General features: G+C 63.1%; 55 protein-coding genes and 1 tRNA gene (1 of these 56 only partly in view). 32 read left to right on the top strand and 24 right to left on the bottom strand.

What is annotated here, in order from left to right; translation table 11 throughout:
* The 17 genes from FHS02_RS29340 to FHS02_RS29260 form a co-directional block, all read left to right on the top strand.
* Positions 1–680, top strand: partial view of a SpoVR family protein gene (locus FHS02_RS29340; RefSeq protein ID WP_371861472.1) — the 3' portion only. Its footprint begins 862 nt before the window's first position; the window shows 680 of its 1,542 coding nt (coding positions 863–1,542); its start codon lies off the left edge, out of view; the stop codon is at positions 678–680.
* Positions 681–1,730: 1,050 nt separating this feature from the next.
* On the top strand, positions 1,731–2,390 hold the full coding sequence (locus FHS02_RS29335) for an energy transducer TonB (protein WP_137314331.1): 660 nt from the start codon (positions 1,731–1,733) through the stop codon (positions 2,388–2,390).
* A gap of 78 nt (positions 2,391–2,468) precedes the next feature.
* On the top strand, positions 2,469–3,413 hold the full coding sequence (locus FHS02_RS29330) for a MotA/TolQ/ExbB proton channel family protein (protein WP_175424818.1): 945 nt from the start codon (positions 2,469–2,471) through the stop codon (positions 3,411–3,413).
* A gap of 4 nt (positions 3,414–3,417) precedes the next feature.
* On the top strand, positions 3,418–3,846 hold the full coding sequence (locus FHS02_RS29325) for an ExbD/TolR family protein (protein ID WP_130187905.1): 429 nt from the start codon (positions 3,418–3,420) through the stop codon (positions 3,844–3,846).
* 66 nt (positions 3,847–3,912) lie between these two features.
* Positions 3,913–4,347: an ExbD/TolR family protein gene (locus FHS02_RS29320; RefSeq protein WP_183444272.1), complete on the top strand. Its 435-nt coding sequence runs from the start codon at positions 3,913–3,915 to the stop codon at positions 4,345–4,347.
* 170 nt (positions 4,348–4,517) lie between these two features.
* Positions 4,518–5,747 (top strand): tetratricopeptide repeat protein, encoded by a 1,230-nt coding sequence (locus FHS02_RS29315; RefSeq protein WP_229422699.1) that lies wholly within the window; start codon positions 4,518–4,520, stop codon positions 5,745–5,747.
* A 158-nt stretch (positions 5,748–5,905) separates the two neighbouring features.
* Positions 5,906–6,877 carry a bifunctional riboflavin kinase/FAD synthetase gene (locus FHS02_RS29310; RefSeq protein ID WP_137314332.1) on the top strand — a complete coding sequence of 324 codons (972 nt, stop codon included), beginning with the start codon at positions 5,906–5,908 and terminating at the stop codon, positions 6,875–6,877.
* 89 nt (positions 6,878–6,966) lie between these two features.
* The gene (ileS, locus tag FHS02_RS29305) at positions 6,967–9,852 is read left to right on the top strand and encodes an isoleucine--tRNA ligase (protein ID WP_137314333.1); all 2,886 of its coding nucleotides are present in this window, start codon (positions 6,967–6,969) and stop codon (positions 9,850–9,852) included.
* Positions 9,853–10,074: 222 nt separating this feature from the next.
* Entirely contained in the window at positions 10,075–10,584 is a 510-nt protein-coding gene (lspA, locus tag FHS02_RS29300; protein WP_137314334.1) for a signal peptidase II, read from the top strand.
* Positions 10,585–10,615: 31 nt separating this feature from the next.
* On the top strand, positions 10,616–11,845 hold the full coding sequence (gene coaBC, locus FHS02_RS29295) for a bifunctional phosphopantothenoylcysteine decarboxylase/phosphopantothenate--cysteine ligase CoaBC (RefSeq protein WP_137314335.1): 1,230 nt from the start codon (positions 10,616–10,618) through the stop codon (positions 11,843–11,845).
* Between the two features lies 1 nt (position 11,846).
* Positions 11,847–12,296, top strand: a complete 450-nt coding sequence (dut, locus tag FHS02_RS29290) for a dUTP diphosphatase (RefSeq protein WP_137314336.1) — start codon at positions 11,847–11,849, stop codon at positions 12,294–12,296.
* A gap of 20 nt (positions 12,297–12,316) precedes the next feature.
* A complete protein-coding gene (locus FHS02_RS29285) occupies positions 12,317–13,447 on the top strand; it encodes a M48 family metallopeptidase (protein ID WP_137314337.1) in 1,131 nt (376 codons plus the stop codon).
* A complete protein-coding gene (locus tag FHS02_RS29280) occupies positions 13,447–13,911 on the top strand; it encodes a surface-adhesin E family protein (protein ID WP_137314338.1) in 465 nt (154 codons plus the stop codon). The genes FHS02_RS29285 and FHS02_RS29280 overlap by 1 nt, the downstream gene beginning before the upstream one ends.
* Positions 13,912–13,923: 12 nt before the next feature.
* Positions 13,924–14,958, top strand: a complete 1,035-nt coding sequence (locus tag FHS02_RS29275; RefSeq protein WP_137314339.1) for an XdhC family protein — start codon at positions 13,924–13,926, stop codon at positions 14,956–14,958.
* Between the two features lie 217 nt (positions 14,959–15,175).
* A complete protein-coding gene (locus FHS02_RS29270; RefSeq protein ID WP_137314340.1) occupies positions 15,176–16,060 on the top strand; it encodes a DMT family transporter in 885 nt (294 codons plus the stop codon).
* 2 nt (positions 16,061–16,062) lie between these two features.
* Complete coding sequence (locus FHS02_RS29265; RefSeq protein WP_137317468.1) at positions 16,063–16,956, top strand: DNA-3-methyladenine glycosylase 2; 894 nt, start codon at positions 16,063–16,065, stop codon at positions 16,954–16,956.
* A 77-nt stretch (positions 16,957–17,033) separates the two neighbouring features.
* Positions 17,034–18,053: a MerR family transcriptional regulator gene (locus FHS02_RS29260; RefSeq protein ID WP_137314341.1), complete on the top strand. Its 1,020-nt coding sequence runs from the start codon at positions 17,034–17,036 to the stop codon at positions 18,051–18,053.
* A gap of 86 nt (positions 18,054–18,139) precedes the next feature.
* Here the strand turns inward: FHS02_RS29260 and FHS02_RS29255 are convergent, their stop codons facing one another.
* Both FHS02_RS29255 and FHS02_RS29250 read right to left on the bottom strand, forming a co-directional pair.
* Complete coding sequence (locus tag FHS02_RS29255) at positions 18,140–18,727, bottom strand: hypothetical protein (RefSeq protein ID WP_137314342.1); 588 nt, start codon at positions 18,725–18,727, stop codon at positions 18,140–18,142.
* Between the two features lie 231 nt (positions 18,728–18,958).
* A tRNA-Met gene (locus FHS02_RS29250) sits at positions 18,959–19,035 on the bottom strand.
* A gap of 195 nt (positions 19,036–19,230) precedes the next feature.
* Here FHS02_RS29250 and FHS02_RS29245 point away from each other — a divergent pair.
* The 6 genes from FHS02_RS29245 to FHS02_RS29220 all read left to right on the top strand — a co-directional run bounded on the left by FHS02_RS29245 (position 19,231) and on the right by FHS02_RS29220 (position 26,236).
* Entirely contained in the window at positions 19,231–19,803 is a 573-nt protein-coding gene (locus FHS02_RS29245) for an NUDIX hydrolase (protein ID WP_137314343.1), read from the top strand.
* Complete coding sequence (gene aat / locus FHS02_RS29240; protein WP_137314344.1) at positions 19,800–20,540, top strand: leucyl/phenylalanyl-tRNA--protein transferase; 741 nt, start codon at positions 19,800–19,802, stop codon at positions 20,538–20,540. Before FHS02_RS29245 ends, aat begins: the two co-directional genes overlap by 4 nt.
* Positions 20,541–20,644: 104 nt before the next feature.
* On the top strand, positions 20,645–21,382 hold the full coding sequence (locus tag FHS02_RS29235) for an arginyltransferase (RefSeq protein WP_137314345.1): 738 nt from the start codon (positions 20,645–20,647) through the stop codon (positions 21,380–21,382).
* 119 nt (positions 21,383–21,501) lie between these two features.
* On the top strand, positions 21,502–22,542 hold the full coding sequence (locus tag FHS02_RS29230; RefSeq protein ID WP_137314346.1) for a quinone-dependent dihydroorotate dehydrogenase: 1,041 nt from the start codon (positions 21,502–21,504) through the stop codon (positions 22,540–22,542).
* A gap of 16 nt (positions 22,543–22,558) precedes the next feature.
* On the top strand, positions 22,559–23,605 hold the full coding sequence (locus tag FHS02_RS29225; RefSeq protein WP_137314347.1) for an aldo/keto reductase: 1,047 nt from the start codon (positions 22,559–22,561) through the stop codon (positions 23,603–23,605).
* 252 nt (positions 23,606–23,857) lie between these two features.
* On the top strand, positions 23,858–26,236 hold the full coding sequence (locus tag FHS02_RS29220; protein ID WP_137314348.1) for a TonB-dependent receptor plug domain-containing protein: 2,379 nt from the start codon (positions 23,858–23,860) through the stop codon (positions 26,234–26,236).
* Between the two features lie 254 nt (positions 26,237–26,490).
* On the opposite strand, the gene FHS02_RS29215 is transcribed toward FHS02_RS29220, so the two are convergent.
* From FHS02_RS29215 to FHS02_RS29180, 8 genes are all read right to left on the bottom strand, one after another.
* Positions 26,491–27,423: a CysB family HTH-type transcriptional regulator gene (locus FHS02_RS29215; protein WP_137314349.1), complete on the bottom strand. Its 933-nt coding sequence runs from the start codon at positions 27,421–27,423 to the stop codon at positions 26,491–26,493.
* On the bottom strand, positions 27,420–28,493 hold the full coding sequence (locus FHS02_RS29210; RefSeq protein WP_137314350.1) for a sulfate/molybdate ABC transporter ATP-binding protein: 1,074 nt from the start codon (positions 28,491–28,493) through the stop codon (positions 27,420–27,422). Before FHS02_RS29210 ends, FHS02_RS29215 begins: the two co-directional genes overlap by 4 nt.
* A 25-nt stretch (positions 28,494–28,518) precedes the next feature.
* Positions 28,519–29,394, bottom strand: a complete 876-nt coding sequence (gene cysW / locus FHS02_RS29205; protein WP_137314351.1) for a sulfate ABC transporter permease subunit CysW — start codon at positions 29,392–29,394, stop codon at positions 28,519–28,521.
* A 1-nt stretch (position 29,395) separates the two neighbouring features.
* Positions 29,396–30,202: a sulfate ABC transporter permease subunit CysT gene (gene cysT, locus FHS02_RS29200; RefSeq protein ID WP_137317469.1), complete on the bottom strand. Its 807-nt coding sequence runs from the start codon at positions 30,200–30,202 to the stop codon at positions 29,396–29,398.
* 290 nt (positions 30,203–30,492) lie between these two features.
* A complete protein-coding gene (locus FHS02_RS29195) occupies positions 30,493–31,131 on the bottom strand; it encodes a peroxiredoxin (protein WP_137314352.1) in 639 nt (212 codons plus the stop codon).
* 25 nt (positions 31,132–31,156) lie between these two features.
* Positions 31,157–31,714 carry an RBBP9/YdeN family alpha/beta hydrolase gene (locus FHS02_RS29190; protein WP_137314353.1) on the bottom strand — a complete coding sequence of 186 codons (558 nt, stop codon included), beginning with the start codon at positions 31,712–31,714 and terminating at the stop codon, positions 31,157–31,159.
* A gap of 12 nt (positions 31,715–31,726) precedes the next feature.
* Complete coding sequence (locus FHS02_RS29185) at positions 31,727–32,734, bottom strand: sulfate ABC transporter substrate-binding protein (protein WP_137314354.1); 1,008 nt, start codon at positions 32,732–32,734, stop codon at positions 31,727–31,729.
* Positions 32,735–32,833: 99 nt separating this feature from the next.
* A complete protein-coding gene (locus tag FHS02_RS29180; RefSeq protein WP_137314355.1) occupies positions 32,834–33,220 on the bottom strand; it encodes a diacylglycerol kinase in 387 nt (128 codons plus the stop codon).
* A gap of 125 nt (positions 33,221–33,345) precedes the next feature.
* Between FHS02_RS29180 and FHS02_RS29175 the strand changes: the two genes are divergently transcribed.
* Complete coding sequence (locus FHS02_RS29175) at positions 33,346–34,128, top strand: IclR family transcriptional regulator (RefSeq protein WP_137314356.1); 783 nt, start codon at positions 33,346–33,348, stop codon at positions 34,126–34,128.
* Here the strand turns inward: FHS02_RS29175 and FHS02_RS29170 are convergent.
* The 3 genes from FHS02_RS29170 to FHS02_RS29160 all read right to left on the bottom strand — a co-directional run bounded on the left by FHS02_RS29170 (position 34,107) and on the right by FHS02_RS29160 (position 37,398).
* Complete coding sequence (locus FHS02_RS29170) at positions 34,107–35,303, bottom strand: serine hydrolase (protein WP_229422703.1); 1,197 nt, start codon at positions 35,301–35,303, stop codon at positions 34,107–34,109. The two genes, FHS02_RS29175 and FHS02_RS29170, sit on opposite strands and share 22 nt — an antisense overlap.
* A gap of 498 nt (positions 35,304–35,801) precedes the next feature.
* Positions 35,802–36,509 (bottom strand): nitroreductase, encoded by a 708-nt coding sequence (locus FHS02_RS29165; protein ID WP_175424819.1) that lies wholly within the window; start codon positions 36,507–36,509, stop codon positions 35,802–35,804.
* Positions 36,510–36,531: 22 nt separating this feature from the next.
* Positions 36,532–37,398, bottom strand: a complete 867-nt coding sequence (locus FHS02_RS29160) for a DMT family transporter (RefSeq protein WP_137314358.1) — start codon at positions 37,396–37,398, stop codon at positions 36,532–36,534.
* A 191-nt stretch (positions 37,399–37,589) separates the two neighbouring features.
* On the opposite strand from FHS02_RS29160, the gene FHS02_RS29155 reads away from it, so the two are divergent.
* A complete protein-coding gene (locus FHS02_RS29155) occupies positions 37,590–38,168 on the top strand; it encodes a phasin family protein (RefSeq protein WP_137314359.1) in 579 nt (192 codons plus the stop codon).
* A 185-nt stretch (positions 38,169–38,353) separates the two neighbouring features.
* Positions 38,354–39,319: a threo-3-hydroxy-L-aspartate ammonia-lyase gene (locus FHS02_RS29150; protein WP_137317471.1), complete on the top strand. Its 966-nt coding sequence runs from the start codon at positions 38,354–38,356 to the stop codon at positions 39,317–39,319.
* Between the two features lie 100 nt (positions 39,320–39,419).
* Here FHS02_RS29150 and FHS02_RS29145 read toward each other — a convergent pair whose 3' ends face one another.
* From FHS02_RS29145 to FHS02_RS29120, 6 genes are all read right to left on the bottom strand, one after another.
* Positions 39,420–40,178 carry an ABC transporter ATP-binding protein gene (locus FHS02_RS29145; RefSeq protein ID WP_137314360.1) on the bottom strand — a complete coding sequence of 253 codons (759 nt, stop codon included), beginning with the start codon at positions 40,176–40,178 and terminating at the stop codon, positions 39,420–39,422.
* Complete coding sequence (locus tag FHS02_RS29140) at positions 40,178–40,948, bottom strand: ABC transporter ATP-binding protein (protein ID WP_137314361.1); 771 nt, start codon at positions 40,946–40,948, stop codon at positions 40,178–40,180. Before FHS02_RS29140 ends, FHS02_RS29145 begins: the two co-directional genes overlap by 1 nt.
* A gap of 9 nt (positions 40,949–40,957) precedes the next feature.
* Positions 40,958–42,175, bottom strand: a complete 1,218-nt coding sequence (locus FHS02_RS29135; RefSeq protein WP_137314362.1) for an ABC transporter permease subunit — start codon at positions 42,173–42,175, stop codon at positions 40,958–40,960.
* A gap of 10 nt (positions 42,176–42,185) precedes the next feature.
* Positions 42,186–43,115: a branched-chain amino acid ABC transporter permease gene (locus tag FHS02_RS29130; protein ID WP_137314363.1), complete on the bottom strand. Its 930-nt coding sequence runs from the start codon at positions 43,113–43,115 to the stop codon at positions 42,186–42,188.
* A 349-nt stretch (positions 43,116–43,464) separates the two neighbouring features.
* Positions 43,465–44,391: a 4-hydroxy-3-methylbut-2-enyl diphosphate reductase gene (gene ispH, locus FHS02_RS29125; protein ID WP_229422822.1), complete on the bottom strand. Its 927-nt coding sequence runs from the start codon at positions 44,389–44,391 to the stop codon at positions 43,465–43,467.
* A 45-nt stretch (positions 44,392–44,436) separates the two neighbouring features.
* Positions 44,437–44,880, bottom strand: a complete 444-nt coding sequence (locus FHS02_RS29120; RefSeq protein ID WP_137314365.1) for an FKBP-type peptidyl-prolyl cis-trans isomerase — start codon at positions 44,878–44,880, stop codon at positions 44,437–44,439.
* Between the two features lie 173 nt (positions 44,881–45,053).
* Between FHS02_RS29120 and radC the strand changes: the two genes are divergently transcribed.
* The 3 genes from radC to rpmG all read left to right on the top strand — a co-directional run bounded on the left by radC (position 45,054) and on the right by rpmG (position 46,353).
* A complete protein-coding gene (radC, locus tag FHS02_RS29115; protein WP_137314366.1) occupies positions 45,054–45,728 on the top strand; it encodes a RadC family protein in 675 nt (224 codons plus the stop codon).
* 208 nt (positions 45,729–45,936) lie between these two features.
* Positions 45,937–46,173, top strand: coding sequence for a 50S ribosomal protein L28 (gene rpmB / locus FHS02_RS29110; protein ID WP_008451488.1), 237 nt, complete (start codon positions 45,937–45,939; stop codon positions 46,171–46,173).
* 12 nt (positions 46,174–46,185) lie between these two features.
* Positions 46,186–46,353, top strand: coding sequence for a 50S ribosomal protein L33 (gene rpmG, locus FHS02_RS29105; RefSeq protein WP_050411857.1), 168 nt, complete (start codon positions 46,186–46,188; stop codon positions 46,351–46,353).
* Positions 46,354–46,658: 305 nt separating this feature from the next.
* On the opposite strand, the gene FHS02_RS29100 is transcribed toward rpmG, so the two are convergent.
* The 5 genes from FHS02_RS29100 to FHS02_RS29080 all read right to left on the bottom strand — a co-directional run bounded on the left by FHS02_RS29100 (position 46,659) and on the right by FHS02_RS29080 (position 51,750).
* Entirely contained in the window at positions 46,659–47,864 is a 1,206-nt protein-coding gene (locus FHS02_RS29100; RefSeq protein WP_137314367.1) for a DesA family fatty acid desaturase, read from the bottom strand.
* A gap of 92 nt (positions 47,865–47,956) precedes the next feature.
* Positions 47,957–49,273: a mechanosensitive ion channel family protein gene (locus FHS02_RS29095; RefSeq protein WP_137314368.1), complete on the bottom strand. Its 1,317-nt coding sequence runs from the start codon at positions 49,271–49,273 to the stop codon at positions 47,957–47,959.
* Positions 49,270–50,577: an RsmB/NOP family class I SAM-dependent RNA methyltransferase gene (locus FHS02_RS29090; protein ID WP_137314369.1), complete on the bottom strand. Its 1,308-nt coding sequence runs from the start codon at positions 50,575–50,577 to the stop codon at positions 49,270–49,272. Before FHS02_RS29090 ends, FHS02_RS29095 begins: the two co-directional genes overlap by 4 nt.
* An 18-nt stretch (positions 50,578–50,595) precedes the next feature.
* Entirely contained in the window at positions 50,596–51,240 is a 645-nt protein-coding gene (purN, locus tag FHS02_RS29085; protein ID WP_137314370.1) for a phosphoribosylglycinamide formyltransferase, read from the bottom strand.
* A gap of 111 nt (positions 51,241–51,351) precedes the next feature.
* Positions 51,352–51,750: a barstar family protein gene (locus FHS02_RS29080; protein ID WP_137314371.1), complete on the bottom strand. Its 399-nt coding sequence runs from the start codon at positions 51,748–51,750 to the stop codon at positions 51,352–51,354.
* 552 nt (positions 51,751–52,302) lie between these two features.
* Here FHS02_RS29080 and FHS02_RS29075 point away from each other — a divergent pair.
* From FHS02_RS29075 to tfpB, 3 genes are all read left to right on the top strand, one after another.
* The gene (locus tag FHS02_RS29075) at positions 52,303–52,821 is read left to right on the top strand and encodes a glycine zipper 2TM domain-containing protein (RefSeq protein WP_137314372.1); all 519 of its coding nucleotides are present in this window, start codon (positions 52,303–52,305) and stop codon (positions 52,819–52,821) included.
* A 176-nt stretch (positions 52,822–52,997) separates the two neighbouring features.
* Positions 52,998–53,819, top strand: a complete 822-nt coding sequence (locus FHS02_RS29070; protein ID WP_137314373.1) for a spermine/spermidine synthase domain-containing protein — start codon at positions 52,998–53,000, stop codon at positions 53,817–53,819.
* Positions 53,820–53,823: 4 nt separating this feature from the next.
* Complete coding sequence (tfpB, locus tag FHS02_RS29065) at positions 53,824–55,593, top strand: type IV pilus assembly ATPase TfpB (protein ID WP_137314374.1); 1,770 nt, start codon at positions 53,824–53,826, stop codon at positions 55,591–55,593.
* The last annotated feature ends 255 nt before the right edge of the window (positions 55,594–55,848 follow it).

Below are 55,848 nucleotides of genomic sequence, written 5' to 3'. Positions count from 1 at the left end.
CGTTCTGGCACTATACGATCCTGAACCAGCTGTATGACGAAGGCGTGATCGGCGACGGCTTCATGATGGAATTCCTGAAGAGCCACACCAACGTGGTGTACCAGCCGCCGGTGCACAGCCCCTATTACAACGGCATCAATCCGTATGCGCTGGGTTTCGCGATGATGACGGACATCCGCCGCATCTGCGAAAACCCGACGGCCGAGGACCGCGAATGGTTCCCGGACATCGCCGGCAGCGACTGGAAGCAAACGCTGCAATTTGCGATGCGCAACTTCAAGGATGAAAGCTTCATTGCCCAATACCTGTCGCCGCGGCTGATCCGGGAGTTCCACTTCTTCGCGGTGCTGGACGACGACCGCAACGAAAAGCTGTCGGTCTCCGCCATCCACGACGAAATGGGTTACCGCTACGTGCGGCAGCAGCTGGCCGACCAGTACAACCTGGGCAATCGCGAACCGAACATCCAGGTCTGGTCCGTCAATACGCGGGACGACCGTGCGCTGACCTTGCGGCATACCCAGTTCAATCGCCGCCCGTTGAACCAGCAGGCGCACGAGGTGCTCAAGCACGTTGCGCGGCTGTGGGGCTTCGACGTTCACCTCGATACCGTTTCCCCCGAAGGGAAATTGATCAGCACGCTGGAATGCAAGCGCGAGAAACGCGGCCGCCTGATCTGACCTTTCTTGCAGGGCCCCGGCGCCGGCCAGTCGAAAGACTGCCCGGCGCCGAATGTTTTGCTACTCTGTCACTGCGATCGGGGCTACACTTGGTAGCTGCGCTGATTGGCTGCGCTTTATGGGCTGTGCATTATCGGCTGCGCTTTATCGGCTGTTGATTAGCCGCACCGATTTGGCCACACTGGTTTGGCTGCTGCACTGATCCGGCTGCACTGGTTTGGCTGCACTGGTTTGGCTGCACTGGTTTGGCCGCACTGGTTTGGCTGCACTGGTTTGGCTGCACTGGTTTGGCTGCTCTGATTCGGATGCACTGGTTTGGTTGCACTGGTTTGGCTGCACTGGTTTGGCTGCACAAGTTTGGCTGCTCTGATTTGGCTGCACTGGTTTGGCTGCCCTGATTCGGCTGGACTGGTTGGCTGCACCGATTCGGCTGCACTTCGTGACTCCCATTGATGGCTGCCGGTGTTCCAGTACGCGCTGCCGCCGTCTCTTTCCTTCCCGCCTGCGTACCGAAAACCGCGTTATTCCGTGCGACGCAGGCACAGCTTCCATTGCTCTACCGAGTGGTCTGACCACCTTGACAAATCGGCTGGACCGAACCTACATTTTTCCACGCTCCAGCTATATTTTCTGTAGTGAACTTTCAAGCTTGTTTTTTTCGCATGCGGATGATCTAACGGCCTATAAATTGCTTATACTGGATAGGCAAAGGTACCGCTCCCATTTTTAACAAATAGCAATTTTCGGTACCAAATTTTTCATTGCTGGAAGGGAGGAAAGCGCGCAGAAAATTCTGTTTTTTTCGCATTTGGAAAACTTCATGGCACTGATTACACGGCTTGCACAGCGTTGGTCAGCGGTGCCCTGGAACGGACGCCAGATTGGTGCGGGGATGCAGCTAAGGGCATGAAATTTAACCAGTTTTTTGAGCCCAAAATTCTATGTACAATGAAGAATTCGTATGTATAATTCGCCGACGTCCCGGATGCGGCTGTAGCTTTGTGTCGCTATTTTGGGGTTCAAGTAGAGTAGGTATTGGAGAAAGCAGGCATGAATTTTAGTGATAACGGGAAGGTCAAAAAGAACTATACCGGCATCGTGGTAGTGGTTGCTTTGCACATCGTTGCTGGTTATGCGTTGGTGTCGGGCATGGGCAAACGGATCGTCACTAAAATGATCGAGCCGGTTGAAACCAAGATCATCGAAGAGGTCGCTCCGCCGCCACCGAAGGAGCTGCCACCACCGCCACCGCCGCCGGAAATGAAGGCACCACCACCGCCGTTCATTCCGCCAGTTGAAGTGAATGTGCAGCAGCCGCCGCCGCAGCAGAACGTGATCGCCAACACGACCCAGCAAAAGCCGGCAACGACCGAGCTGGCGAAAGCGGCACCACCGGCACCTCCTGCACCGCCGGCACCTCCGGCCCAGTCCGTGCGTGTTCCTGCAGTGGCTGACTTCAGCACCTGCGCGAAGCCGGAATGGCCGAAGTCGTCGCTGCGTAACGAAGAAACCGGCACGGTAACCCTGTCGTTCCTGATTGGCGTTGACGGTCGCGTTGCCGATTCCAAGATCGTGAAATCCAGTGGTTTCCGGGATTTGGACAAGGCAGCCGTGAATGGTATCGGCAAGTGCAAGTTCAAGCCGACCATGGTCGATGGCAAGCCGGAGCAGGCGTGGATGCAGATGCAATACGTCTGGACGCTGGAATAACCCGAGACAAAGTCTCATTTAGCAAGATTCGTTGTCGTTACGTTCAGCGAACTGATCTTTTATCAATTTGGAGGAAGCATGTTTAAGAATACCCGTTTGTCCGCTGTACTGGCCGCTGTGCTGTTCTCGGTGACCGCAGCAACCGCCCTGGTAAGCGCGCCGGCCATGGCCGATGCACCTGCCCCGGCCGCCGCGGACGCGCCTGCAGCGCCGGCAGCGGATGCGGCAGCAGCACCAGCAGCTGATGCAGCAGCACCGGCAGCCGACACAGCAGCCCCTGCTGCCGACGCAGCACCGGCAGCAGCTGGCGGCCACGGCGCCACGGAAGAAGTGGAAAACCCATTCGGCTTCAAGGCAGCATGGGAATCCGGCCCTGTTGCCAAAGGCACCATCATCATCATGTCGATCATGTCGATCGGCTCGTGGTACATCATCATCACCAAGCTGCTGGACCAGATGAAGATCATGCGTCAAGCACGTGAAGCTACCTCCAAGTTCTGGAAAGCATCGTCGATCGCTGCCGGCACCACGACCCTGGCTGAAGGCTCGCCATTCCGCTTCATCGCTGAAACCGGCACCAAGGCATCGGCCCACCACGACGGCGCCCTGCTGGAGCAGATCGACCTGTCGACCTGGGTGACGATGTCGATCCAGCGTTCGGTGGACAAAGTGCAATCGCGCCTGCAAGACGGCCTGTCGTTCCTGGCAACCGTTGGTTCGACCGCACCGTTCATCGGCCTGTTCGGTACGGTGTGGGGTATTTACGGTGCACTGACCGCCATCGGCATGACCGGTAACGCGTCGATCGACAAGGTTGCAGGTCCGGTCGGTGAAGCACTGATCATGACGGCATTCGGTCTGGCAGTCGCAGTTCCGGCCGTTCTGGGCTACAACTGGCTGGTGCGTCGTAACAAGACCGCGATGGAAGAAGTGCGTACCTTCGCAGCCGACGTGCACTCCGTGCTGATCTCGGGCGCGATGTCCACCGCTGACTCCGCTGCTCGCGCGAAAAAAGTAGGCTAATACCATGTCGATGTCCGTAGGCTCCGATAGCGGAGGCGAAGACCAGGTAATGTCGGAGATCAACACGACGCCCCTCGTGGACATCATGTTGGTTCTCCTGATCATCTTCCTGATTACTAGCCCGGTCGTTCTCAAACTGCAGAAAATCACGCTGCCGTCGGAGATCAACCAGGCGATCCAAACGAAGCCGGAAAATGTCAATATCGTCGTCAACAAGGACGGTGACATCTACTGGAATCAGAAGAAAATGGCGGACACTAATGAGTTGTTCGATTTTCTGAAGGTCGAGGCTGTCAAGGTCCCGCAACCCGAAGTGCACGTACGTGGCGACAAAGAAGCCAAGTACGAATCGATCGGTCGCGTGATCTTCACGACCCAGCGTGCTGGCATCCAGAAGGTTGGTTTCATCACCGAACCGCCTGACAAGATGTAAGGCCCCTGCCCGGCCGGCCGGTTTATTCACTGCCGGCCGGGCAGTCTTTGAAAAAGGAACACACCCATGAGTATGAATGTCGGTTCGGGCGGCGGTGCAGCAAACGCGGATCCGGAACCAATGATGGAAATGAACATGACACCGCTCATCGACGTGATGCTGGTGCTGATCATTATGCTGATTATTACGATTCCGAAAGCGAATCACTCGGTGAACCTGAACATGCCGGTCGGTACGCCGCCGCCATCGACGGTGGAACCGGTGGTCGTGACGATCGACGTGGACTTCGACGGCACGATCCTGTGGGATGGCCAGACCATTCCGGATCGCGCCACGCTGGAGCAGAAGCTGATGAACGTAGCGGCACAGGCTGACCAGCCGGAAGTGCACCTGCGTCCCAACAAGCTGGTCGAGTACAACGCCGTCGCAGGCGTGATGGCTGCGGCCCAGCGCCTGGGCGTCACGAAGATCGGCCTCGTCGGTAACGAGCAGTTCCAGTAAGAGTATTTACCTGGACAGTTTCGATTCCGGCATACGAAATCGCGGTACTTCGGTACCGCGATTTTTGTAAGTACGGGTAACTTTTGAAACTCAGGAGTACGGCTCTTTATTTTCCACGATAGGCAGGTTATCCTGCCTATTCTTGTTTTTTGATGAAAGATACCTCGCTTATGTCCAAGTTCCGTCTCGCCCATCTCGGCCTGGTAATGGCCGCCATCGGCTTTACCGCTGCAGCTCCCATGGCTGGCCTGGTGTCCGCTGCCCATGCTGCCGATACGGTCCGTGCCGATGTGGGCAAACCATTGCAGGAAGCGCAGCGCCTGCTCAGCAGCGGCAAGGCCCGCGAAGCGGTGGCCAAGCTGAAGGAAGCCGATGCTGTCGGCAACAAGACTGAATTCGAGAAATACCAGATCGAGCGCGTGCGTGCAGCTGCCGCATCCACCGCGGGCGATACGCCGACCGCCATCAAGGCATTCGAGACCCTGATCGCGTCGGGCCGCCTGTCCGCCTCGGAAAAGGGCAAGTTCCAGGAAGGCCTGGCCGGCATGTACTACCGCGCCAAGGACTATCCGAAAACGATCACCGCGATCCAGGGCCTGCTGAAAGACAACCCGAACAATGTGCAGATGCAGCAGCTGCTGACGCAGACCTACTTCATCAGCGGCCGCTACAACGAAGCCGCCGCCGCGCTGAAGTCGGGCAAGCAGTCCGAGGAAAGCCTGCAGATGCTGGCCAACATCCAGCTGAAGCAGAACGACAAGACCGGCTACGTGCAGACCATCGAAAAACTGGCCGGCAGCTACCCGAAAGCCAGCTACTGGGCCGACCTGCTGAACCGCGTGCAGGGCAAGCCGGGCTTCTCGCGCACGCTGGGCCTGGACCTGATGCGCCTGCGCCTGGCGCTGGGCCAGCTGAGCAAGCCTTCCGAGTACATGGAAATGGCCCAGCTGTCGCTGCAAGCCGGCAATGCGCCTGAAGCGATCGCGATCATCGACCAGGGGTACAAGAAAGGCGCGCTGGGCACCGGCACCGACGCCGCCCGCCACCAGCGTCTGAAAGACCTGGCGAGCAAGACGCTGGCCGACAACAACGCTGCCCAGGCCACGCACCAGGCTAACCTGATCAAGGAGAAGGATGCCGACGGCCTGTTCAACATGGGCTATGCGCTGGTTTCCGCTGGCAAGGCAAGCGAAGGTATTGCGTTGATGGACCAGGCAATGACGTTCGGCACGGCACGCCGTCCGGAAGAGATGAAGCTGCACTACGGCATCGCGTTGTTCAACGCCGGCAAGAAGCAGCAGGCGCTGTCGGCACTGAAGAACGTCAAGGGTACCGCCGGCGAATCCGACTTGGCACGCTACTGGACGCTGTACATCAACAATCCGAAAGTTGCCGCGTAAGCCACGCGCACTGCCGGCATTCAAAAGCGCCGCCCTGCTCCGCAGGCGGCGCTTTTTTCATTGGTACGAGCGGGCCGCTCTGGTGCGCTGCGGCATTTCCCCTGTGAATTTGTAAAACCGCCGTATAATCCCTGGTTCAGGCAAAAGATTTCATATCCATGAAGGTATTTCGCGGACTTCCCAACGCAGCGTCCCGTGCGCCTTGCGCCCTCACGATCGGCAATTTCGACGGCGTCCACCGTGGACACCAGGCATTGCTGGCCCACGTCCGTACCGCCGCCGACCGTCTTGGCCTGGAAGCGGCGGTGATGACATTCGAGCCCCATCCGCGCGAATTCTTTGCCCACAAGATGAAAGACCTGGCGAAGGCCCCGCCCCGGATCGCCAACCTGCGCGACAAGCTGGCCTCGCTCGAGACCAACGGCATCGACCGCGTCATCGTCGAACATTTCTCGGACAGCTTCGCCGCCCTTACCCCGCAGGAATTCACCGAGCGCGTGCTGGTCGATGGCCTGCACGTGAAATGGCTGATGGTTGGCGACGACTTCTGCTACGGGGCGCGCCGCGCCGGCAATGTACAGCTGCTGCATGAAGCGGGCGAGCGTTACGGCTTCCATGTCGAGACGCTGCCGACGGTGATGAACGGCACCACGCGCATCTCCAGTTCGGCGGTGCGCTCGGCGCTGGCAGATGGCGATTTTGCCCGGGCAGAGCAGTTGCTCGGTCATCCGTATTCGATTTCCGGCCACGTGATCCACGGGCAGAAACTGGGCCGCACGCTGGGCTATCCCACGCTGAACCTGCGCGTGCCCCACCGCCCGGCGCTGTCCGGCATCTTCATCGTGCAGGTGCATGGCATCGCCGACAAGCCGCTGCCGGCCGTGGCCAGCCTGGGCGTGCGCCCCACGGTGGAAGATGCCGGCCGCGTGCTGCTCGAGGTGCACATCTTCGATTTCGCCGCCAGCCTGTACGGCCAGCGCGTCAAGGTGGAATTCCTCCACAAGATCCGCGACGAAGAAAAATTCATCGATCTGCCGACCCTCACCGAGGCGATCGACCGCGACGCTGCCGAGGCGCGGACATACTTCCGCGAGCGCAGCGGTGCCGTGACGGCCACCGACCGAATTTGAGTGCCGGCGACCTGCCCCGCAGCGCTGGCCTCCCTTGCGCCGTCACTCACCCGACGCTACTGAACCGAATTACTCCATAAAGAATCACCATGTCCGAAAAACCAAAAAAGGCCGACAGCAAGGCCACCAGTAAATACGCGGTCAACATGACCGAAACCCCGTTCCCGATGCGCGGCGACCTGGCCAAGCGCGAGCCGAACTGGGTCCAGCAATGGCAGGACAAGAAGGTCTACCAGCGCATCCGCAAGGCGGCCAAGGGGCGCCCGAAATTCGTGTTGCACGACGGCCCGCCGTATGCGAACGGCGACATCCACCTGGGCCATGCCGTCAACAAGATCCTGAAGGACATCGTGGTGAAGTCGCGCACGATGGCCGGCTTCGACGCGCCCTACGTGCCGGGCTGGGACTGCCACGGCATGCCGATCGAGATCCAGATCGAAAAACTGTACGGCAAGAACCTGCCGACCGCCGAGGTGCTGACCAAGGCGCGCGCCTATGCGCTCGAGCAGATCGACCGCCAGCGCGCCGGCTTCATCCGCCTGGGCGTGCTGGGCGAGTGGGACAACCCCTACCTGACCATGGCCTATGGTAACGAGGCCGACGAGCTGCGCGCGCTGGGCAAGCTGCTGGAAAAGGGCTACGTGTACCGCGGCCTGAAGCCGGTGAACTGGTGCTTCGACTGCGGTTCGGCACTGGCCGAGGCGGAAGTGGAATACCAGGACAAGCGCGACCCGGCGATCGACGTGGGCTTCCCGTTCGCCGAGCACGACAAGATCGCGGCGGCGTTCGGCCTGCCGGCACTGCCGACCCAGACCGGCTTCGTCAACATCTGGACCACCACGCCATGGACGATCCCGTCCAACCAGGCGCTGAACGTGCACCCTGAAGTGACCTACGCGCTGGTGGAAACGTCGCGCGACGTCGATGGATCGCCATCGCCGCTGCTGCTGATCCTGGCGCAGGACCTGGTCGAGGCGGCACTGCAGCGCTACAAGCTGGAAGGCAAGGTCATCGCGACCACGACCGGCGCGAAGCTCGAAAACATCCGCTTCAAGCACCCGCTGCACGCGCGCGACGCGTTCTACGACCGCTACTCGCCGGTCTACCTGGCCGACTACGTGACGACCGATTCTGGCACCGGCATCGTCCACTCGGCGCCGGCCTATGGCCTGGAAGACTTCGTGTCGTGCCGCCAGCACGGCATGAAGGACGACGAGATCCTGACACCGGTGATGGGCGACGGCAAATACGTGTCGACGCTGCCGCTGTTCGGTGGCCTGACGATCTGGGAAGCCTCGAAGCCGATCTGCGAGGCGCTGCGCGAAGCGGGCGCGCTGTTCGAACTGAAGATGTTCGACCACAGCTACATGCACTGCTGGCGCCACAAGACGCCCATCGTCTACCGTGCCACCTCGCAGTGGTTCGCCGGCATGGACGTGCAGCCGATCGACGGCGGCTCGACCTTGCGCGAGACGGCGCTGGAAGGCATCGCCGAAACGCAGTTCTTCCCCGACTGGGGCAAGGCGCGCCTGCACGGCATGATCGCCAACCGCCCGGACTGGACGCTGTCGCGCCAGCGCCAATGGGGGGTGCCGATGGCCTTCTTCGTGCACAAGGAAACGGGCGAGCTGCACCCGCGTACGCCGGAGCTGCTCGAACAGGTGGCGCAACGCATCGAAAAGGGCGGCATCGACGCCTGGCTCGCGCTCGATCCGCAGGAAATCCTGGGCGACGACGCGGCGAACTACGTGAAGAACAAGGACACGCTGGACGTGTGGTTCGATTCGGGCATCACGCACCAGACCGTGCTGCGCGGCTCGCATGCCGAACAGTCGCACTTCCCGGCCGACCTGTACCTGGAAGGCTCGGACCAGCACCGCGGCTGGTTCCACTCGTCGCTGCTGACGTCGTCGATGCTCAATGGCCGCCCGCCGTACAAGGCGCTGCTGACGCACGGCTTCACCGTCGATGGCGAAGGCAAGAAGATGTCGAAGTCGCTGGGTAATACACTGGCGCCGCAAAAGATCTCCGACACGCTGGGCGCCGACATCCTGCGCCTGTGGGTCGCCTCGACCGACTACACCGGCGAGCTGTCGATCTCCGACGAGATCCTCAAGCGCGTGACCGAATCGTACCGCCGCCTGCGCAATACGCTGCGCTTCCTGCTGGCCAATACGTCCGACTTCGATCCGAACGCGAACGCCGTGCCGGTGCAGGACCTGCTGGAAACGGACCGCTACGCGCTGGCCAACCTGGCGGTGCTGCAGGCCTCGGTGGAAAAGCACTACGAGCAGTACGAATTCCATCCGGTCGTGTCGAAGCTGCAGAACTACTGCTCGGAAGACCTGGGCGGCTTCTACCTCGACATCCTGAAGGACCGTCTGTACACGACGGCCGTCGATTCGACGGCACGCCGCTCGGCGCAGACGGCGCTGTGGCACATCACGCAAAGCCTGCTGCGCATGCTGGCGCCGGTGTTGCCGTTCACCGTCGAGGAAGCCTGGGCCGTGTTCGCCGCCGGCGAGCAATTCGCCGCCAGCGACGAAACGATCTACACGCAGACTTTCTGGCAGTTGCCGGCCGTCGCCGATGCCGAAGCGCTGCTGGCAAAGTACGCGACGATCCTTTCCGTGCGCGCCGCGGTCACCAAGCAGCTCGAAGACCTGCGCACCTCCGGCGCGATCGGCTCGTCGCTGCAGGCCGAACTGGACATCAAGGCGGCCGGCGAGAAGTTCGCCGCACTGGCCAGCCTGGGTGACGACCTGAAGTTCGTGTTCATCACGTCGCTGGCGCAGGCCGTGGAAGTGGCGAGCGAAGCCGACGAAGCGGTCACGGTGGCCGCCTCGAAAGCGGAAAAATGCGAGCGCTGCTGGCATTACCGCGCCGACGTGGGCGCGCACGCCGAGCACCCGACGCTGTGCGGCCGCTGCCACAGCAACCTGTTCGGCGCCGGCGAAAACCGCCGCTTCGCCTGACGCAAACAAAACCGGCGGCGAGGCAGCGGTATTACCCCAAAACCGGTGACAGACACCGGTTTTTTTGAAACATTTCTTAACAACCGGTGCCTGTCACCGGTTTTCCTGAAATATTGCTAGTCCCTGCGACAAGCTGCGTTGATGGAAATATTTCCAGAAAACCGGAGCCTGTCACCGGTTTTCCTGCAACATTTCGGCGGTACCACGGACCCGACAAGAACAATGGCAAAATCCAAGAAAACCTTCTCCAGCAAACCTTCCGGCGGCGGCATGGCACCGTGGCTCGGCATCGCCGCCATCATCATCCTGGTCGACCAGCTCACCAAGATCACGATCGAAAAGCTGTTTGCCTATGGCGAGGAGCTGTACGTCACAAGTTTCTTCAACCTGGTGCTGGCATATAACAAGGGCGCGGCCTTCAGCTTCCTGTCCGACCAGGGCGGCTGGCAACGCTATTTCTTCACCGCGATCGGCATCGGCGCAGCGCTGTTCATCGTCTACCTGCTGAAGAAGCACGCGGCCCAGAAGCTGTTCTGCTGGTCGATGGCGCTGATCCTGGGCGGCGCCGTCGGCAACGTGATCGACCGGCTGGTGCATGGCCACGTGATCGACTTCCTCGATTTCCACTGGCGTGGCATCGGCCACTTCCCGGCCTTCAATGTGGCCGACACGGCGATCTGCATCGGTGCCGCGCTGCTCGTCCTCGACGAACTGCGGCGCGTGAACAAGTGACGCACATCCATCCAGGCAAGGGAGCAGCAGCATGGAACTGACCGGCAAGAAGATCGTCCTCGGCCTGTCCGGCGGGGTGGCCTGCTACAAGGCGGCGGAACTGTGCCGCGCACTGACGAAGGAAGGCGCCTCGGTGCAGGTGGTGATGACCGATGCCGCCACCCACTTCATCACGACGGTGACGATGCAGGCGCTGTCCGGCAAGCCGGTCTACACGGACCAGTGGGATGCGCGGGTCGGCAACAACATGGCGCACATCGACGTCACGCGCAATGCCGACGCGATCGTCATCGCGCCCTGCTCCGCCGACTTCATCCGCAAGCTGGCGCATGGCGCCTGCGACGACCTGCTGTCGACGATGTGCGTGGCCCGCCCGCGCCACGTGCCGCTGCTGGTGGCTCCCGCGATGAACGTGGAGATGTGGACCAACCCCGCCACCATGCGCAATGCCGCGCAGTTGCGCGAAGACGGCATCCGCATCCTCGGCCCGGCGGCAGGCGAACAGGCTTGCGGCGAAGTGGGCATGGGCCGCATGCTCGAACCCGAACAGCTGCTCGACGAGATCGTGGCGGCGTTCCAGCCGAAGCTGATGGCCGGCAAGCGCATCCTGATCACGGCCGGCCCCACGTTCGAGGCGATCGACCCGGTGCGTGGCATCACCAACCTGTCCTCCGGGAAGATGGGCTACGCGGTGGCGCGTGCCGCGCGCGAAGCCGGCGCCGAGGTCACGCTGGTCTCCGGGCCGACCGCGCTGCCGACACCCCATGGCGTCACCCGCATCGACGTGCAAAGCGCGCAGCAGATGATGGACGCGGTGAACCGCGCCATCGACGGCCAGCACATCTTCATCGCGGTGGCCGCGGTGGCGGACTGGCGGGTCGCCAATCCGAGCACGCAGAAGGTCAAGAAGACCGACGGCGAGGCAGCCGCAAAAGGCCCCGAACTGCAGTTCGAGCAGAATCCGGACATCCTCGCCACCATCGCCGCACGCACCACGCTGGCCGGCCACCCTTACTGCGTGGGCTTTGCCGCCGAATCGGAAAACCTGCTCGAATACGGCTCGGCCAAGCGCGAGCGCAAGGGCATTCCCCTCCTGGTCGGCAACATCGGCCACCACACGTTCGGCCAGGACGACAACACGATCGTGCTGTTCGACGAGCATGGCCACACGATCCTGCCGCAGGCACCGAAACTGACGCTGGCACGCCAGCTGATCTCCGAAATCTCGAAACGCACCAGCAAGCACTCGCTGTTCCAATAACATGAAAACCATCGACGTAAAAATCCTCGACCCGCGCATGCACGAGCTGATGCCGGCCTACGCCACGCCCGGCAGCGCCGGCCTCGACCTGCGCGCCTGCATCGACGCACCGCTGACGATCGAGCCTGGCCAGACCGTGCTGGTCCCCACTGGCCTGGCAATCCATATCGGCGATCCGGGCTATGCGGCGATGATCCTGCCGCGCAGCGGCATGGGTCACAAGAACGGCATTGTTCTGGGGAATCTGGTAGGCTTGATCGACTCCGATTACCAGGGCCAGCTGATGGTCTCGACGTGGAACCGTGGCCAGAACGCTTTCACGCTGCAAGCGATGGAACGCCTGGCCCAGCTGATCGTCGTGCCCGTACTCCAGGTGGGCTTCAACGTGGTGGAGGAATTCGGTGCCAGCGAGCGGGGCGAAGGAGGCTTCGGCAGCACCGGCAAGCATTAAGAATCAACCAGGAAGGAAATATGGCAGGAACCGTCGCAACCGTCAGCGCAACTTCGCACCCCACTTCATTCTCATCCGCGCGGCCCGGCATATTGCTGGCGTCGATCGCGACGGCCCTGCTGCTGTCGGCCTGCGCGACGCCCCCGGCGCCTTCCTCCCGTTCCACCGTTCCTGTCCAGCCGGCACCCGCCGACGAAGCGCAGCCCGTCACGCCGCGCATGCAGGCCGCACGCGCGGCGCTCGACACGATGACCACCCAGCAGGACCGGCTGTACCGCGTGGCCGCGCCGCTGCTGATCAATAACGTCGACCTGTGCCGCACCGCGGCACGCGGCCTGCTGGGCTTCACGGCAAAGAACAAGTGGTCCTACCCGGGCGAATACGCCGATGCCGCGGCCGCCGTGCTGGGTTACGACGACGTGCTGCGCGTTTCCGGCGTGCTGGCCGGCAGCGGCGCCGCCCGCGCCGGCCTGCGCAAGGGCGACCAGCTGGTCGCCGCCGACGGCAAGGCGCTGCCGACCGGCCCGGGTGCCGAGACGGCAGCCTCCGGCGTGTTCGCCCCGCTGGTCTCCGGCCGCACGCAACTGTCGATGACGATCGGCCGCGATGGCAAGACGCAGGTGCTGAAAGTTCCTGTGACGCGCGCCTGCGCGATGCGCGTGGACCTGGGCAATGCCGACAACGTGAATTCCTATGCCGACGGCGGCCGCATCGCGGTCACGCGCGGCATGATCAATTTCGCCGGCGGCGACGAGGCGATCGCCTACGTGCTGGCCAAGGACATCGCCCACAATGTGCTGGGCCATGCCGCGGTGGCGCGCAATACGGCCGCCGTCGCGGCCATCATCGACAATGTCACGCGCGTGCAGCCCGACCAGGCGCTGCTGGCCGGCACCGCCAACGTGAAGCCGCTGGCGGCCAACCTGGAAGTGGCGGCCGACACGCTGGCGCTGTACATGCTGGCCCGCGCCGGCTATGGCGTCGAACGCTACAAGGCGTTCTGGCAGCGGCTGGCGGCGCAGTATCCGGCGTCGGTCCCGAACGGCTACATGGCGGTGCATCCGAACCTGGCGCCGCGGCTGGCCGCGATCGACAGGGTGGTGGCCGACATCAAGGCCAAGCAGGCCGCCAAGAAACCGCTGGTGCCGTGATGCCGCGTGCCGCCGTGCCTGTCTTGGGAATGCTGTGCACCCTGTGCCTGTTGTGCGCCTTGCCGACGCTGGCGCATGCCGTGACGTGGACAAAGGCCGGCAACACGAAGGACAGCCGGGTGTATATCGACAAGGCGTCGATCAGCAAGAGCAAGACGGGCATTGAGAACGGGCGCCGCGCCTGGACGCTCGAATCGTTCGGCAAGCCGCAGACCGCGCCGGACGGCAAGCAGTACCTGTCCGTGAAGGCACTGCACCTGTACGACTGCACGGAGCGCAGCGTGACGCTGCAATCGCAGACGTTCTATCCCGAGGCGATGGCCAAGGGCGAAGCGGTGGGCACCTACAAGTTCGAAGCCTTCGATGCCGAGCAGGTGACCGAGGGCAGCCGCTATGCCGCCGCAATGAACACCGTGTGCGGCAAAGGCACGGCGAAGGCGCCGGCAGCGAAAACCGCGCCGTAGTATAGTCCGGCCATGGACAGCATCGATCTCGAAGTACTCAAGACCAGCGCCGCGTGGATCGCGGCCGGGCACCGCTGCGAACTCGTCACCGTGATCCGCACATGGGGCTCGAGCCCCCGCCCGGTCGGCGCCACGCTCGCCATCTGCGACGACGGCCGCGTCGTCGGTTCCGTTTCCGGCGGCTGCATCGAGGACGACCTGATCGACCGCGTGCGGCGCGAAGGCATCACGCGCGAACTGCCGGAAATCGTCAGCTACGGCATCACCGCCGACGAAGCGCACCGCTTCGGGCTGCCGTGCGGCGGCACCATCGAACTGGCCCTCGAACCGCTGTCGGCGGCAAGCCGCATCGCCGAACTGCTCGACCGGCTGGAGCAGCACCAGCTGGTGGAGCGCCGGCTCGACCTGCGCACCGGCGCCGTGCGGCTCGACCGCGCCGTCGCCGGCAACGTGCTGACCCGCACGGACGAAGAGCTGGTCACCCAGCACGGCCCGCGCTGGCGGCTGCTGATCATCGGCGCAGGACAACTGTCGCGCTTCGTCGCGCAGATCGCCACCGCGATGGATTACCACGTGACCGTCTGCGATCCGCGCGAGGAGTACCGCTCCGGCTGGACACTGCCCGACGTGCGCCTGGTGCATGCGATGCCGGACGACCTGGTCGTCGACATGCGGCTGGACCGGCGCAGCGCCGTGATCGCGCTGACCCACGATCCGAAGCTGGACGACCTGGCCTTGATGGAAGCGCTGAAATCCGAAGCGTTCTACGTCGGCGCGATCGGCTCGCGCGCCAACAATGCCAAGCGGCGCGAACGGCTGCTGCAGTTCGACCTGACCGAAGCGCAGCTGGCCCGGCTGCATGGGCCGGTCGGCCTGTACATCGGCAGCAAGACACCTTCCGAGATCGCCATTTCGATCCTGGCCGAGATGACGGCGGTGAAGAACGGCGTGCCGTCGTCGCTGCAGGTCAACCACGCCGCCGCACTCGAGGCGCCGGGCGGCAATGTCTGTGCCGCCGAATTCGACAGCAAGATCCGGGCAGCGTAGCTCTCGCCCCGCGGCGACAATCGCCACCACAATCAAGACCACAGTCGCATCTACGGTCCAGCTTGTGTCCACCCCGGTGCCAGGCACGGAAGTGGACACGGGCTCAGCCGTATTATCGGTCTTACTAAAGACGATTCGGTCTTACTAAAGACGAACCCGTATCAACAAACGTGCCTGACCCCGTGGTGACACGGGCTGAACAATAACGACAAGTGCCATGTCCACCGCCAACCTGTTTCGCCTCATCCTGCTCGCGTCCATCTGGGGCGGCTCGTTTCTGTTCATGCGCATCGCCGCGCCCGTGCTGGGGCCTGCGGTACTGATCGAATACCGCGTGGTATTCGCCGCGCTGTTCCTGGCGGCGATCGCGCTGCTGATGAAGAAGCCGCTGGACTGGAAGCGCCACTGGAAACACTACGTCATCCTCGGTTTCTTCAATTCCGCGCTGCCGTTCCTGCTGTTCGCATGGTCGGCGCGTACCCTGTCCGCTTCCGTGCTGGCCGTGCTGAATGCCACGGCTCCCATGTGGGGCGCCCTGATCGGGGCGGTATGGCAGCGGCAGATGGTGAGCGCGCGCGTGCTGCTGGGAATCGTGCTGGGCACCGCCGGCGTGGCGCTGCTGGTCGGCTTCGACCACGTCAGCTCGCGCGAAGGCGCCGGGCTGGCCATCGCCGCGGCGCTGTTCGCATCGTTCAATTACGGCATCGCCAGCACGTACGCCAGGGCGGCGCCGGCCGTCGAGCCGTTCGCCAACGCGCACGGCAGCATGTGGACGGCGGCGCTGCTGGTCCTGCCCTCGCTGCTGTTCTTCCCCGCTCCCGGTGAGCCGACCGCCGGCATCATGGCCGCCGCCGTCGCGCTCGGTGTGCTGTGCAGCGGCGTTGCCTATCTGCTGTACTACGGGCTGATCCGGGATGTCGGCGCGACGTCGGCGCTGACCGTCACCTTCATCAGTCCCCTGTTCGGCATCCTGTGGGGCGCGCTGTTCCTGCAGGAAGTGGTGGGCTGGTACACGGTGGCCGGCGCCGCCATCGTCATTGCCGGCACCGCGCTCGTCACCGGCTACCGGCCGAACTTCGGCGCCAGGGCGAAGCCGGCGTGAACCTGCCCCGCACGATATCGCTGCCGCCCGGCTACCGCCTGGGGGACGTACTGGCGTTTCACCGCCGCGATGCGGAAAGCACGGCCGAGGTCGTCGGGCCGGCGTCGCTGCGCAAGGGCGTCATGCTGGACGGCGTGCCCGTCGTGCTGGCGGCCGACTTCTCCCCCTCCGCAGCCGCCTGCACCGCGCAGGTCGATGGTGCCGTCTCCGCCGCGCTGGAGCGCCGGATCGACGAAGCCTTCCGCAGCATCCTTGGCTTGCGCATCGATCCGGATCCCTTCTGCGCTTTTGCCGCCACCGATCCGCTGTTCGGTGCCCTCGTGCGCCGCCAGCCGGGCTTGCGGATCGTGCAATCGGCCACCGTATTCGAAGCCCTCACATGGGCCATCATCGGCCAGCAGATCAACCTGCCCTTTGCGATCGCATTGCGCCGCACGTTCATCGTGCTGGCCGGGCGGCAGCACTCCAGCGGGCTGTGGTGCTACCCGGAAGCCGCGGACGCGGCCCGCCTCGCTCCCGAGGATCTCACGGGGCGCAAGTTTTCGCGCGCGAAAGCGGAAACGCTGCTGCGCTTCGCCGGCCTCGTCGCCAGCGGCGAACTCGATCTCGAACCGGGCCCGGCCAACGCCATCGAACAGATCGGCCAGCGCCTGCTGGCCATCAAGGGCATCGGCCCCTGGACCGTCAATTACGGCCTGCTGCGCGGCTATGGCCATGCCGACTGTTCGCTGCACGGCGACGTGGCCATCCGCGCCGCCCTGCAGCGCCTGCTCGGCGAAGACGGCAAGCCTGACATTCGCCGCACCGAGCAGATCTTGCAACAGTATCAACCGCACCGTACGATGGCGGCGGCTCACCTGTGGGCCAGCCTGGCCCTACCCGACGACAGCGCCTGACCCTGAACGAGCAACGCAGCGCTTGACCCTCTCGCAACGTCAGGCTTGACGATGGCCTTACCGAAGAGGAGCTGACGATGCTGAAGATTGGACAACTGGCGAAACACGCGGGCCTGACGGTCCGTGCCCTGCACCATTACGACGACATCGGCCTGCTTCGCCCTTCGGTCCGTACCGATGCCGGCTACCGGCTGTATCACCGCGACGACGTGGCACGCCTGCAGCAGATCCAGGCGCTGCGTCAACTCGGCATGCCGCTGGCCGACATCGGACATTTCCTCGCCCATTCCGGCACTTCCCCGCTCGCCATTGTCGAGCGCCAATTGGCCGCGCTGCAAAAACAGATCGACGAAGCGGCCCGCATGCATGCGCATTTAACGGCGCTGCACGCGCGGCTGGCACGGGGCGAACGACCGGAATTGGCCGAATGGCTGTCCACACTGGAGCAAATGAAAATGTACGAGCAATATTTTTCCAAGGAAGAACTGGCAAACCTGCGCATGGTCCACGACGATGAATGCCGCGCCGAATGGGCAGCATTGGTTGCAGAGGTTGGAAATATCATGGCGGCTAAAACATTGCCGACCAGCCTGGAAGCCAAGCAATTGGGGCTGCGCTGGATGACGATGCTCGACCGCGATACGGGCGGCGATGCGTCGCTGATTGCCCGGCTCGATTCGATGCACGTCAACGACCCGGCAATTCAAGAGAGTACCGGCATCAGTTCGGCAATGCGCGATTATATTGCCGAGATAATGGGCGAAATAAAACTCGACACATGGGCAAAATACCTGTTGCCGTCGGAAGTGGAGCGCATGCGCCGCCACCAGCGTTCCCGTGGCAAGGAATGGCATCCTTTATTCGAATCGATCCGTGCCCAATTCCAGGCCGATCCGGAAGGCATTATGCCGGAGTCGACAGCGGTGGCACGTCAAAAGCATGCATTATTCCGGGACATGGTTGGCGATAACCCGGAAACGATCAACCGGTTCCGTGCCGCCCTTGAGAACGAACCCGTCCTTCACGTGGCACGCGGCATGACAAACGAGATGATCGCATGGCTGCACAAGGTGGAATCATGCCAGAAAGTAGCATGAACAGACCAGATTGAAGCTTAAATGGGGCTCTCAGCGCCCCATGCTGCGCGGGCAGCCGGCCATCTTCGGCTGCCCCGTGCCTTCCGTCAGCTTGTCAGGGTAATAAAGGCAATAGGTCCCAAATGCGGTCTCACCTGGTAGATCGGCTTGCGCGCGCCCGGCGCGCTGAATTCGGAAATACGGGCTGCCTCATACCATTTCAGCGGCACCGCCAGTCTGGCTTCCGTGAATGCCCTGGTCATGACCGCTTCCATCGAGCCGGATGCAGGTCCATATGCCTGCGTTTCATTGGCGGGGCGCGCTTCCCGATCCGCTTTGCCCGCCTGTTTTACCAGGCTGTCGATATTGAAGCGGATACTTTCATCGAACGGATCGGCCGCTGCGATGGCGGGCACAGTTTCAGGTGGCGGTAGTGAAGGAGACTCGATCGGGGTCGCCTCGGTCATGGTCTTTTCCCGCGGCGGTTTGACGACGGGAATCCGCGCCGGTTCCGGTATTTTCATCGCCGGTTTCGGCAGCGGCGGGAGAATAAACCGCAGCTGCGAATAACGCGTCGCTGCGGCTTTTTCGGTACCGGCCTGTTCGATCGATAGCAGATACAGGAAACAGGCATGCAGGCCCAGCACTGCTGCCAATCCTGCTAGGGAATGAACGCGGCGCGTCGCTACCATCATGCCAGCCACCTCGATTTACGAAATAGCAATTGTACAGATGAGACCCGAAAATAGCTGACTGGAAAAGGACATTCACGATGGTGGGTCTGGCTTGACGGAAACTAAACCAGGCCGAACGGCGAATGGTCGATGAGCGCGACAGTTCCTGCGCTTGCGCCCGGATCGGCAACAATGAGAAGGCCCCAATGCAAAAAGCCGTCATCGTTTTCACAATGACGGCTTCCTAGAATTTGGTTGCGGGGACAGGATTTGAACCTGTGACCTTCGGGTTATGAGCCCGACGAGCTGCCAGACTGCTCCACCCCGCGTCTGATGGAATGAATTATACGGCCTTCCGCGAGTTTAGGCAATATTTATGCTCGTTTTCCGCATGATAGATCGGCTATATACCTGATGGCGGGGCCGGACGACAGCCGGCGAGGTGCTGCCGAGACCGCGCCGGCAGTTCCGCGCGGCCCGTCAAACAGTGTAAAGTAGGCAAACGACAACCGATACCGAACTGTATGAAATTCTGTTCCGAATGCGCCCACCCGGTCGAGCTGATGGTGCCGGCCGGCGATAACCGCCCCCGCTACGTCTGCCCCCAGTGCGCGACGATCCACTACCAGAATCCAAAGATGGTGATCGGTACGATCCCCGTGTGGGAACGCGACGGCGAGCTGCGCGTACTGCTGTGCCGCCGCGCCATCGAGCCGCGCTACGGCTACTGGACGCTGCCGGCCGGCTTCATGGAAAACAACGAAACCACGGGCGATGCGGCGCAGCGCGAAACGGAAGAGGAAGCGGGCGCCAACATCGAGCTTGGCGCCCTGTTTACGCTGCTCAATGTGAAGCACGTACACCAGGTGCACATGTTCTACCTGGCCACGCTGCGCGACCTGGATTTCGCGCCCGGCGAGGAAAGCCTCGATGTACAAATGTTCACGGAGAGCGAGATCCCGTGGGACGACCTGGCCTTCCCCACGATCCGCACCACGCTGGAGTACTTCTTTGCCGACCGCGCGAAGGTACTGGAAGGCGGCCACTACGGTTTTCATGCCCAGGACATCACGCGCCCGATGCGCGGCGACTCATGATCCCCTGGCTCGGCGCCCACACTCCGTTCCCCGATGTCGCCGAAGCGCTGACCACCGAAGCGCCCGGTTTGCTGGCCGCCGGCGGCGACCTGTCGCCCGAGCGGCTGCTGGCGGCTTACCAGCGCGGCATTTTTCCGTGGTTCTCGGAAGGCCAGCCGATCCTGTGGTGGAGCACGGACCCGCGCATGGTGCTGCATACGGCCGAGTTCAAGATATCGCCGAGCCTGGCCAAAACGCTGAAGAAGGTGGAAAAGAGCGGCCGCACGGACGGGCGCTGGCAGGTGCGCTTCGACAGCGCGTTCGAGGAGGTGATGCGGGCCTGCGCGGCGCCGCGGCGCGACGGCCCCGGCACGTGGATCTCGGAAGACATCATTCGTGGCTACACGGGCTTGCATGCGCTGGGCTTTGCCCATTCGTGCGAAGTGTGGCTCGATGGCGAGCTGGTGGGCGGCGCCTACGGCGTGTCGATCGGCCAGATGTTCTACGGCGAATCGATGTTCGCGCGGGTGTCGGACGCGTCGAAGGTGGCCCTGGCCTACCTGGTGCACTTCCTGGCGCGGCATGGCGTGCAGATGATCGACTGCCAGCAGGAGACGGGGCACCTGGCGTCGCTGGGCGCGCGTCCCATCCCCCGTGCGGCCTTCCTCGATCACCTGAAGCGGGCCATCGCCAAGCCCCGGATTCGCGACTGGCGGCCGATACCGCCGATGGTGGCCGGCGGCGGGACAGGCAACTGAGTCAACGGCCGGCCGGGCACCCGGGCTTGGTGTGACGGCGAACACAGTGGCTTCCCTGAACGCGCTATGATACGAACAACCGCCATTCCACCGACAGGTTCTGCATGACGCAGCTGAACGACCTTCCCTTTGCCGCGCTCCAGTTCTATACCACCGCGCCCTACCCGTGCAGTTACCTGGAAACGCGCCAGGCACGCTCCCAGGTCGCCACGCCGTCGCACCTGATCAATGCGGACGTGTATTCCGAACTGGTGCGTAATGGCTTCCGGCGCAGCGGCATCTTTACGTACCGGCCCTATTGCGACGGTTGCCAGGCTTGTATTCCCGTGCGCGTGGTGGCCGACGAATTCGTACCCACCCGGGGCCAGCGCCGCGCCTGGGCACGGCACAACGACCTGAGCACGGGCGTCGCCACGCTGTCCTTCTCGGACGAGCACTATGCACTGTACCTGCGCTACCAGAGTACGCGCCACGCCGGCGGCGGCATGGACCAGGACAGCCGCGACCAGTATGCGCAGTTCCTGCTGCAAAGCCGCGTCAATACGCGGCTGGTGGAATTCCGCGCGCCGGACGGCACGCTGCGCATGGTGTCGATCATCGACGTCCTGTCCGACGGCCTGTCCTCCGTGTACACGTTCTTCGACCCGGACCTGCCGGGCGCCTCGTTCGGCACCTACAATGTGCTGTGGCAGATCCAGCAGGCACGCGAACTGGGCCTGCCCTATGTATACCTGGGCTACTGGATCGAGGAAAGCCCGAAGATGAGCTACAAGATCAAGTTCCAGCCGCTGGAAGCGCGCCGCAAGGGCGTGTGGGCCGTGATGCCGCGTCTGGCCGAGTAAGGACTGCCGCATAAGGGCCGCCGAGCAAGGGGCCGCCGCGCGGCGGCGGCGCTGTTTACTTGTAGAATACCGGGCAATCCGCAATCCACTTCCAGATTGCACCTCACTAGATTGCCCTCATGTCCGACAAATTCCTGTATTCCCTCGCGCGTCCGGCGCTGTTTTCGATGGATGCCGAGTCCGCGCACCATTTCACCCTCGACAACCTGAAGCGCCTGTCCAGGCTCGGCCTGATGCGCACCATCGTGCAACAGCCGAAGGCCGACCCGCGCACGGTGATGGGCCTGCTCTTCAAGAACCCGGTGGGCCTGGCCGCGGGCCTGGACAAGGATGGCGCCTACATCGACGCGCTGGCCGACCTGGGCTTCGGTTCGATCGAGGTGGGCACCGTGACACCGCGCGCCCAGCCCGGCAACCCGAAGCCGCGCATGTTCCGCCTGCCGGCCGCGCACGGCATCATCAACCGCATGGGCTTCAACAACGGCGGCGTCGACGCGTTCGTGGCGAACGTGCAATCGTCGCGCTTCTACCAGAACAAGGAAGGCGTGCTGGGCCTGAACATCGGCAAGAATGCCGATACGCCGATCGAACGTGCCGCCGACGATTACCTGCACTGCCTGCAGAAGGTCTATCCGTATGCCAGCTACGTGACGGTGAACATCTCGTCGCCGAACACGAAGAACCTGCGCCAGCTGCAGGGCGGCTCCGAACTCGATGGCCTGCTGGCGCAGCTGAAGGATGCGCAAGGGCGCCTGGCCGACCAGCACAAGCGCTATGTGCCGCTGGCACTGAAGATCGCGCCGGACATGGATGAGGAACAGGTCAAGAACATCGCGGACGCGCTGGTGCGCCACAACATCGACGGCGTGATCGCGACGAATACCACGCTGTCGCGCAGCGCCGTGGAAGGCATGCAGCACGGCGCCGAAGCGGGCGGCCTGTCCGGCGCACCCGTGTTCGAGCTGTCGAACCGCGTCATCCGCCTGCTGAAGGCGGAGCTGGGCGGTGCCCTGCCGATCATCGGCGTGGGCGGCATCATGCGCGGCGCGGATGCCAAGGTCAAGATCGACGCCGGCGCGCAACTCGTGCAGTTGTACAGCGGCCTGATTTACGCGGGCCCCGCGCTCGTTCGCGATTGCGCGGACGCCATGCGCAAGTAAGAAAGGACAGCAATCAATGGACAAGATCAAACTGGGCCGCACCGACACCGACGTCACGAAAATCTGCCTCGGCACGATGACGTGGGGCCGCCAGAACACCGAAGCGGATGCGCACGCGCAGCTCGATTATGCGATCGAACGCGGCATCGATTTCATCGACACGGCCGAGATGTACCCGGTGCAGCCGAGCGCCGAAACGCAGGGCCTGACGGAGCGCTACATCGGCACGTGGCTGAAGAAGAGCGGCAAGCGCGCGGACATCGTGCTGGCCACCAAGGCGGCCGGCCCGAATCCGGGTATCCACTGGCTGCGCGGCGGCCAGCAGAACTTCGACGAGCGCAACCTGCGTTCCGCCGTGGAGACCAGCCTGCAGCGGCTGCAGACGGATTACATCGACCTGTACCAGCTGCACTGGCCGAGCCGCAACGTGCCGGTCTTCGGCGCCACCGCATTCGATCCGAACAACGAGCGCCCGTCGGTGGCGATCGAGGAAACCCTGGCCGCGCTGGGCAAACTGGTCGACGAGGGCAAGATCCGGCACATCGGCGTGTCGAACGAATCGAGCTGGGGCGTCTCCGAGTTCGTCAAGCAGTCCGAGATGAAAGGCCTGCCGCGCATCGCGACGATCCAGAACCTGTACAACCTGACCGCACGCCATTATGAAACCAGCTTCCTCGACGAGACGTGCTTCCGCGAAGACGTGACGCTGCTGGCCTACAGCCCGCTGGCATTCGGCCAGCTGACCGCGAAGTACCACGACGATCCGAAGGCGCACGGCCGCCTGACGATCTTCCCGCCGACATGGAGCCCGCGCTACCTGCGGCCGAACGTGCTGGCCGCCGTGGCGCAGTACACGGAACTGGCGCGCGACAACGGCCTGACGCCCACGCAGATGGCGCTGGCGTGGTGCTACTCGCGCTGGTTCGTCGGCTCCACCATCATCGGCGCCACCACGCTGGCGCAGCTGAAGGAAAACATCGACGCCTACGCCGTGACACTGCCGCAGCACGTGCTGGAAGGGATCGATGCGATCCATGCCAGCATCACCAACCCGGGGCAGTGACCCAGTACCTGTCACCCGAAAACCGGTGGCGAAGCAGGGGTTTCAAGGAGCATCGCTCCTTGCCTGCGCAGCGGAGATGGCCTGCAGGCCATCTCTCCTTCCAGCACCTAATTTGAAATGTTTCCAGAAAACTGGAGCCTGTCACCGGTTTTTGCTTATGCAACTGAGGCATAAGCAAACCGCTACACAGTCGTTCGTGTCATGAGGCCAGGCGATTAATATAGTGTGATCGTCAACTCACAACAACAAACGATGAGCACACGTCTCCGCACATCCCCCCTCGCACTGTCGATCATCGCCGCCGCCGTGGCTGCCACCATCGCCCCGGCCAGCGCGCAGCAGCAAGCCCCCGCCGAAGAATTGCAGACCGTCGTCGTGACCGGCACGTATGCGAAGAACCGCCGCACCGCCGATTCCGAATCGCCGATCGACATCATCGGCGCGAAGGAACTGCAGGCCACCGGTTCGACCGAGCTGGCCACGGTGCTGTCGCGCCTGCTGCCGTCGATGAATTTCCCGCGTCCGTCCGGCGCCGATGCGTCCGATGCGGTGCGCCCCGCCCAGCTGCGCGGCCTGGCACCGGACCAGACGCTGGTGCTGGTCAACGGCAAGCGCCGCCACGCATCGGCCGTCGTCAACGTCAACGGTACCGCCGGCCGCGGGTCGGCGCCGGTCGACCTGAACGCGATTCCGCTGGCCGCGATCGACCACATCGAGGTACTGCGCGACGGCGCCTCGGCGCAATACGGTTCCGATGCGATCGCCGGCGTCGTCAACATCATCCTGAAGAAGGGCCCGAACGGCGGCGACGTCGAGATCGGCACCGGCTGGTACGGCGAAGGCGACGGCGAACAGGTATCGCTGAAAGCCTCGGCCGGCTTCGCGCTGGGCGACAAGGGCTGGCTGCGCCTCGCGGCCGAAGGCGCGGACCGCAATCCCACCAACCGGGCCGGCGCCGACACGCGCAACCCGGCCGAGCCGCTGTATGGCCAGGTCACGCAGCGCTACGGGGATTCGGACACCAAGCCGCGCAACGTATTCTTCAACGCGCAATACCAGCTGGGCGAGAACACCGATGCCTATGCATTCGGCCAGTACGGCGAGCGCGACACCGAGGCAGCCGCCACGTGGCGCACCGCGCTCAATGGCGGCGTCCAGCGTACCCCGCTGTTCCCGCAGGGCTTCCTGCCGCTGCAAAACAGCACGTCCACCGATGCGTCGCTGGTGGCCGGCGTGCGCGGCGACCTGGGAGAATGGCGCTGGGATGCCAGCCTGGACTGGGGCCGCAACCGCTTCTCGCTGGACATCGACAACACCGTCAACCAGGACCTGGGGGCCAGCAGCCCTACCCGCTTCCACCTCGGCAGGCTGACCAACACGCAGTCGGTCGCCAACTTCGACCTGGCCCGCGAGATCCCGGTGGCCGCGTTCTCCGGCCCGCTGACGGTGGCGACCGGCCTGGAAATCCGCCACGAGGAATACGAGATCAACGACGGCGACCCCGCGTCGTACACGGGTTCCGGCTCGCAGGGCTTCTCGGGTTTCCGCCCCGTCAACGCCGGCAAGAACAGCCGCAGCAACCAGTCCGCCTATGTGAACCTGGAAGCGCAGGTCACGCCAAAGCTGTCCGGCGTGCTGGCCGCCCGCTACGAGCACTACACCGACTTCGGCAGCACCACGTCGGCCAAGGCTTCCGCGCGCTACGCGTTCAACGACCAGGTCTCGGTACGCGGCACGGCATCGACGGGCTTCCGCGCGCCATCGCTGGCGCAGCAGTTCTACACCATCACGACGACCAATTTCGCCGTCGTCAACGGCATCAACACGCCGATCGAAACGGGTACGTTCGCGGTCGGCAGCAGCGCCGCGCAGGCACTGGGCGCGACGCCGCTGAAGGCCGAGAAAGCCCGCAACTACGGCATCGGCGTGCAGTGGGCGCCGACGCGCAATTTCAACACGACGGTCGATGTGTACCGCATCTTCGTCGACGACCGCATCGCCCTGTCGGCCAACATGACGCTGCCGCAAACGCTGCGCAACACGCTGGCGAACCAGGGCGTGCAGGTCGGCGCGGGCCGCTATTTCACCAACGCGATCGACACGAAGACCACCGGCGTGGACGTGGTCGGCACCTACCGCTGGAACCTGGCCAACCGCGACCGCGTCGACTTCACCGCAGCCTACAACCGAAACAAGACGCAGGTCGAGAACGTGGCCGCCAACCCGGCGATCCTCACCGCCAACAACCTGCTGCTGATCGATCGCCAGACGGTCCAGCGCAATACGGTCGGTTCGCCGAAGGACAAGCTCAGCCTGGGCGCCGACTACACCGCGCAGGCATGGAGCGCCCGCGCACTGGCCACGCAGTACGGCAAGTTCACCGTCCCGCAGAACAACCCGGCGAACGACCAGACCTACGGCCACCAATGGGTGCTGGACGTGTCGGGCACCGTGCGCCTCGCCACCAACTGGCGCGTGACCGCCGGCATCGACAACCTGACGGACAGCTACCCGGACAAGACGACCTCCGTCGCCAACCTGAACACGAACGGCATCTACCCGTATTCGAACTTCTCGCCGGCCGGCTTCAACGGCCGCTTCTTCTACGCGAAGGTGGGGTATAGCTGGTAAGCGCCGGCTCGCCTCAACTGAAAATCCCGCTCGCGAGCGGGATTTTTATTGGGCCGCCGACGCGCTGGTGTCGGACACTTTTCCGGGCGCCTCATCCGGAAAGGTGTCGGACACCGGTTTTCCCATCCGCCGGCAAGGACACGGGGCAACCGATGTCCAACACCGATGCTCATGCAGCCCTGGCTGCGGCAGGCAAAAAAAATCCCGGCCAAGGCCGGGCTAATTTGCTGCATCGCTGCTGAACCCTTCAACCGTCATGCCGCCTCGCCCCCCAGCAGCGCCTGCTCGATATCGCCCCGCTTCAGCTCCGGCGCGAACTGCGCGATGAATTCATACGCATACTGCCGCAGGTAGGCGCCGCGCCGCACGGCCAGCCGCGTGGTGTTCGATGCGAACAGGTGCGATGCCTCGATGGCACGCAGGCCCTTGTCGCGGCCATGGTCGAACGCCATCGACGCGACGATGCCGACACCGAGGCCGAGCGACACGTACTGCTTGATCACGTCCGAATCCATCGCGGTCAGCACGATATCGGGCCGCACGCCGGCCTTGTCGAACGCATCATCGATGTGGCCACGGCCCGTGAAGCCCACGTCGTACGTGATCAGCTGGAACTCGGCCAGGTCCTCCAGCCGTACCGGTGTGCGGCTCAGCAGCGGATGGTCGTCCGGCACCACGATCAGGTGGCTCCAGCGGTAGCACGGGAAAGACACCAGATCGGGGAACTGCGACAGGCCCTCGGTAGCGATACCGATATCGGCCTTGCCGGACAATACCCACTCGGCGATGTGTTCGGGTGAGCTCTGCTGCAGCGCGATCCGCACGTCCGGGAACGCGGTGCGGAAGTGCGACACGGCGCGCGGCAGCGCATAGCGCGCCTGCGTGTGCGTGGCGGCCACCGTCAGCGTGCCGGTGCTCTGGCCCTTGTACTCCATGCTGGCATGCTGCAGGTTTTCCGCCTCGATCAGCAGGCGGTCGATGATCTTCAGGATGCCCTTGCCCGGCTCGGTCAGGCCCGTCAGCCGCTTGCCGTTGCGCTCGAAGATGACGACGCCCAGTTCGTCCTCGAGTTCGCGGATCTGCCGGCTCACGCCCGGCTGCGACGTGAACAGCGCATTGGCCACTTCGGTCAGGTTGTAGTTGCGGCGGGCCGCCTCGCGGATGGAACGCAACTGCTGGAAGTTCATATGGAAGCTCCTTCATCGACGAACACGCGCAAGCGCTTCGGCCGCACCACCAGGGTCTCGCCCTCTTTCAGTCCCAGGTTCTGGAACCGCTCATTGGAAATCGTTGCCTCGATCAGCTGCGCGTTATCGGTGCGCTCGAGGTCCAGCTGGGCCAGCGGGCCGATCGCATGCGCGCGGCGCAGCTTGACGACGATGCCTTCCGCGCCGCTGACATAACGGTCCACGTCCATCTCGTGCGGGCGCACGTAGGCGGTGCCCTTGCCGTCGCGCACGCGGGTATGGTCCGGCACGTCGAGCTGCACGCCTTCGCTGGCCAGCACGCCTTCGTGCACGCGGCCGTGGAACACGTTCACGTTGCCCAGGAAGCCGTAGACGAACGGCGACGCGGGGTGGTTATAGACGTCGTCCGGCGTGCCGATCTGCTCGACGGTGCCCTTGTTCATCAACACCACCTGGTCGGCCACTTCCAGCGCTTCTTCCTGGTCGTGGGTAACGAAGATCGACGACACGTGCAGGTCGTCGTGCAGGCGGCGCAGCCAGCGGCGCAGTTCCTTGCGCACCTTCGCATCCAGCGCACCGAACGGTTCGTCGAGCAGCAGTACGCGCGGTTCGACCGCCAGCGCACGCGCCAGGGCGATCCGCTGGCGCTGGCCGCCGGAAAGCTGCGGCGGATAGCGGTCGGCCAGCCAGTCCAGCTGCACCAGCTCGAGGAGATCCTTTACTTTCCTGCGGATCTGGTCTTCCGAAGGCCGCTCGCTGCGCGCTTTCACGCGCAGGCCGAAGGCCACGTTCTCGAACACGGTCATGTGCTTGAACAGCGCATAGTGCTGGAACACGAAGCCCACCTGGCGCTCGCGCACGTGGCGGTCGGAGGCATCCTGGCCATCGAGCAGCACCTGGCCGGAGTCGGGGTGTTCCAGGCCGGCGATGCAGCGCAGCAGCGTGGTCTTGCCGCAGCCCGAAGGGCCGAGCAGCGCGGTCAGTTCGCCGGCCGGGAAGTCCAGCGACACGTTGTTCAGCGCCACGAAGTCGCCGAAGCGCTTGTTGATGTTCTTGACTGCGATGGTCATGTCTTGCTCCAGCTTGTATTGGCCATTAGTTGTCGTTGTCGTCGGCGTTGCGCGATTCGTGCAGGCGCCATTCGATGAAGGATTTCAGCGCCAGCGTCACCAGTGCCAGCAGTGCCAGCAGCGAGGCGACGGCGAAGGCCGCGACGAAGTTGTATTCGTTGTAGAGGATTTCCACCTGCAGCGGCATCGTGTTGGTCTCGCCGCGGATGTGGCCGGAGACCACGGACACCGCGCCGAACTCGCCCATGGCGCGGGCGTTACACAGGATCACGCCATACAGCAGGCCCCATTTGATGTTCGGCAGCGTCACGCGGAAGAAGGTCTGCCAGCCGGAGGCGCCCAGCACCACGGCTGCTTCCTCTTCCTCGCTGCCCTGCGCCTGCATCAGCGGGATCAGTTCGCGCGCCACGAACGGGAACGTGATGAAGATCGTCGCGATCACGATGCCCGGCACGGCAAACAGGATCTTGATGTCGTGCTCGGCCAGCCACGGGCCGAACCAGCCCTGGGCGCCGAACAGCAGCACGTAGATCAGGCCGGAGATCACCGGCGACACGGAGAACGGCAGGTCGATCAGCGTCAGCAGCAGGCTCTTGCCGCGGAACTCGAACTTGGCGATCGCCCACGACGCGGCCACGCCGAACACCAGGTTCAGCGGCACCGCGATCGCGGCCGTGATCAGCGTCAGCTTGATGGCGGCGATCGCATCGTCCTCGCGGATCGATTCCAGGTAGACCTCGAGGCCCTTCTTCAGCGCCTCGGCGAACACGGCGACCAGCGGCACGAACAGGAACAGCGTCAGGAACGCCAGCGCCACGGTGATCAGCGCATAGCGCACCCAGCGTGGTTCCAGCACTTCGGATACGGACGGCAGTTCGCCGCGTTGGGAAGTTCCACTCATATTATTTCCCCGACTTTCCGCGGGCCCAGGCCTGCAACAGGTTGATACCCAGCAGCATGATGAACGACACGACCAGCATGACGACGGCGATCGCCGTGGCACCCGTGTAGTCGTACTGTTCCAGCTTGGTGATGATGAACAGCGGCGTGATCTCGGAGACCATCGGCATGTTGCCGGCAATGAAGATCACGGAACCGTATTCGCCGGTGGCACGCGCAAAGGCCAGCGCGAAACCGGTCAGCAGCGACGGAAAGACGGTCGGGAAGATCACGCGGCGGAATGTGGTCCACGACGAGGCGCCCAGCGACGCGGCGGCTTCCTCGATTTCGCGCTCGGCATCTTCCAGCACCGGCTGCACCGTGCGCACCACGAACGGCAGGCCGATGAAGGTGAGCGCCAGCACCACGCCCAGCGGCGTGAAAGCGACCTTGATGCCCAGCGTGCCCTCGACGAACTGGCCGATCCAGCCGTTCGACGAATACAGCGCCGTCAGCGTGATGCCGGCCACCGCGGTGGGCAGCGCGAACGGCAGGTCGACCAGCGCATCGACGAAGCGCTTGCCGGGAAAGCGGTAGCGCACCAGCACCCAGGCCACGATGAAGCCGAAGACGGCATTGATCGCCGCGCCGATCAGCGAGGCGCCGAAGGTCAGGCGGTAGGAAGCCATCACGCGCTCGGACGTGACGGCGGCCCAGAAGGCTTCCCACGTCATCGTGAACGTCTTCAGGAACAGCGCGGACAACGGAATCAGGACGATCAGCGTCAGGTAGAAGATCGTGAAGCCCAGCGAAAGCTTAAAGCCCGGCATCACCCGGTACGGCGCCCGCTTCCTTGCTTCGAACGGCACCGGTTGTGCAACCGGCAGTACTGCAGACATGGTGGCCCCTCTTATTACATTTTCGGATATTGAGGGCGAAGTCTCGCATCCGGCCGTTATAAACCAAACTAACCTTTTGTCATTTGCTTAGATGCAGGAACTGATATGGCGCAACCATGCGGGCTGGCGAAGTGTTATCGACAATAAAAAAACCCGGGGCTCGCCCGGGTTTTTGAAATGTTTCTCGGAAAATGGGGTACGTCCCCATTTTTCAGGCAACTTTACTTGTTCGGCTGCGGCGTCAGGCGCAGGTACGGTTTCGGGGCGGTGAAGCCTTTCGGGTACTTTTGCTTGATCACTTCCGGGTCCTGCACGGTCAGCGGAATGATGACGTCATCGCCGTCTTTCCAGTTGCCCGGCGTGGCCACCGTGTGCTTGTCGGTCAGCTGCAGGGCGTCGATGACGCGCAGGATCTCGTCGAAGTTGCGGCCGGTGCTCATCGGGTAGGTCAGTTGCAGGCGGATCTTTTTCGCCGGGTCGATCAGGAATACCGAGCGCACGGTGGCGGTGGCCGACTGTTCCGGGTGGATCATGTCGTACAGCGTCGCCACTTTCTTGTCGGCGTCGGCGATGATCGGGAAGCCGACGACCGTCTTCTGGGTTTCCTCGATGTCCTTGATCCATTCCTTGTGCGAGTCGGCCGGGTCGACGGACAGCGCGATCGCCTTCACGTTGCGCTGGTCGAACTCGGGCTTCAGCTTGGCGGTCAGGCCCAGTTCCGTGGTGCAGACAGGCGTGAAGTCGGCCGGGTGCGAGAACAGCACCACCCACGAATCGCCCGCCCAGTCGTGGAACTTGATGCGGCCGATGGAAGAATCCTGCTCGAAGTCAGGTGCGGTATCGCCGAGGCGTAACGTCATGGAGCTCTCCAGTGATAGACAAAGATCAATATTGTAGTGGTTTCATATTCTGCGCTCGATCAACCAGTAATTGCAACTGCCGCTGGCCGAAAAGCCAGTCACCCAACGCCGACTCGGCGTTGATGTGGCCGAGTGCGCCGGCATCGATGAAGGTGCTGCCCCAGCGCTGCGCCCATTGCCTTGCCCGTTCGAGCGGCATCCACGGGTCGTCCGTGCTGGCGATCATGATGGTCGGGATGGGGAGCGCCTCGTGCGGCAGCAGTGCGGCGACGCCGAACTTGTCCGGATCGGCCGGCGCCACCAGCAGCAGGCCGGCAACATTGGCCGGATCGGCCGCCACGCTGTGCACCGAAGCCAGGCAGCCGAAGCTGTGCGCGACGATCAGCGTGGGCCGGGTATCGCGCCGGCGGACTTCATCCACCCGCGCGCTCCAGATCGGCAGGATGGGATCGCTCCAGTCATCCTGCCGCACCCGCTCGAAGGCGGGATACAGGCGCTGCCAGCGGCTTTGCCAGTGTTCCGGACCGCTGTCGTGCAGGCCCGGTGCCACCAGAACGCGAAATCGCGAAAAACTGCCCGGCATGCGCCCTCCTGCTTACTTCTGGTAGATCTGGTCGAACACGCCGCCATCGGCGAAGTGCGTTTTCTGCGCCTTGGCCCAGTCGCCGGCCACGTCGCCGATCGTGAACAGTTTCACGGCCGGGAATTGCGCGGCGTACTTCTTGGCTTCCTTTTCCACCGTCGGGCGGTAGTAGTTCTTGGCGATCAGTTCCTGCGCCGCGTCGGTGTACAGGAAGTTCAGGTAGGCCTCGGCCACCTTGCGGGTGCCGCGCTTGTCGACGACCTTGTCGACGACGGCCACCGGCGGCTCTGCCAGGATCGACACGGACGGTGCGACGATTTCAAACTTGTCCGGGCCCAGTTCCTTGATCGCCAGCAGCGCTTCGTTTTCCCAGGCCAGCAGCACGTCGCCGATGCCGCGCTCGACGAAGGTGGTGGTGGCGCCGCGTGCGCCCGAGTCCAGCACCGGTACGTTCTTGTACAGCTTCTTCAGGTAGTCGCGCGCGGTGGCGGCGGTGCCGCCCGGCTGGCGCAGTGCATAGCCATATGCGGCCAGGTGATTCCAGCGTGCGCCGCCGGAGGTTTTCGGGTTCGGCGTGATCACCGCCACGCCCGGTTTGACCAGGTCGCCCCAGTCCTTGATGCCTTTCGGGTTGCCCTTGCGAACCAGGAACACGATGGTCGAGCTGTATGGCGTGGAATTCTTGGAAAGGCGCTTCTGCCAGTTCGGGGCCACGATGCCTTTCTCGGCGATCGCATCGATGTCGTAGGCCAGCGCCAGCGTGACGACGTCGGCTTGCAGGCCGTCGATCACGGAGCGGCCCTGCTTGCCCGAGCCGCCGTGCGATTGCTTGACCTTCACGTCGTCGCCCGTCTTGGCCTTCCATTCCTTGGCGAAGGCGGCGTTGACGTCCTGGTACAGCTCACGCGTCGGGTCATACGAGACATTGAGCAGCGTGATTTCGGCCGCGTGTGCGGTCAGCGATACGGCGAGGGTCGTAACAACTGCGGCGGCCAGCGTGGAAAGTTTTTTGGACAACATCTGATTCCCCTTTTTGTTGGAGGTTGCAGATTAGCTGCTGAGCTTATGAAAGAGAACGAAGTTTTCGTCCCTTCCTTATGCCAAAAACTTATAAAGGATCTACCAGAACCGGTTGAACAACACGACGGCCCAGGTGGCTGCCGCCAGCAGGCATGCCAGCAATACGGCGGCGCTGCCGAAGTCCTTGGCATTCTTCGACAGGGGGTGGCGTTCCAGCGAGATGCGATCGACCACGGCTTCGATGGCGGAATTGATCAGCTCGACAATCAGCACCAGTACCATCACGCCCACCAGTACCAGTTTCTGGAATGCGGAAACGGGCAGCAGCAATGCAACGATGCCGGCGACGACGAACACGACCAGCTCCTGCCGGAATGCGTGTTCATGGCGCCACGCCGCATGCAAGCCGTCGAGCGAGTAAAAGAAGGCCGACTGGATGCGTTTCAGGCCGCTCCGGCTCTTGAATTCACTGACAGGCTGGGTCATGGGGTTGCGTTTGAAAAAGGTGCGTCATTATAGCGACGCAACACGCCACAAGCCCCTGCAATTCCCATTATTTTCACATCATGGTATAAAGAAGCGGATACATACTGCACCGCACCAACCACATCATGAAAATCGAATCCGTTCCAGAACAAAAAACGACCATCCAGGTCATCGAACGCATGGTGGGCCTGCTCGACGCGCTGGCCAAGTACCCGGACCCGGTAAGCCTGAAGGAATTATCGAAGGTCTCGGGGCTGCATCCCTCGACAGCACACAGGATCCTGAACGACCTGGTGCTGACGCGCTTCGTCGACCGCATCGAACCGGGTACCTATCGGCTCGGCATGCGCCTGCTGGAACTGGGCAATGTCGTCAAGAGCCGGCTGTCGGTACGCGAGGCAGCGCTGGACTTCATGCGCGCACTGCACAAGAAAACCCAGCAAACGATCAACCTGTCGGTACGCCAGGGCGACGAGATCGTGTATATCGACCGCGCGTTCTCCGAGCGGTCCGGCATGCAGGTGGTGCGCGCGATCGGCGGCCGCGGGCCGCTGCACCTGACCTCGACGGGCAAGCTGTTCCTGTCGGTCGACGAACCGAAGGCGATCCGCGCCTATGCCACCCGCACCGGGCTGGCCGGCCATAACAAGAATTCGATCACGGACCTGGCCAAGCTGGAACGCGAGCTGTCGCTGGTGCGCTCGCGCGGCTATGCGCGCGACAACGAGGAACTGGAACTGGGCGTGCGCTGCATGGCCGCGGCCATCCGCGACGACAGCGGCAAGCTGGTGGCCGGCCTGTCGATCTCGGCGCCGGCCGACCGCCTGCAGGATGAATGGCTGGAAGACCTGGTCAATACCGCCAACCAGATTTCCGCCACGCTGGGTTACATGCCTGCGCCGGACTGAGACATCGCGGCAGCGCCGGAGCTGAATGCGCGGCCGGCGCTGAGGGCACTGCCGGCGCTCATGGCACTGCCGGCACTCATGGTATTACCGGAACCCACGGCTTCCGCGAACGGTGCCGGTTTCAACGCCGTCAGCCATTTCTTCATGCGCATCGCGTCGGCAACGCGGGCCGCGGTACCCTTCGCATCCAGCAACACCATGATGACCGAGCGGCCCTCGATGACCGCCTGCATCATCACGCAGCGCCCCGCCTCGTTGATGAAGCCGGTCTTTTGCAGGCCGATCTGCCAGCCGGACGTCGGCACGACGAGGCCGTTGGTGGTGCCGAACTGCACCGGACGGCCATTGCGTTCGACGATCGCCTTGGCGTCAGTGGAGAATTCGCGCAGGATCGGGTGTTCGTAGGCGGCCATCGCCAGCTTGGCCAGGTCGCGGGCGCTGGCCACGTTCTGTTTCGACAGGCCGGTGGAATCGGCATAACGCGTCTCCGTCATGCCCAGCCCCTGTGCCTTGGCATTCATTGCCGCCACGAAGGCCGGCAAGCCGCCCGGGTAGTTGCGGCCCAGTGCGGAAGCAGCGCGGTTTTCCGAGCTCATCAGGGCGATGTGCAGCATGTTACGGCGCGTCAGCCGGTCGCCCACCTTCAGGCGCGAGCTGGAAAACTTGGCGCGGTCGACGTCGTCTTCGGTCACGGTCAGCATTTCATCCATGTCCTGGTTCGCTTCGACGACCACGAGCCCCGTCATCATCTTGGTGATGGAAGCGATCGGCAATGCCACGCCGGCATTTTTTTCAAACAGCACTTCGGCATTGGCCTGGTCGACGACCAGCGCCACATTCGATTTCAGGTCGAGCGGATCGCGCGTGAGGTTCAGGCCGGCCATGTCGCCCATCGTCGGACGTGCCGCCACGGCGGGCACGGCGGCGGCGGCGACCAGCGCGCGCTGGTACACCACTTTTTTCTTTCCGCGCACGGTAATCACGCGGCGTACCATCTTGCCACGCGGCTCGGCCGCGGCCTGGCGGCGCACGCCGGCGCGCTTGACCGCTTTCTTCTTCTTGGCGGAAGCCTTCTTCACCACGGTCTTCTTGACGCCATCAGCCGCCTGCACCGCCGTGACGGGCACCGAGATGCACAGGGCGGAAATCAAGGCAGCAACGATTACTTTGTACATGAGATATCCCCGGGTCCAGCAGCTGAACGGTATATCGAAGGATTCAATATACGCGTCAATGAACGATACGTTGCAGTGTAGCAAAACACTGATCGCACTCAACAAAATTTCACATTGTCGAGCACAAAAATTGAGCGTTAAGGTAGCGCAATCAACAATCCTGACGCCGCCAAGCAACGGAACAGTCACGGAACATTATCTGCCGGCTAACGACATGCGCCCAGTCGCACTACTGCTCAATTATGGGCAACTGCCCGATTGGACAAGCGCCCGATTGGCAATAAGTAAGCCAATAAGCACGCCAATAAGTGAGCCAATGAGCAGGCCAACAAGCAGGCCAACAAGCAGGCCACCAAGTGGGCCAATAAGTGGACCAATGGCCAGTAGTTGGCCGATAAGTTGGCCGATAAGTTGGCCAATAAGTCGGCCGATAAGTTAGAAGTTTGCCAACAAGTTCGCCAACAAGTTCGCCGATCGATTCGCCAATAAGCTGGCCGCTCAGTCAGGCAAGCCGTCGACGAACGTCGCAAACCGGTCCACCGGCTCCCGCTCGGTCACCAGCGAGTTCTCGATCCGGGACGGATCGGCAACGCCGAGCGCCATGCCGCAAACGACCATTTCATTGTCGGGCAATGCCAGCTGTTGTGCAATGATCGAATGGAATTGTGTGAAGGCTGCCTGCGGGCAAGTATCGAGACCGCGCGCCCTGGCGGCGATCATGATGCCTTGCAAAAACATGCCATAGTCGAGCCACGAGCCCTGCTCCATGACGCGGTCGATCGTAAAGATCATGCCCACGGGCGCGTCGAAGAAGTTGAAGTTACGGGCGTGCTGGGCAGCCATGCCCTCCTTGTTGTCGCGCGTCAGCCCCAGCAGCGCATACAGGTCCCAGCCGACCTTGCGGCGGCGATCGATGTACGGCGATTTCCATTCACGGGGGTAGTACGCATATTCTTCCTGGTGGCGGCGGTTCTGCTCGGGATCCCTGTACGCGGCGGTGATGCGGGCGCACAGCGCGTCGCGCGCGTCGCCTGTCAGCACGTACACCCTCCACGGCTGTGTATTGGTGCCGGATGGCGCCCGGCTGGCCACCTCGAGTATCGCTGCGATGTCCGCACGCGCGACCGGCGTCGGAAGAAAGGCGCGAATCGAGCGGCGCGAAATGATGGCGGCGTCGACCGCCTGCTGTGCGGGACTGGAGATCATGCTTTTCCTTCCACTTTGCCGGTCATTTCCGGACCACGAAGAACACACCGGTCACAGCCAGCGCCATGCCGGCCACGCCCAGCAGACTGAACGCCTCGCCGAACATCAGCCATGCCATCAGCGCGGTCGTCGGCGGCGTCAGGTACAGCAGGCTGGTGACCCGCGTCGCATCGCTGCGGCGGATCAGGGCGAACAGCAGGAAGATCGCGCCGATCGACAGGCCCAGCACCGACCACAGCAAGGCAGCGACGAACCGCGGGGTCCATTCGATGGCCGGCAGGGCCGGCGTCAGTCCCTCAAAGATCAGGGCGAATGGCAGCGTTGCAACGAAGCATGCCGAAAACTGGATCGCCGTGCCGGTGCGCAGGTCGAATTGCGGGCACCAGTGTTTCTGGTACAACGTGCCGGCCGTGATCGACACCAGGGCGCCCAGGCACAGCGCGATGGCTTGCCACGACAGCCCCGTCAGCGTGATTTTCGCATAGACCACCAAGGCAACGCCGCCCAGGCCGAACAGCAGACCCAGCCACTGGCGCCGCGTGACGCGCTCGCCGATCAGCGGGGCCGCGAATGCCGTCAGGATCGGCTGCATGCCGACGATCAGCGCCGACAGCCCTGCCGGCATGCCCAGCTTGATGGCGCACCACACCCCGGCCAGGTAACCGCCATGCAGCAGCAGGCCGGAAACCGCGATATGCCCGGCCTTGCCTTTCGGCCAGGATGCCTTCAGCAGCCAGACCAGCGGGGCCAGCACGGCCACGGCACAGGCATAGCGCAGCAGCAGGAAGGTGAGCGGCGGCGCATAGGGCAGGCCGAACTTGGCCACGATGAATCCCGTGCTCCACAGGAAAACGAAAAACAGGGGGACCGGCGAGAAAAGCGGGGACATCGTTCCAGTCTAACACGGCCGAGTTGACGCGACCTTATTGATATAAGTGATCAGTTCGTTCTCTTGTGCAATGCACAAAATTCGCTTGACTTAATCTTGCGCAGCCGTAAAATCGAGCATGTTGCGTTGCACAATAGCTGTTCTAGACCACAGCAAGCTTTCATCAACGATTTTAATTTCTGGAGAACTACATGTTTTCGATTCCTGAGCAATTTTCCAATGCGACCAAGGCGAATTTCGAAAGCCAATTCGCGATTTTCTCCTCTCTGACGAACAAGACGTTCGAAGGCGTTGAAAAGCTCGTCGACCTGAACCTGACCGCCGCCAAGGCCTCCCTGGAAGATTCCTCCGCTGCCGCGAAGCAGCTGCTGTCCGCCAAGGATCCGCAGGAGTTCTTCTCGCTGAGCACCGCGCAGGCCCAGCCGAGTGCCGAGAAAGCCATCGCCTACAGCCGCCACCTGGCATCGATCGCCCAGAGCACCGCTTCCGAATTCTCGAAAGCCATCGAAGCGCAGATCCTGGAAACGAACCGCAAGATCATCTCGCTGGTCGACGAAGTGAGCAAGAACGCACCGGCCGGCAGCGAAAACGCCGTGGCCCTGTTCAAATCCGCACTGGGCAGCGCCAACGCCGGCTACGAGCAGTTCACCCGTACCGCCAAGCAGGCTGCCGAAGCCTACGAAGCCAACGTGAACGCCGCCGTGAACCAGTTCACCGCCGCCGTCAAATCCGCACCGACCGCCGCCAACTCGGCTGCCGCTGCCGCGTAATACCCGCGCCGGCAGCGCCGGCGCACTGAAAGCATCGCTGTATCAAGGTCTCCTCGGCATCCGTGGATCCTCTCAGCGGATGTCTTCGCATGCCCCGACGCGTTCGGGGCTTTTTTTGGCCGTCGTTCTATACATATTTTCCAGAATCAGATAATCTGTATATTTATCTCGACGAGAGGACGATGATGACTGAACCGAAGCTTCCCGCCTATGAAGACGTAGTGGCCGCCGCCGGCCGTCTTGCCGGGCATGCGCACCGCACGCCGGTGCTGACGTCGCGTACCGCCGATGAACAGCTGGGTGCGCATCTGTACTTCAAGGCCGAGAATTTCCAGCGCACGGGTGCCTTCAAGTTCCGCGGTGGATTCAATGCGCTGGCGAAGCTCGATGCGGACCAGCGCAAGGCCGGCGTCGTGGCCTTCTCTTCCGGTAACCATGCTCAGGCGATCGCGCTGTCGGCCAGGCTACTGGGTATTCCCGCCACGATCGTCATGCCGCTCGATGCGCCGGCGGCAAAGGTCGCCGCCACACGCGGCTATGGCGCCACGGTAGTGACCTACGACCGCTATACCGAAGACCGCGAACAGATCGGCCGCGAACTGGCCGCCAGGCATGGCCTGACGCTGATTCCGCCGTATGACCATGCCGACGTGATCGCCGGCCAGGGCACGGCGGCAAAGGAACTGTTCGAGGAAGTGGGCGAGCTGGACTATCTGTTCGTGCCGCTAGGCGGCGGCGGGCTGCTGTCCGGCACGGCACTGGCGACGCGGGCACTGTCGCCGAAAACCAGGCTGTACGGCGTGGAGCCGATGGCGGGCAACGACGGCCAGCAGTCGTTCCGCAGCGGCGCCATTGTCCACATCGATACCCCGAAAACCATTGCCGACGGCGCCCAGACGCAGCACCTGGGCAACCTGACGTTCCCGATCCTGCGGCGCGACGTGGACGACATCCTCACGGTAACCGATGCCCAGCTGGTGGACGAAATGCGCTTTTTCGCCAGCCGGATGAAGATGATCGTCGAACCCACCGGCTGCCTCGGCCTGGCCGCCGCCCGCGCGCTGGGCGAACAGCTGCGCGGCAAGAAGGTGGGCATCATCATCAGCGGCGGCAACGTCGACCTGCCCCGCTTCGCCGAACTGGCCGGCTGAAAGCAGCCCCAAAACCGGTGACAGGCTCCGGTTTTTTTGAAATATTTCAAATTAATAGGAGCCTGTCACCGGTTTTGTTGTCACTGGTTTTGTCAGGGGATTATTCGCCCAGGTAGGCGGCCTTGACGCGCGGGTCGTGCAGCATGTCGTCGGCATTGCCGGTCATCGTGATCGCGCCGGAATCCATCACGTAGCCGCGGTCGGCCGCCTGCAATGCCAGCTTGGCGTTCTGCTCCACCAGCAGGATCGTGATGCCCTGCTGCGAGACGTCGCGGATCACTTCGAAGATCTTGTCGACCATGATCGGCGACAGTCCCATCGACGGCTCGTCCAGCAGCAGCAGGTGCGGGTGGCACATCAGCGCGCGCGCCATCGCCAGCATCTGCTGCTCGCCGCCGGACAGCGTACCGGCCAGCTGGCCGGCGCGTTCCTTCAGGCGCGGGAAGATGTCGAACCACTTGGCGATATCGGCCTCGATGCCGGCCTTGTCGTCCCGCGTGTAGGCGCCCATCATCAGGTTTTCCAGGATCGTCATCCGCGTGAAGACGCCCCGCCCTTCCGGCACCATCGCCAGCTTCTTTTCGACCAGCTGGAAGCTCTGCAGGCCCCGCAGCGGCTGGCCCAGGTAGGAAATCGTGCCCTCCACCTTGCAGGCCGGCAGCGTGCCGGTGATCGCCTTCAGCGTGGTGGTCTTGCCGGCACCGTTCGCGCCGATCAGCGTGACCAGCTCGCCCTCGTTCACTTCCAGGTCGATGCCCTTGACAGCCTTGATGCCGCCGTAGGCGACCTGCAGGCCGTCGATCTTCAGCACATTCTTCGCGGCCGCCGGATGCGCCGCGGCCAGATCGGTTGCTACCATCAATGCGACCCTCCCAGATAGGCGTCGATGACGGCCTGGTTGCTTTGTATTTCGTGTGGCAGGCCTTCGGCGATCAGCTTGCCGTATTCGAGCACGCTGATGCGGTCGCACAGGCCCATCATCAGCTTCACGTCGTGTTCGATCAGCAGCACGGTCTTGCCTTCGGCCTTGATCTTGACGAGCAGCTCGCGCAGCGCCAGCTTTTCCGTCGCGTTCATGCCGGCGGCAGGTTCGTCCAGCGCCAGCAGTTGCGGATCGGTGGCCAGCGCGCGGGCGATTTCCAGGCGGCGCTGGTCGCCGTACGACAGGTATTTCGACGTGCGGCTGGCGAACTGGCCGATGCCGACGAAATCGAGCAATTCCTGGGCGCGGATGCGGATCGCCTTTTCCTCGTCGCGCGCGGCCTTGTGGCGGAAGACCGCGCCGAACACGCCCTGGTGCGTGCGCACGTGGCGCCCCACCATCACGTTTTCCAGCGCCGTCATTTCGCCGAACAGGCGGATGTTCTGGAATGTGCGCGCAATGCCCGCCTTCGCCACCGCATGGGGGGCGGACGGCGAGTACGGCTTGCCGGCCAGTTCGAAAGTGCCCGTATCGGGCTGGTACAGGCCGGTGATCACGTTGAAGAACGTGGTCTTGCCGGCGCCGTTCGGGCCGATCAGGCCATAGATCTGGCCGCGCTTGATGTTGATGCGGACGTCCGTCAGCGCCTGCAACCCGCCGAACCGTTTATTGACGCCCTGGATGTTCAGGATGACTTCTTCGCTCATCTGTTTTCCTTACGCTGCCACGACGCCGGTCGCCTTGCCCTTGGTATCGGAATCGCCGTCCGGGCGATCCTCGTGCTTCGGTGACGGCCACAACCCCGCCGGGCGGACCAGCATGATCAGCACCAGTGCCAGGCCGTACAGCAGCTGGCGCAGCACTTCCGCCTCGATCAGCACCTTGCCGAACAGTTGCATCTGCACCGGTTCGACGACATGGCGCAGCACTTCCGGCAGCGCCGCCAGCAGCAGGCCGCCCAGCACCACGCCGGGAATGTGGCCGATACCGCCCAGCACCACCATCGCCAGCACGGCGATCGATTCGGTCAGCGAGAACGACTCCGGCGACACGAAGCCCTGGAACGCGGCGAACATGGCGCCGGCCACGCCGCCGAACGAGGCGCCCATCGAGAACGCCAGCAATTTGACGTTGCGCGTGTTGATGCCCATGGCCTTGGCGGCGATTTCATCTTCGCGGATCGCCACCCAGGCGCGGCCCAGCCGCGAATGCTGCAGGCGCGCGGTGATGAAGATCGTGGCGATGCACAGGAACAGGAACAGGAAGTAGTAGGCGTTGACGGAAGGGAGCTGCCAGGCGCCGATGGAGACCATCGCGCCCGAGCCCTGCTCGCCGGCCAGGTCCACGCCGAATACCCGGATCGGGTCGATCAGGTTGATGCCCTGCGGACCGTTGGTGAAGTTGATCGGATCGTTCAGGTTGTTCATGAAGATCCGGATGATCTCGCCAAAGCCCAGCGTGACGATCGCCAGGTAGTCGCCGCGCAGCTTCAGCGTGGGCGCGCCGAGGATGGCGCCGAACAGCCCGGCCAGCGCCGCGGCGAGCGGTACGATGAACCACACGGACAGGTGGATGCCGTTGGTGCGGATCTCCTCGCCGAGGATCGCCACCAGCGTTTCCCCGAACGCCGGGTGCAGCATGATGACCGATTCGAGCAGCGTGGCGAACTGGGGCGAAGCCAGCAGGCCGGTCAGGTAGGCGCCCACCGCATAGAACGCGATATAGCCCAGGTCCAGCAGGCCGGCAAAGCCGACCACGATGTTCAGGCCCAGTGCCAGCATGATGTACAGCAGCGCCAGGTCGGCGATGCGTACCCACGAGTTGCCGAAGTTCTGGGCGATGAACGGAAAGACCAGCATTACGGCCAGCAGCAGCGCCATGCTGGTGTAGGCCTTCTTCGGATCGCGCGAGGTGTCGAAAGTGAGCAGTGCCATGTCGGACTCCTTAAGCGCGGTCGGCCACGCGTTCGCCCATGATGCCGGACGGGCGCACCGTCAGCACCAGGATCAGCACGATGAAGGCGAAGATGTCCTGGTAGTGGCTGCCGAGGAAGCCACCGGTCAGGTCGCCGATGTAGCCGGCGCCCAGGCTTTCGATGATGCCCAGCACGATACCGCCGATCATCGCGCCGTAGATGTTGCCGATGCCGCCCAGCACCGCGGCGCAGAACGCCTTCAGGCCGGGAATCGTGCCCATGGCGAACTGGATCGAAGCGTAGTTGGCACCCCACATCACGCCCGCCACGGCGGCCAGCGCGGCGCCGATCGCGAACGTGTAGACAATCACGCGGTTCGAGTCGACGCCCATCAGGCCCGCCACGCGCGGGTTTTCCGCCACGGCGCGCATCGCCCGGCCCATCTTGGTTTTCTCGACCAGCAGCACCAGGCCGCACATCGACAGCGCGGCCAGGGCCAGCAGCAGCACCTGCGTGACGCTGATGACGGCGCCGCCGACGGCGATCGGATCGGCCGGCAGCAGTTGCGGGAACGGCAGCGGGTTGCGGCCCCAGATCATCATGGCGAAGGTTTGCAGCAGGATCGACATGCCGATCGCCGTGATCAGCGGCGCCAGGCGCGGCGCGTTGCGCAGGCGGCGGTAGGCGATGCGTTCGATCAGCACGTTGACGATGATGCAGCCGGGAATGGCGCCCAGGATCGCAATGCCCAGCTGCAGCCAGCCGTTCATTTCAGGGAAATGGGCGCCGAGGATATTCAGGATCGTCAGGCCGATCATGGCGCCGATCATCAGCACGTCGCCATGGGCGAAGTTAATCAGGTTCAGCACGCCGTACACCATCGTGTAGCCCAGCGCTACCAGTGCATACATGCTGCCCAGAACGAGCCCATTGATAATTTGTTGGATGAAGGTATCCATCGCTCCCCTGTTCCGGCCTTGTGATCGGCTCGATTCATGCGCCGGCAGGACGTGTTTCGCCTGCCGCCGCGTAACAAAAACGGCACCCGGAGGATAGCCCCGCAGTGCCGCCGCATGGCGCCTTTCCGGCGCCGCTGTCCTTTACCGTCATTGTACGTATCGACGCACAATGCGGGCCTGCATCCTACTACTTCCGCACGCCTCCCGGAAGCCGGTTAAAAAGAAGTCTGATCGGCAAGAATGCTGATTTTCCCGCCATCATAACGATTCCGGCTGAAAACTACGCGTGGAAAAATCGCGGCAACGCTGAACAATATTCAGTTTATAACATGCCGGATGCACGACACGATCAAACCAGGCCCTTCGGCAGCGGGAACGTGACGTTCTCCTCCACGCCTTCCAGCGGCCGGACACTCTTCGCACCCAGCTCCTTCAGCCGGTCGATGACGGCCTGGACCAGGACTTCGGGCGCCGAGGCGCCGGCCGTGACGCCGATGCGCCGGTGACCGTCGAGCCAGGCGGGGTCGATCTGGTCCGCCCGGTCCACCATGTAGGCCGGCGTGCCCATCTTGCGGGCCACTTCGCGCAGGCGGTTCGAGTTCGAGCTGTTCGGGCTGCCCACGACGACGACGACCTCCACCTGCGGCGCCATGAACTTCACCGCTTCCTGGCGGTTGGTGGTGGCATAGCAGATGTCGCCCTTCTTCGGTTCCTGGATGGCCGGGAAGCGCGCCTTCAGCGCTTCGATGATCTCGGCAGTGTCATCCACCGACAGCGTGGTCTGCGAAACGTAGGCCAGGTTTTCTGGATTGCTGACCTGCAGTTTCGCGACATCGTCGATGGTTTCCACCAGGTGCATGCCCTCTTCGGCCTGGCCCATCGTGCCTTCCACTTCCGGGTGGCCGTCGTGGCCGATCATGATGATCTCGCAGCCGGACTTGCGCATCTTGGCCACTTCCACGTGCACCTTCGTCACCAGCGGGCAGGTGGCGTCGAAGATCGACAGGCCGCGCGCTTCCGCCTCGGCGCGCACCGCCTTCGACACGCCGTGCGCGGAAAACACCAGTGTGTTACCGGCCGGGACATCGTCCAGGTCTTCGATGAAGATCGCGCCCTTGGAGCGCAGGTCTTCGACGACATAGGCGTTGTGCACGATTTCGTGCCGCACGTAGATCGGCGCGCCGAACTGCTGCAGGGCGCGCTCGACGATCTCGATCGCGCGGTCGACGCCCGCGCAAAAGCCGCGCGGCTGGGCCAGGAGGATTTCTTTATCAATTTGCATGGCGGCGCTCATCGGCTCGTTCATCGGCTCGTTCATCGGCTACAGGACGGAAATCAGGTTCACTTCGAAGCGCACCGGCTGGCCGGCCAGCGGGTGATTGAAGTCGAAGATGGCGGCATCGTCATGCAATTCGCGCAGGATGCCGGAAAAGCGGCCGCCGCCCGGTGCGGCGAAGTCGACCAGGTCGCCCACGCGGTACTCGGCGCCGGGCACCGAATTCTCGTCCAGCGTGGCCCGCGTGACAGAGCGGATCAATTCAGGGTTGCGCGGGCCGAAGGCCACGCCCGGTTCCAGGTCGAAGGTTTTATGGGTACCTTCGGGCAGGCCGAGCAGCAACTCTTCCAGCACCGGCGCCAGCTGGCCGGAACCGAGCATCAGCGTGGCCGGATTGCCGTCGAAGGTGGAAACGATGTCGGTACCGTCCAGCTGGGCCAGGCGGTAATGCAGGGTGAGATACGCGGAAGGAGTGACGACGTTCGACATGATGTGACCCGGATTGCGGGCAATAAGCTGGGCAAACCGGTATTGTAAGCCAGCTTGGCCCCAGGAGTCTGCGCGGCCTGCTCGACAAGTCTTCCCATGTCTTCGCCATATCAGTATGGCCCGGCGCGCCGGCCCGGATAATGGCCGTCCGATCAAGCGAGGGGAGTCAAAGCATGAGCATCTCGAACTGGCCGGCGCACCAGCGCCCGCGCGAACGGTTGATCCGCGAAGGCGCGCAGGCCTTGTCCGACGCGGAACTGCTGGCCGTTTTCCTGCGCGTGGGCATGCGCGGCAAGAATGCCGTCGAACTGGCCGGCGACATGGTCCGGCACTTCGGCTCGCTGCATGCCCTGCTGCGCGCAAGCCTGAAGGACTTCACCGCCGTGCCGGGCCTGGGTCCGGCCAAGTATGCGCAACTGAATGCGGTGATCGAACTGGCGCGGCGCGCGATCAGCGACGAAATGCTGTCCGGCGAATCGATCTGCTCGCCACAGGCCGCCAAGCAGTACCTGCGCCTGGCGATGGCCGGCCGGCCCTACGAATCGTTCCACGTGCTGTTCCTGGACGTGCGCAACCGGCTGATCGCGGCGCGCGAACTGTTTCGCGGCACGCTGACGCATACCAGTGTCTATCCCCGGGAAGTGGTGCGCGAGGCGCTGAGCCGCAACGCCGCCAGCGTGATGCTGGCGCATAACCATCCGTCCGGCACGCCGGAACCCAGCGAAGCGGACCTGCTGCTGACACGCGCGCTGGTGCAGGCGCTGGCGCTGGTCGACATCCGCATCCTCGATCATTTCGTTGTGGCCGGACATCGCGTGCATTCGTTCGCGGAAAACGGCCAGATGTAACGATTCGCGCCCCACCCGCTTGGCGTTTACCGTTAGATATCAAGGACTTCGGCGCAGGAAGGCAGATCCGGAAGTATCTACCCCCGCAAATGTTAAATTTTTCTCGAATCTTATGACACAATTGTTTTTCCCAAGTGATTGAAAAAGCTCAGTTTTTTAGATACACTGCTGTTTTTCCGAATTCGGAAGTAATTTTAAGGAGTGCAACATGGCACGTGTTTGCCAAGTCACTGGGAAGAAGCCGATGGTCGGCAACAACGTTTCCCATGCAAACAACAAGACGAAGCGCCGTTTCCTGCCGAACCTGCAGAACCGCCGCATCTTCGTTGAATCTGAAAACCGCTGGGTCTCCCTGCGTCTGTCCAACGCCGGTCTGCGCGTGATCGACAAGGTCGGCATCGACGCCGTCCTGGCCGACATGCGCGCTCGTGGCGAAAAAGTCTAATAGGGAGCTATCATGGCAAAAACTGGCCGCGACAAAATCAAGCTGGAATCGACCGCTGGCACGGGTCACTTCTACACCACGACCAAGAACAAGCGCACGATGCCTGGCAAAATGGAGATCATGAAGTTCGATCCCAAAGCACGCAAGCACGTGACGTACAAGGAAACCAAGATCAAGTAATCGATCTTGCTCCAATAAAAAAGCCGCTCTCGAGCGGCTTTTTTGCATCTGGACTGTTGTAAAACTCATGGGGACTGTCCCCTCCGCGGGGACAGTCCCTCTCAGGGGGACTGTCCCGGGTCCAGACTTGGACTGTTGTAAAACTCATGGGGACTGTCCCCTCCGCGGGGACAGTCCCTCTCAGGGGGACTGTCCCGGGTCCAGAAACATTTCCTGAAACCGGGGTCAGACCCCAGTTTTAGGAAATGTTTTACGGGCGCAAATAAAAACGGCCCCAAAGGGCCGTTTCATGAAGTGCTGTCAGATCAAGCGTAGCTGCGCAGCCGCAGCGAGAAGTCCTGCAGTGCCTTGATGCCGGACGCCTCGGCGCGCTGGCACCAGTCCTGCAGCTTGTGGACCAGCTCCTCACGGGTGAAGTGCGAGCGTTCCCAGATCACGCCCAGTTCGACGCGCATATTGTGCATCGTTTCCAGCGCCTTGCTGTGCTGGAACAGCTCGGTCAGATGCGCCTTTTGCACCGCTTCCAGCTTCGCCGGTTCGCGCTGCATGGCCTTGCGGGCAGATTTCAGCACGCCCGATTCCAGCTGCGCCTTGTGCTTCAGGTGCTCCACTTCCTCGTCCCAAGCATGCTTGACCGACTTGGCGTACTTGGCCATCACGTCGTAGCGGTTGGCGATCACGGCCTGCAGCGTTTCGATGTCGGCCTGCAGCTTGGCGGCAGCGAACTTGGGCTTCGGCGGAAGCTTCTTCACTTTTGCTAGGCCGACCATTTCCATCATGCGGATATAGCCCCAGCCGATGTCGAACTCATACCACTTGGACGACAGCTTGGCCGACGTCGCATACGTATGGTGGTTGTTGTGCAGCTCTTCGCCGCCGATGATGATGCCCCAAGGAATGATGTTGGTGGCAGCATCCGAGCAGTCGAAGTTGCGGTAGCCCCAGTAGTGGCCGATGCCGTTGATGATGCCGGCGGCGGTGATGGGAATCCACAGCATCTGCACGGCCCACACGGTCAGGCCCTTGGCACCGAACAGCATGACGTTCAGGATCAGCAGCAGCGCCACGCCCTGCCAGCTGTATTTCGTGTACAGGTTGCGCTCCATCCAGTCGTCCGGCGTGCCATGGCCGTACTTGTCGAGCGTTTCCTTGTTTTTCGTTTCAGCGCGGTACAGCTCGGCGCCTTCCCAGAAAACTTTTTTGATGCCGCGGGTCACGGGGCTGTGCGGATCTTCCTCGGTATCGCACTTGGCATGGTGCTTGCGGTGGACCGCTGCCCATTCCTTCGTGACCTGGCCCGTGGTCAGCCACAGCCAGAAACGGAAGAAGTGGCTCGGGATCGCGTGCAGCTCCAGCGCGCGGTGCGCCTGGTGGCGGTGCAGATAGATCGTGACGGCCGCGATCGTAATGTGGGTGACGATCAGCGTATAGAGAACGGTTTGCCAGTTCGACAGACCGGTGATGCCATGCGTCAGGAAGTCCAAGACAGCGTTCAAACTAGTTCCATCCATTCAAATGATTTCCAGTCGCGCGGAAATCTTGCGCATCGCCAGCAGACGTTACCGTCAATTGTACGCGCATTCGTCCGGGACAGGCGCGACGATTACTTAACGTCATGTGGTATTTCGGGGATCGGCAATTGTCCGATGATGCGCATCTCCCGCTGCGGGAACGGCACCGATATCTGGTGGTCCTTCAAGGCTTTCCAGATGGCCCGGTTGACATCGGACGTGACGCCGCCGCGGCCGTTTTCCGGATCGCCGATCCAGAAGCCCACCTGCAGCTCCAGGCCGTCGGCACCGAAGTTGAGCAGCGTGGCGCCCGGCGGGCGCGACTTCAGCACCCGCGGCACCGATGCGGCCGCATCTTCCAGCAACTTCAGCGCGTAGTCGAGATCCGTGTCATACGCCACCGACACCTTCGTGCCGATCCATACTTCCTTGTTCGTCAACGTGGTGTTCTGGACCGGGCTCGACACGAACATCTCGTTCGGCACGATCGATTCCACGCCGTCCAGCCCCGCCAGCACCGTGTAGCGCGTGTTGATCCGCGCCACCCGGCCGCTGAACTTGTCGACGGTGATCATGTCGCCGATCTGCAGGCTGCGGTCCAGCAGGATGATGAAGCCGGACACGTAATTGCTGGCGATCTTCTGCAGGCCGAGACCCAGGCCGACGCCCAGCGCGCCGCCGAACACGGACAGCACGGTCAGGTCGATGCCCACCAGGTTCAGGCTGAACAGCACGGCAAACACGATCAGCAGCGCGCGGCCGATCCGTGCCAGCACCACCCGCACATTTGAATTGAGCGTATCCACGCCCATCAGCCGTTCTTCCAGCGCCGCGCCGGCCCACATCGCCAGCACCAGCGTGACGACGACCGAGACGATGCCCTGCAGGATTTCCGCCGCCGTCACCTTGTTCTTGCCCAGGTGCAGCGTCATGCTGTCGAGATAACGGTAGATGTCGTCCCAATAACCGGTGATGTACAGCGCGAACGCGCCCCACACCACCAGCTGGAAGATCTTCTCGAACGTCAGCATCGCCGCGCCGATTTCGCCGCGGCGTGCAAACACCCGCCGCAGCAGGTAGAACGTCAGCCGGATCACCGCCAGCGAGCCCCAGATCGGCAGCGCCACCTTCAGCAGGTTCACGTGATACCAGCGCCCCAGCACGATCTGCGACAGCCACAGCAGCAGGACGATGGCCAGCGGCCCGATCACGCGGGCAAAACTCTCCACGCCAAACCGCGCCATGGCGGTACGCTCTGCGCTCCTCCCGAGCCGGGACAGCACCAGCCGCGACAGCATCCATCCCAGCCCCACCGACAGGGCCAGCGCTCCCAGCTGCCACATCAGGCCCGGATCACGCAGGTCGCCCAGCAGGTCGTTCCACAATGCCGACAGCGGGATCTGCTTCATTCCTCTTCGGCCTCTTCGGCAGGTTCAGCGGCCGGCGCCGCCTTGGCCATCGGCTTGCGTTCGAACACGGCGGCAAAGAAGCCATCCGTCTGGTGCTTGTGCGGCAGCAGTTTCAGGTAGTCGCCCATGTCCAGGTCGATCTTCTGTTCGGCCAGCACCTGGCTCATCGGCACCAGCTGGAAGTCCGGATGGCCGGCGATGAACTGCTCCGCCACGGCATCGTTCTCTTCCTTCAGCAGGCTGCACGTCGCGTAGACGAGGCGGCCGCCGGCCTTTACCAGGCGCGCGGCGCCATCGAGGATCGACACCTGCTTCTCGTGCATCTCGGCAATCGCCTCGACCGGCTGGCGCCACTTGACGTCCGGGTTGCGGCGCAGCGTGCCCATGCCGGAGCATGGCGCGTCGACCAGCACGCGGTCGATCTTGCCGGCCAGGCGCTTGATCTTCGCATCGCGTTCGTGCGCGATCGCCACCGGATGCACGTTCGACAGGCCCGAGCGCGCCAGCCGCGGCTTCAGCTTGGCCAGACGCTTTTCCGACACGTCGAACGCATATAGGCGGCCGGTGTTGCGCATCTGCGCACCCAGTGCCAGCGTCTTGCCGCCGGCACCGGCGCAAAAGTCGACCACCATCTCGCCGCGGCGCGCACCCAGGATCTGCGCCAGCACCTGGCTGCCTTCGTCCTGCACTTCGATCGCGCCTTCCTTGAACAGCGGCAGGTTCTGCAGTTGCGGCTTCTTCAGCACGCGCAGGCCCAGCGGCGCGAACGGCGTGGCCGTGGCAACGATCGGTGCCTGGGCCAGTTGCTCGATGACCTTGTCGCGGTCCGCCTTCAGCGCGTTCACGCGCAGGTCCAGCGGCGCCGGCGTGTTCAGCGCATCGGCAAGCTGCAGCGCTTCTTCTTCGCCGTATTGCTCGGCAAGCTTTTCCCACAGCCATTTCGGCATATTGGTGCGCAGCGACTTGTGCAGCAGCGAGCGGTCGATGTCCCTCATTCGCGTCAGCCACTCGACCTCCTCCTCCGACAGGCCGGGCAGCGCGTCGATGCCGACGGCATCGGCCAGGCCCAGCAACGTCAGGCGGCGCATGGTCGCGCCGCCGTTCGGCTCGGAAAACTCGGTAAAGAAATTCTTGTTACGGAGCACCGCATAGATGCATTCGGCGATGGCACCGCGCTCGCGGCCGCCGAGGCGGGGATGATCCTTGAAGTAACGGGACAACGTGGTGTCGGCCGGCGCGGCAAAGCGCAAGATCTCGCGCAGCACTTCTTCGGCGCTGGCGAGTACTGCTGGAGGCAATCTCATGGGAATCCTGGTGATGAATTAGTTCGCGGACGTGGCCGGGGCGGCCGAATCGCGTGGACGATGGGGGCCATAAACCTGGCCGTTCTCGACAATCAGTTTATCTTCGATGAACCAGCGTATGGCGCGCGGGTACAGCACATGTTCCTGCACCAGCAGGCGTTGCGCCAGCGTGTCGGCGGTATCGCCCGGCAACACCGGCACGGACACCTGGTCCACCATCGGCCCATGATCCAGCTCGGCGGTAACGAAGTGCACGGTGGCGCCATGCTCCGCATGGCCGGCGGCCAGCGCTGCCTCGTGCGTATGCAGGCCGGGGAACAGCGGCAGCAGCGACGGGTGGATATTCAGCATCCGGCCGCTGTAGTGTTCGACGAACCCGGGCGTCAGGATGCGCATGAAACCGGCCAGCACGACGAGATCCGGTGCGAAACGGTCGATGACGGCCTGCAACGCGGCATCGAATGCCTCGCGGGTCGGGTACTCCTTGTTCGGTACGACGGCGGTCGGAATGCCGCGCGCGGCGGCGAATTCCAGGCCTTTGGCATCGGCACGATTGCTGATGACGGCGGCGATTCGGGCTGGCCACTGCTCCGCTTCGGCGGCGCGAACCACGGCTTCCATATTGCTGCCGCGGCCCGAAATGAGGATGACGATGTTTTTCATGGCCGACATTGTACCCGCTGCGGAAGGCCGGACCAACGGCAGGCCACCGTCGGACCAACGGCCGGCGGCGCCAGGGGCCGGCGCGGAACGCCTCAGGCGGCCGCCGCGGCGCTATTCAAAAGAATAGAATACGCGGAACGGGACTTTCTTTTCAGCCCACCAGTCGGCGGCGTCCCGGAATACGTCGAGCAGCGTTTCACGCGCTTCGCGGTCGAATTTCTGGGTATTGGGCAGTTGTTCGAGCACGATCACGAAGCCGGGCTGCTCTCCGGCCTGGAACAGCGTTTCCGTCAGGGTCGTGCGCAGCGCATCGAAATTCTTGCCACAGGGCTTGGGGAACCGAAAGGATTCGGCAATGATGCCCAGCACTTGCTGCTTGGTCAGGCCGGCATTGCAATACGCATATAAAAAATGCTGACCAAGGCGGCCGGCCTCCTCTTGCAGTTCAGCGATCCGGAATGCCCTGATGGACTGAACGAGGTTGGGCGGCACGGTTAAGAACAAACTCATTTTTCCCTCAAAATCGACCTGTTGTACGGTATGTGTTTTATATTGAAGGCACCTATACAAGGCACACTGCGGCACACTGCGAGGCATGTAACAACAATGCGTACAACAATGCGAACTACAACGCGAACTGCAACGCGAATGGCATTGCGAACGGCATTGCGAACGGCATTGCAAACGGCATTGCAACCTCGTGATGCGCGGCGTGCCGCTGCACCGGCAGCGCTAGTCGCGTTTCTCTCCGTCAATTCGATCCCTAGAGTGTAAGGGTAACGTGTTGTACAGCGTGAATCAACTTTAATGTGGCAGCGCGCGCAAGATTTGTTAAAAACCGGTCATTTTCAGGCAGCTTTAAGCTCTCTTCCCGACAATCCGCCTCCCGGCTCGTCGCAGGACCAAATGCCCGGCAAAGCATCGACGTGGGTTACATTTTGTTGCCATAAGCCCAGATTCGCCAGGCTCGCCGGCGTTACCATTGAACCGCCGAATACTTATTTTCCTGTTTTTCTCAGTCGGTCACTGATAACAGGACATTCACCGATAGAGGTACCTTAAATGAAACTGCAAGCTCAGTTGCCATCGAAACTGATGTTGTCGGCCATGCTGCTCGGTTCCCTGCCGGCCGTGCAGGCCGCCGATTTCGAAGACTACGGCCGTGTCGTGCGCGTGACGCCGCAGGTGGAACGGATCAACCGGCCGCAGCAGGAATGCCGTACCGAGTATGTGCAGGTACAGCAACAACAGCAGCGCAGCGTGGGTGGCTCGATCGTCGGCGGCATCGCCGGCGCGCTGCTGGGCAGCCAGGTGGGCAGCGGCAGCGGCCGCACCGCCGCGGCGGCAGCCGGCGCGATTGCCGGCGCAGTGGTCGGCGACCGGGTCGACAACCAGAATGCGGTACCGCCAGGCGTGCAGGAACAGGCGGTGAAACAATGCCGCACTGTCGACAGCTGGGAATCGCGCACCACCGGTTATGAAGTCGTCTACGACTATCGCGGCCGCAATTACACCAGCTATATGTCGCAGGACCCGGGCGAACGTGTCCGCCTCCGCGTTTCGGTCGAGCCGATCCAGTAAGCGTTCGATCGGCGCATGCGGAAAGTGGCATGCGAGACAGCAAACTGCCGGCCCTTGGGCCGGCAGTTTGCATTGGTGGAGAACGATTGCTGGCAACGGTAGCTGCCGACGGTCGCCGGGAAGCTTGCTACCGGACAAAGCGACGCGGGATAATAAGGCTCCACCGGGACCCCACCATGCTGATCAAACGTAAATCCATCGAAAAAGAAGAATCGTCCCGCCCTGCAAAGCCGGCGGCGAAGACCGCCGCGCGCAAGCTGGCGCCCTACAAGCCGAAATTCGCACCGGTCACGCTGTCCGAACAGGATGGCGTACGTTACCTGCATTTCGGCACCGAATGGGTGCAAGGCGCGATGCGTATCCGCAAGCCGGACTGGCCCGAGCTGGAATATGCCCAGCAGATGATGGCGTGGATGCTGTGGATCGACACCCCGCGCAGCGTTGCCCAACTGGGCCTGGGCACCGCCACCCTGACGAAATTCTGCTACAAGGCCTTTCCCGAGGCGCAGGTCACCGCGGTGGAGCTGAATCCGCACGTGATCGCGATTTGCCGGTCGATGTTCAAGCTGCCGCCCGACGATGCGCGGCTGCGCGTGCTGGAGATGGATGCGCTCGATTTCGTCAACGATGCCGCCAACCACAACACGCTCGATGCGCTGCAGGTGGACCTGTACGACGCCACGGCACGCGGCCCGGTACTCGATTCCGCCGAATTCTATGCGGCCTGCGCCGCCTGCCTGACCGAGGACGGCATCATGACCGTCAACCTGTTCGGCGACCACCCCAGCTATGCAAGGAACCTGAAGGCGATGAAGTTCGCCTTCCCCCAGGTGGTCAGCCTGCCGGAAGTCCACGAAGGCAACGTGGTCGCGCTGGCATTCAGGCGCGCCCGCCCGATCGACATCCCCGTCCTGGACGAACGTGCCGGCGAAATCCACGGGCAGACCAGGCTGCCGGCGAAATCGTGGGTCAAGGGCCTTGCCTCGATAAAGGCCTGACACCATGGCCGGCACACTCGACCTGCAACAGATCTTCACGTGGCTGCTGGCCGACGGCATGGTCGAGAAATCCGGCGTCAAGGCCCACTACACGCAGGCGCAAGGCATCCTGCGCAATACCGCCGGCGCGATGCATCCGCTATGCGCCGTGGCGCATTGCAAGATCCTGTCCGCCCAGGCGCCGCACCGGCAATTGACGCTGGACCTGCTGACCGAATGGCTGGCCGGGCGCGCCCGGCTGCCGCTGTACCGCATCGATCCGCTGAAGGTGGACTTCACGCGCGTGGCGGACGTGATGTCGGCCAGCTACGCGGCGCGCTTCAACATCCTGCCGGTGGAAATCACGGCCGACACCCTGACGGTCGCCACCGCCGACCCGTTCGCGCTCGAATGGGAACCGGAGATCGCCAAGATCTCGCGCCGCTCGATCCGCCGCGTGATCGCCAACCCGCTCGACATCGCCCAGTACACGTCGCAGTTCTTTTCGCTGGCAAAGTCGATCAGGGATGCCAACAAGTCCACCGGCCAGGATCTCGCGCTGCGCAACAACTTCGAGCAGCTGGTCGAAATGGGCAAGAGCAACCGTCAGGTCGATGCCAACGACCAGCACGTGATCAACATCGTCGACTGGCTGTGGCAATACGCGTTCGAGCAGCGCGCCTCCGACATCCACCTGGAACCGAAGCGCGACATCGGCAACATCCGCTTCCGCATCGACGGCATGCTGCACCAGGTGTACCAGGTGCCGGCCGTGGTCATGATCGCGATGACCGCGCGCATCAAGCTGCTGGGACGGATGGACGTGATCGAGAAGCGCCGCCCGCAGGACGGCCGGATCAAGACGCGCACCGCCGGCGGCCAGGAAATCGAGCTGCGGCTGTCCACGCTGCCGACCGCGTTCGGCGAAAAACTGGTGATGCGTATCTTCGACCCCGAGGTCGTCGTCAAGACGCTGCCCGAACTGGGCTTTCCGCCCGAGGACGCGGCGCGCTGGGATGCGCTGACGCGCCGGCCGCACGGCATCATCCTCGTCACCGGCCCAACCGGCTCGGGCAAGACCACCACGCTGTACACCACGCTGAAGGCGCTGGCCACTTCCGAAGTCAACGTGTGCACCGTGGAAGACCCGATCGAGATGGTGGAGGCATCGTTCAACCAGATGCAGGTGCAGCCGGGCATCGAACTGTCGTTCGCGGACGGCGTGCGCGCGCTGATGCGGCAAGACCCGGACATCATCATGGTCGGCGAGATCCGCGACCTGGCCACGGCCGAAATGGCGATCCAGGCCGCGCTGACGGGTCACCTGGTGCTGTCGACGCTGCATACGAACGATGCGCCGTCGGCCGTGATGCGCCTGCTGGAACTGGGTGTGCCTTACTACCTGCTGGAGGCAACGATCATCGGCATCATGGCGCAGCGCCTGGTGCGCACGCTGTGCGCCGACTGCAAGGCGCCCGACGGCGCGCTCGCGGACGATATCTGGGAAGGCATCGGCGGTGCCTGGAAGCTGCCAAAACCGCAGCAGGTCTACCGCCCGGTGGGCTGCCCCGAGTGCCGGCAAACGGGTTTTCGCGGCCGCACCGGCATCTACGAGCTGCTGACCGTCAGCGCCGCATTCAATGCGCTCGTCAGGGAAGACACCGATATCGGCGCGCTGCGCCGGCAGGCGATCGCCGATGGCATGAAACCGCTGCGCAACGCCGGCGCCTGGAAGATCATCGAAGGCGCGACCACCGCCGAGGAAGTACTGAAAGCGACCGCATCGCTCGTTTAAGCAATGGCGCACTTTTGAAGCCGCGCAGTTTTTAAAGGGCGCTGTTCGCGTTGGCTCGATATTTCCTGTCGGCACGGAACTTTTTACCCGTTCTGTTGTCCGTTCTGTTGTCCGTTCTGTTGTCTCAACGTGCCGGACTCATCCGCTGAATTTTTCCACAGCAACGCCGAGCCACTGCCTCGGCGTTGTTAATACCGCCGCATCAAGCACGCGTTGCCAGCCTGTGTAGTTGGCCAGGTAGCGGCTCGCGACACC

It is taken from the genome of Pseudoduganella umbonata, from assembly GCF_014192225.1.
In the GTDB taxonomy this organism is placed as follows: domain Bacteria; phylum Pseudomonadota; class Gammaproteobacteria; order Burkholderiales; family Burkholderiaceae_D; genus Rugamonas; species Rugamonas umbonata.
Note: the sequence above shows the minus strand (reverse complement) of the source record. Positions and strands in the feature narration are given on the sequence as shown.

What these genes read in the sequence shown, in the direction of transcription:
- FHS02_RS29135 (WP_137314362.1), bottom strand. Translation starts at nt 42,175, where the DNA reads ATGGCACTGCTCACTTTCGACACCTCGCGCGATCCGAAGAAGGCCTAC.
- FHS02_RS29175 (WP_137314356.1), top strand. Translation starts at nt 33,346, where the DNA reads ATGAAAATCGAATCCGTTCCAGAACAAAAAACGACCATCCAGGTCATC.
- FHS02_RS29230 (WP_137314346.1), top strand. Translation starts at nt 21,502, where the DNA reads ATGTCCGACAAATTCCTGTATTCCCTCGCGCGTCCGGCGCTGTTTTCG.
- FHS02_RS29285 (WP_137314337.1), top strand. Translation starts at nt 12,317, where the DNA reads ATGGCAGGAACCGTCGCAACCGTCAGCGCAACTTCGCACCCCACTTCA.
- FHS02_RS29325 (WP_130187905.1), top strand. Translation starts at nt 3,418, where the DNA reads ATGTCGATGTCCGTAGGCTCCGATAGCGGAGGCGAAGACCAGGTAATG.
- aat (WP_137314344.1), top strand. Translation starts at nt 19,800, where the DNA reads ATGATCCCCTGGCTCGGCGCCCACACTCCGTTCCCCGATGTCGCCGAA.
- FHS02_RS29275 (WP_137314339.1), top strand. Translation starts at nt 13,924, where the DNA reads ATGGACAGCATCGATCTCGAAGTACTCAAGACCAGCGCCGCGTGGATC.
- FHS02_RS29145 (WP_137314360.1), bottom strand. Translation starts at nt 40,178, where the DNA reads ATGGTAGCAACCGATCTGGCCGCGGCGCATCCGGCGGCCGCGAAGAAT.
- coaBC (WP_137314335.1), top strand. Translation starts at nt 10,616, where the DNA reads ATGGAACTGACCGGCAAGAAGATCGTCCTCGGCCTGTCCGGCGGGGTG.
- FHS02_RS29120 (WP_137314365.1), bottom strand. Translation starts at nt 44,880, where the DNA reads ATGTCGAACGTCGTCACTCCTTCCGCGTATCTCACCCTGCATTACCGC.
- FHS02_RS29180 (WP_137314355.1), bottom strand. Translation starts at nt 33,220, where the DNA reads ATGACCCAGCCTGTCAGTGAATTCAAGAGCCGGAGCGGCCTGAAACGC.
- rpmG (WP_050411857.1), top strand. Translation starts at nt 46,186, where the DNA reads ATGGCAAAAACTGGCCGCGACAAAATCAAGCTGGAATCGACCGCTGGC.
- FHS02_RS29195 (WP_137314352.1), bottom strand. Translation starts at nt 31,131, where the DNA reads ATGACGTTACGCCTCGGCGATACCGCACCTGACTTCGAGCAGGATTCT.
- FHS02_RS29100 (WP_137314367.1), bottom strand. Translation starts at nt 47,864, where the DNA reads ATGGATGGAACTAGTTTGAACGCTGTCTTGGACTTCCTGACGCATGGC.
- FHS02_RS29190 (WP_137314353.1), bottom strand. Translation starts at nt 31,714, where the DNA reads ATGCCGGGCAGTTTTTCGCGATTTCGCGTTCTGGTGGCACCGGGCCTG.
- tfpB (WP_137314374.1), top strand. Translation starts at nt 53,824, where the DNA reads ATGGCCGGCACACTCGACCTGCAACAGATCTTCACGTGGCTGCTGGCC.
- FHS02_RS29165 (WP_175424819.1), bottom strand. Translation starts at nt 36,509, where the DNA reads ATGATCTCCAGTCCCGCACAGCAGGCGGTCGACGCCGCCATCATTTCG.
- FHS02_RS29225 (WP_137314347.1), top strand. Translation starts at nt 22,559, where the DNA reads ATGGACAAGATCAAACTGGGCCGCACCGACACCGACGTCACGAAAATC.
- FHS02_RS29160 (WP_137314358.1), bottom strand. Translation starts at nt 37,398, where the DNA reads ATGTCCCCGCTTTTCTCGCCGGTCCCCCTGTTTTTCGTTTTCCTGTGG.
- FHS02_RS29170 (WP_229422703.1), bottom strand. Translation starts at nt 35,303, where the DNA reads ATGTACAAAGTAATCGTTGCTGCCTTGATTTCCGCCCTGTGCATCTCG.
- FHS02_RS29310 (WP_137314332.1), top strand. Translation starts at nt 5,906, where the DNA reads ATGAAGGTATTTCGCGGACTTCCCAACGCAGCGTCCCGTGCGCCTTGC.
- FHS02_RS29090 (WP_137314369.1), bottom strand. Translation starts at nt 50,577, where the DNA reads ATGAGATTGCCTCCAGCAGTACTCGCCAGCGCCGAAGAAGTGCTGCGC.
- FHS02_RS29155 (WP_137314359.1), top strand. Translation starts at nt 37,590, where the DNA reads ATGTTTTCGATTCCTGAGCAATTTTCCAATGCGACCAAGGCGAATTTC.
- FHS02_RS29075 (WP_137314372.1), top strand. Translation starts at nt 52,303, where the DNA reads ATGAAACTGCAAGCTCAGTTGCCATCGAAACTGATGTTGTCGGCCATG.
- cysT (WP_137317469.1), bottom strand. Translation starts at nt 30,202, where the DNA reads ATGCCGGGCTTTAAGCTTTCGCTGGGCTTCACGATCTTCTACCTGACG.
- FHS02_RS29185 (WP_137314354.1), bottom strand. Translation starts at nt 32,734, where the DNA reads ATGTTGTCCAAAAAACTTTCCACGCTGGCCGCCGCAGTTGTTACGACC.
- FHS02_RS29095 (WP_137314368.1), bottom strand. Translation starts at nt 49,273, where the DNA reads ATGAAGCAGATCCCGCTGTCGGCATTGTGGAACGACCTGCTGGGCGAC.
- FHS02_RS29280 (WP_137314338.1), top strand. Translation starts at nt 13,447, where the DNA reads ATGCCGCGTGCCGCCGTGCCTGTCTTGGGAATGCTGTGCACCCTGTGC.
- FHS02_RS29070 (WP_137314373.1), top strand. Translation starts at nt 52,998, where the DNA reads ATGCTGATCAAACGTAAATCCATCGAAAAAGAAGAATCGTCCCGCCCT.
- FHS02_RS29210 (WP_137314350.1), bottom strand. Translation starts at nt 28,493, where the DNA reads ATGACCATCGCAGTCAAGAACATCAACAAGCGCTTCGGCGACTTCGTG.
- lspA (WP_137314334.1), top strand. Translation starts at nt 10,075, where the DNA reads ATGGCAAAATCCAAGAAAACCTTCTCCAGCAAACCTTCCGGCGGCGGC.
- FHS02_RS29150 (WP_137317471.1), top strand. Translation starts at nt 38,354, where the DNA reads ATGACTGAACCGAAGCTTCCCGCCTATGAAGACGTAGTGGCCGCCGCC.
- FHS02_RS29215 (WP_137314349.1), bottom strand. Translation starts at nt 27,423, where the DNA reads ATGAACTTCCAGCAGTTGCGTTCCATCCGCGAGGCGGCCCGCCGCAAC.
- FHS02_RS29270 (WP_137314340.1), top strand. Translation starts at nt 15,176, where the DNA reads ATGTCCACCGCCAACCTGTTTCGCCTCATCCTGCTCGCGTCCATCTGG.
- dut (WP_137314336.1), top strand. Translation starts at nt 11,847, where the DNA reads ATGAAAACCATCGACGTAAAAATCCTCGACCCGCGCATGCACGAGCTG.
- FHS02_RS29330 (WP_175424818.1), top strand. Translation starts at nt 2,469, where the DNA reads ATGTTTAAGAATACCCGTTTGTCCGCTGTACTGGCCGCTGTGCTGTTC.
- FHS02_RS29260 (WP_137314341.1), top strand. Translation starts at nt 17,034, where the DNA reads ATGCTGAAGATTGGACAACTGGCGAAACACGCGGGCCTGACGGTCCGT.
- rpmB (WP_008451488.1), top strand. Translation starts at nt 45,937, where the DNA reads ATGGCACGTGTTTGCCAAGTCACTGGGAAGAAGCCGATGGTCGGCAAC.
- ileS (WP_137314333.1), top strand. Translation starts at nt 6,967, where the DNA reads ATGTCCGAAAAACCAAAAAAGGCCGACAGCAAGGCCACCAGTAAATAC.
- FHS02_RS29220 (WP_137314348.1), top strand. Translation starts at nt 23,858, where the DNA reads ATGAGCACACGTCTCCGCACATCCCCCCTCGCACTGTCGATCATCGCC.
- FHS02_RS29320 (WP_183444272.1), top strand. Translation starts at nt 3,913, where the DNA reads ATGAGTATGAATGTCGGTTCGGGCGGCGGTGCAGCAAACGCGGATCCG.
- FHS02_RS29255 (WP_137314342.1), bottom strand. Translation starts at nt 18,727, where the DNA reads ATGATGGTAGCGACGCGCCGCGTTCATTCCCTAGCAGGATTGGCAGCA.
- purN (WP_137314370.1), bottom strand. Translation starts at nt 51,240, where the DNA reads ATGAAAAACATCGTCATCCTCATTTCGGGCCGCGGCAGCAATATGGAA.
- FHS02_RS29245 (WP_137314343.1), top strand. Translation starts at nt 19,231, where the DNA reads ATGAAATTCTGTTCCGAATGCGCCCACCCGGTCGAGCTGATGGTGCCG.
- FHS02_RS29235 (WP_137314345.1), top strand. Translation starts at nt 20,645, where the DNA reads ATGACGCAGCTGAACGACCTTCCCTTTGCCGCGCTCCAGTTCTATACC.
- FHS02_RS29315 (WP_229422699.1), top strand. Translation starts at nt 4,518, where the DNA reads ATGTCCAAGTTCCGTCTCGCCCATCTCGGCCTGGTAATGGCCGCCATC.
- FHS02_RS29140 (WP_137314361.1), bottom strand. Translation starts at nt 40,948, where the DNA reads ATGAGCGAAGAAGTCATCCTGAACATCCAGGGCGTCAATAAACGGTTC.
- FHS02_RS29130 (WP_137314363.1), bottom strand. Translation starts at nt 43,115, where the DNA reads ATGGATACCTTCATCCAACAAATTATCAATGGGCTCGTTCTGGGCAGC.
- radC (WP_137314366.1), top strand. Translation starts at nt 45,054, where the DNA reads ATGAGCATCTCGAACTGGCCGGCGCACCAGCGCCCGCGCGAACGGTTG.
- FHS02_RS29080 (WP_137314371.1), bottom strand. Translation starts at nt 51,750, where the DNA reads ATGAGTTTGTTCTTAACCGTGCCGCCCAACCTCGTTCAGTCCATCAGG.
- cysW (WP_137314351.1), bottom strand. Translation starts at nt 29,394, where the DNA reads ATGAGTGGAACTTCCCAACGCGGCGAACTGCCGTCCGTATCCGAAGTG.
- FHS02_RS29335 (WP_137314331.1), top strand. Translation starts at nt 1,731, where the DNA reads ATGAATTTTAGTGATAACGGGAAGGTCAAAAAGAACTATACCGGCATC.